Origin of the sequence: Paenibacillus sp. OAS669, assembly GCF_014873645.1 — a bacterium.
Taxonomy (GTDB): domain Bacteria; phylum Bacillota; class Bacilli; order Paenibacillales; family NBRC-103111; genus Paenibacillus_S; species Paenibacillus_S vulneris.
In genome coordinates this window covers 1-41,031 of sequence record NZ_JADBDR010000029.1, presented here as the reverse complement: position 1 = coordinate 41,031, position 41,031 = coordinate 1, and the positions used below count along the sequence as shown (strand labels likewise).

The 41,031-nt window shown below is 49.8% G+C and carries 42 protein-coding genes; 21 read left to right on the top strand and 21 right to left on the bottom strand.

The window, feature by feature from the left end:
* The first annotated feature begins 316 nt into the window (after positions 1 to 316).
* The gene (locus tag GGC63_RS33695) at positions 317 to 1,903 is read left to right on the top strand and encodes a DUF5050 domain-containing protein (RefSeq protein WP_192705929.1); all 1,587 of its coding nucleotides are present in this window, start codon (positions 317 to 319) and stop codon (positions 1,901 to 1,903) included.
* Positions 1,904 to 2,065: 162 nt separating this feature from the next.
* The gene (locus GGC63_RS33690) at positions 2,066 to 2,626 is read left to right on the top strand and encodes an O-acetyl-ADP-ribose deacetylase (RefSeq protein ID WP_192705928.1); all 561 of its coding nucleotides are present in this window, start codon (positions 2,066 to 2,068) and stop codon (positions 2,624 to 2,626) included.
* Between the two features lie 127 nt (positions 2,627 to 2,753).
* Here the strand turns inward: GGC63_RS33690 and GGC63_RS33685 are convergent, their stop codons facing one another.
* Both GGC63_RS33685 and GGC63_RS33680 read right to left on the bottom strand, forming a co-directional pair.
* Positions 2,754 to 3,590 (bottom strand): alpha/beta fold hydrolase, encoded by an 837-nt coding sequence (locus tag GGC63_RS33685; protein ID WP_192705927.1) that lies wholly within the window; start codon positions 3,588 to 3,590, stop codon positions 2,754 to 2,756.
* Positions 3,591 to 3,778: 188 nt separating this feature from the next.
* Positions 3,779 to 4,684: a DMT family transporter gene (locus tag GGC63_RS33680; protein ID WP_192705926.1), complete on the bottom strand. Its 906-nt coding sequence runs from the start codon at positions 4,682 to 4,684 to the stop codon at positions 3,779 to 3,781.
* 124 nt (positions 4,685 to 4,808) lie between these two features.
* Between GGC63_RS33680 and GGC63_RS33675 the strand changes: the two genes are divergently transcribed.
* Complete coding sequence (locus GGC63_RS33675) at positions 4,809 to 5,690, top strand: AraC family transcriptional regulator (RefSeq protein WP_318781159.1); 882 nt, start codon at positions 4,809 to 4,811, stop codon at positions 5,688 to 5,690.
* Positions 5,691 to 5,846: 156 nt separating this feature from the next.
* Here GGC63_RS33675 and GGC63_RS33670 read toward each other — a convergent pair whose 3' ends face one another.
* Both GGC63_RS33670 and GGC63_RS33665 read right to left on the bottom strand, forming a co-directional pair.
* Positions 5,847 to 6,389 carry a hypothetical protein gene (locus GGC63_RS33670; RefSeq protein WP_192705924.1) on the bottom strand — a complete coding sequence of 181 codons (543 nt, stop codon included), beginning with the start codon at positions 6,387 to 6,389 and terminating at the stop codon, positions 5,847 to 5,849.
* 219 nt (positions 6,390 to 6,608) lie between these two features.
* A complete protein-coding gene (locus GGC63_RS33665; RefSeq protein ID WP_079914518.1) occupies positions 6,609 to 6,971 on the bottom strand; it encodes a winged helix-turn-helix transcriptional regulator in 363 nt (120 codons plus the stop codon).
* Positions 6,972 to 7,157: 186 nt separating this feature from the next.
* Between GGC63_RS33665 and GGC63_RS33660 the strand changes: the two genes are divergently transcribed.
* Entirely contained in the window at positions 7,158 to 7,676 is a 519-nt protein-coding gene (locus GGC63_RS33660) for a dihydrofolate reductase family protein (RefSeq protein ID WP_192705923.1), read from the top strand.
* Between the two features lie 54 nt (positions 7,677 to 7,730).
* Here GGC63_RS33660 and GGC63_RS33655 read toward each other — a convergent pair whose 3' ends face one another.
* The 4 genes from GGC63_RS33655 to GGC63_RS33640 form a co-directional block, all read right to left on the bottom strand.
* Positions 7,731 to 8,723 (bottom strand): phosphotransferase enzyme family protein, encoded by a 993-nt coding sequence (locus GGC63_RS33655; protein ID WP_192705922.1) that lies wholly within the window; start codon positions 8,721 to 8,723, stop codon positions 7,731 to 7,733.
* Positions 8,724 to 9,412: 689 nt separating this feature from the next.
* The gene (locus GGC63_RS33650; RefSeq protein WP_192705921.1) at positions 9,413 to 9,925 is read right to left on the bottom strand and encodes an SRPBCC family protein; all 513 of its coding nucleotides are present in this window, start codon (positions 9,923 to 9,925) and stop codon (positions 9,413 to 9,415) included.
* Between the two features lie 58 nt (positions 9,926 to 9,983).
* Complete coding sequence (locus tag GGC63_RS33645; protein WP_192705933.1) at positions 9,984 to 10,322, bottom strand: DUF1801 domain-containing protein; 339 nt, start codon at positions 10,320 to 10,322, stop codon at positions 9,984 to 9,986.
* A gap of 8 nt (positions 10,323 to 10,330) precedes the next feature.
* Positions 10,331 to 10,945, bottom strand: a complete 615-nt coding sequence (locus GGC63_RS33640; protein ID WP_079914514.1) for a TetR/AcrR family transcriptional regulator — start codon at positions 10,943 to 10,945, stop codon at positions 10,331 to 10,333.
* A gap of 407 nt (positions 10,946 to 11,352) precedes the next feature.
* Between GGC63_RS33640 and GGC63_RS33635 the strand changes: the two genes are divergently transcribed.
* Positions 11,353 to 11,922 (top strand): PadR family transcriptional regulator, encoded by a 570-nt coding sequence (locus GGC63_RS33635; RefSeq protein ID WP_192705920.1) that lies wholly within the window; start codon positions 11,353 to 11,355, stop codon positions 11,920 to 11,922.
* Entirely contained in the window at positions 11,906 to 12,886 is a 981-nt protein-coding gene (locus GGC63_RS33630) for a BtrH N-terminal domain-containing protein (protein ID WP_192705919.1), read from the top strand. Before GGC63_RS33635 ends, GGC63_RS33630 begins: the two co-directional genes overlap by 17 nt.
* Before the next feature lie 294 nt (positions 12,887 to 13,180).
* Here the strand turns inward: GGC63_RS33630 and GGC63_RS33625 are convergent, their stop codons facing one another.
* Positions 13,181 to 13,534: a winged helix-turn-helix transcriptional regulator gene (locus GGC63_RS33625; protein ID WP_225948683.1), complete on the bottom strand. Its 354-nt coding sequence runs from the start codon at positions 13,532 to 13,534 to the stop codon at positions 13,181 to 13,183.
* A 168-nt stretch (positions 13,535 to 13,702) separates the two neighbouring features.
* Between GGC63_RS33625 and GGC63_RS33620 the strand changes: the two genes are divergently transcribed.
* Positions 13,703 to 14,554 (top strand): SDR family oxidoreductase, encoded by an 852-nt coding sequence (locus GGC63_RS33620; RefSeq protein ID WP_192705931.1) that lies wholly within the window; start codon positions 13,703 to 13,705, stop codon positions 14,552 to 14,554.
* A 318-nt stretch (positions 14,555 to 14,872) separates the two neighbouring features.
* Here GGC63_RS33620 and glmS read toward each other — a convergent pair whose 3' ends face one another.
* Complete coding sequence (gene glmS / locus GGC63_RS33615) at positions 14,873 to 16,702, bottom strand: glutamine--fructose-6-phosphate transaminase (isomerizing) (RefSeq protein WP_192705918.1); 1,830 nt, start codon at positions 16,700 to 16,702, stop codon at positions 14,873 to 14,875.
* A 268-nt stretch (positions 16,703 to 16,970) separates the two neighbouring features.
* Positions 16,971 to 18,767 carry an ABC transporter substrate-binding protein gene (locus GGC63_RS33610; RefSeq protein ID WP_192705917.1) on the bottom strand — a complete coding sequence of 599 codons (1,797 nt, stop codon included), beginning with the start codon at positions 18,765 to 18,767 and terminating at the stop codon, positions 16,971 to 16,973.
* Between the two features lie 165 nt (positions 18,768 to 18,932).
* Here GGC63_RS33610 and GGC63_RS33605 point away from each other — a divergent pair, with 165 nt between their 5' ends.
* Positions 18,933 to 19,340, top strand: a complete 408-nt coding sequence (locus GGC63_RS33605) for a hypothetical protein (protein ID WP_192705916.1) — start codon at positions 18,933 to 18,935, stop codon at positions 19,338 to 19,340.
* Between the two features lie 36 nt (positions 19,341 to 19,376).
* A complete protein-coding gene (locus tag GGC63_RS33600) occupies positions 19,377 to 20,936 on the top strand; it encodes a DUF4153 domain-containing protein (protein WP_192705915.1) in 1,560 nt (519 codons plus the stop codon).
* Between the two features lie 61 nt (positions 20,937 to 20,997).
* On the opposite strand, the gene GGC63_RS33595 is transcribed toward GGC63_RS33600, so the two are convergent.
* The 3 genes from GGC63_RS33595 to GGC63_RS33585 form a co-directional block, all read right to left on the bottom strand.
* Positions 20,998 to 21,744: an HAD family hydrolase gene (locus GGC63_RS33595; protein ID WP_192705914.1), complete on the bottom strand. Its 747-nt coding sequence runs from the start codon at positions 21,742 to 21,744 to the stop codon at positions 20,998 to 21,000.
* Between the two features lie 112 nt (positions 21,745 to 21,856).
* A complete protein-coding gene (locus GGC63_RS33590) occupies positions 21,857 to 22,249 on the bottom strand; it encodes a bactofilin family protein (protein WP_192705913.1) in 393 nt (130 codons plus the stop codon).
* A 32-nt stretch (positions 22,250 to 22,281) separates the two neighbouring features.
* Positions 22,282 to 23,262 (bottom strand): M23 family metallopeptidase, encoded by a 981-nt coding sequence (locus GGC63_RS33585; RefSeq protein ID WP_192705912.1) that lies wholly within the window; start codon positions 23,260 to 23,262, stop codon positions 22,282 to 22,284.
* A 78-nt stretch (positions 23,263 to 23,340) separates the two neighbouring features.
* Between GGC63_RS33585 and GGC63_RS33580 the strand changes: the two genes are divergently transcribed.
* Complete coding sequence (locus GGC63_RS33580) at positions 23,341 to 23,727, top strand: hypothetical protein (RefSeq protein WP_225948682.1); 387 nt, start codon at positions 23,341 to 23,343, stop codon at positions 23,725 to 23,727.
* Positions 23,728 to 23,742: 15 nt separating this feature from the next.
* On the opposite strand, the gene GGC63_RS33575 is transcribed toward GGC63_RS33580, so the two are convergent.
* The 4 genes from GGC63_RS33575 to GGC63_RS33560 are packed head-to-tail and all read right to left on the bottom strand — an operon-like array spanning position 23,743 to position 28,238.
* Positions 23,743 to 25,176 carry a GerAB/ArcD/ProY family transporter gene (locus GGC63_RS33575; protein WP_192705911.1) on the bottom strand — a complete coding sequence of 478 codons (1,434 nt, stop codon included), beginning with the start codon at positions 25,174 to 25,176 and terminating at the stop codon, positions 23,743 to 23,745.
* 31 nt (positions 25,177 to 25,207) lie between these two features.
* The gene (locus GGC63_RS33570; RefSeq protein WP_079914502.1) at positions 25,208 to 25,438 is read right to left on the bottom strand and encodes a hypothetical protein; all 231 of its coding nucleotides are present in this window, start codon (positions 25,436 to 25,438) and stop codon (positions 25,208 to 25,210) included.
* On the bottom strand, positions 25,435 to 26,613 hold the full coding sequence (locus GGC63_RS33565) for a Ger(x)C family spore germination protein (RefSeq protein ID WP_192705910.1): 1,179 nt from the start codon (positions 26,611 to 26,613) through the stop codon (positions 25,435 to 25,437). The genes GGC63_RS33570 and GGC63_RS33565 overlap by 4 nt, the downstream gene beginning before the upstream one ends.
* Positions 26,613 to 28,238, bottom strand: a complete 1,626-nt coding sequence (locus GGC63_RS33560; protein ID WP_192705909.1) for a spore germination protein — start codon at positions 28,236 to 28,238, stop codon at positions 26,613 to 26,615. The genes GGC63_RS33565 and GGC63_RS33560 overlap by 1 nt, the downstream gene beginning before the upstream one ends.
* A gap of 180 nt (positions 28,239 to 28,418) precedes the next feature.
* On the opposite strand from GGC63_RS33560, the gene cls reads away from it, so the two are divergent.
* Positions 28,419 to 29,849 (top strand): cardiolipin synthase, encoded by a 1,431-nt coding sequence (cls, locus tag GGC63_RS33555; RefSeq protein WP_079914499.1) that lies wholly within the window; start codon positions 28,419 to 28,421, stop codon positions 29,847 to 29,849.
* A 3-nt stretch (positions 29,850 to 29,852) separates the two neighbouring features.
* Here the strand turns inward: cls and ligD are convergent, their stop codons facing one another.
* Together ligD and ggt are read right to left on the bottom strand one after the other, a co-directional pair.
* Positions 29,853 to 30,749 (bottom strand): non-homologous end-joining DNA ligase, encoded by an 897-nt coding sequence (gene ligD / locus GGC63_RS33550; RefSeq protein ID WP_192705908.1) that lies wholly within the window; start codon positions 30,747 to 30,749, stop codon positions 29,853 to 29,855.
* Positions 30,750 to 30,918: 169 nt separating this feature from the next.
* Positions 30,919 to 32,502 (bottom strand): gamma-glutamyltransferase, encoded by a 1,584-nt coding sequence (gene ggt, locus GGC63_RS33545; RefSeq protein ID WP_192705907.1) that lies wholly within the window; start codon positions 32,500 to 32,502, stop codon positions 30,919 to 30,921.
* Positions 32,503 to 32,756: 254 nt separating this feature from the next.
* Here ggt and GGC63_RS33540 point away from each other — a divergent pair, with 254 nt between their 5' ends.
* From GGC63_RS33540 to GGC63_RS33530, 3 genes are all read left to right on the top strand, one after another.
* Positions 32,757 to 33,239, top strand: coding sequence for an Lrp/AsnC family transcriptional regulator (locus tag GGC63_RS33540; protein ID WP_192705906.1), 483 nt, complete (start codon positions 32,757 to 32,759; stop codon positions 33,237 to 33,239).
* A gap of 29 nt (positions 33,240 to 33,268) precedes the next feature.
* The gene (locus tag GGC63_RS33535) at positions 33,269 to 33,814 is read left to right on the top strand and encodes a chromate transporter (protein ID WP_192705905.1); all 546 of its coding nucleotides are present in this window, start codon (positions 33,269 to 33,271) and stop codon (positions 33,812 to 33,814) included.
* 88 nt (positions 33,815 to 33,902) lie between these two features.
* Entirely contained in the window at positions 33,903 to 34,844 is a 942-nt protein-coding gene (locus GGC63_RS33530; protein ID WP_192705904.1) for an RNA ligase family protein, read from the top strand.
* 107 nt (positions 34,845 to 34,951) lie between these two features.
* Here the strand turns inward: GGC63_RS33530 and GGC63_RS33525 are convergent, their stop codons facing one another.
* Complete coding sequence (locus GGC63_RS33525) at positions 34,952 to 35,803, bottom strand: Ku protein (RefSeq protein WP_079914493.1); 852 nt, start codon at positions 35,801 to 35,803, stop codon at positions 34,952 to 34,954.
* A gap of 184 nt (positions 35,804 to 35,987) precedes the next feature.
* On the opposite strand from GGC63_RS33525, the gene GGC63_RS33520 reads away from it, so the two are divergent.
* From GGC63_RS33520 to tsaD, 7 genes are all read left to right on the top strand, one after another.
* The gene (locus tag GGC63_RS33520; RefSeq protein ID WP_192705934.1) at positions 35,988 to 36,236 is read left to right on the top strand and encodes a hypothetical protein; all 249 of its coding nucleotides are present in this window, start codon (positions 35,988 to 35,990) and stop codon (positions 36,234 to 36,236) included.
* A gap of 84 nt (positions 36,237 to 36,320) precedes the next feature.
* A complete protein-coding gene (locus GGC63_RS33515) occupies positions 36,321 to 36,503 on the top strand; it encodes an H-type small acid-soluble spore protein (protein WP_192705903.1) in 183 nt (60 codons plus the stop codon).
* Positions 36,504 to 36,727: 224 nt separating this feature from the next.
* Positions 36,728 to 37,759, top strand: coding sequence for a thiamine-phosphate kinase (gene thiL, locus GGC63_RS33510; protein WP_192705902.1), 1,032 nt, complete (start codon positions 36,728 to 36,730; stop codon positions 37,757 to 37,759).
* 14 nt (positions 37,760 to 37,773) lie between these two features.
* Entirely contained in the window at positions 37,774 to 38,259 is a 486-nt protein-coding gene (gene tsaE, locus GGC63_RS33505) for a tRNA (adenosine(37)-N6)-threonylcarbamoyltransferase complex ATPase subunit type 1 TsaE (RefSeq protein ID WP_192705901.1), read from the top strand.
* Positions 38,256 to 39,086: a tRNA (adenosine(37)-N6)-threonylcarbamoyltransferase complex dimerization subunit type 1 TsaB gene (tsaB, locus tag GGC63_RS33500; protein WP_192705900.1), complete on the top strand. Its 831-nt coding sequence runs from the start codon at positions 38,256 to 38,258 to the stop codon at positions 39,084 to 39,086. The genes tsaE and tsaB overlap by 4 nt, the downstream gene beginning before the upstream one ends.
* A 15-nt stretch (positions 39,087 to 39,101) precedes the next feature.
* Positions 39,102 to 39,623, top strand: a complete 522-nt coding sequence (gene rimI / locus GGC63_RS33495; protein ID WP_377740855.1) for a ribosomal protein S18-alanine N-acetyltransferase — start codon at positions 39,102 to 39,104, stop codon at positions 39,621 to 39,623.
* The gene (gene tsaD / locus GGC63_RS33490) at positions 39,620 to 40,684 is read left to right on the top strand and encodes a tRNA (adenosine(37)-N6)-threonylcarbamoyltransferase complex transferase subunit TsaD (RefSeq protein ID WP_192705899.1); all 1,065 of its coding nucleotides are present in this window, start codon (positions 39,620 to 39,622) and stop codon (positions 40,682 to 40,684) included. Before rimI ends, tsaD begins: the two co-directional genes overlap by 4 nt.
* The last annotated feature ends 347 nt before the right edge of the window (positions 40,685 to 41,031 follow it).

Sequence of the window (41,031 nt, the reverse complement as noted above, 5' to 3'; positions counted from 1 at the left end):
AGCCACCGAAAATCGTAATAATTCAGGAGGAAATACGCCAAAAGTAAAGTACGGCTAGGGAATTTAATCCCTAGCCGTACTTTGTCAACAGTCCCAGAAGGCGGGTGTTTTTTTGCGTCCGAGCCGATCCAGTCTCCTGGGATAAGATCCCTTCTTTTCCCGAACTTTATTTTTCGGGATTCAATGGAGGGAATGAAGGTAATGAAGGAACCGACATTGAACATCCAAATTATCGGCGGTTCGGGTGGTAAAATGAGGGGCAGTAACTTTTAATCACGACCTGCGTTTAAATCAACAGAGAGGAGATGACGTTGTGATGAGGCCAAAATGGGTTAGCTATACTATCATGTTTACATTGTGTATGAGCTTGTTGGCGCCTGCGGGGCATAGTCAAGCGGCTGATGCCAGCGTGAGGGTCACACTGCCGGATTTTGTGGTGAATTTGAACGGTCATACAGTGGAAAATCAGTACCGTGAATACCCGCTGCTCGTTTATCGCGATATCACGTATGTGCCGATGACGTGGTATGATTCAAGATTGCTCGGTTTGGAGGCGACTTGGTCGCCGAACGACGGCTTGAACATTAAGCAGAGCCGTGTGGCCTCTTCATACGCGCCTTATCAGTCCGATCGCCGCAACGCGGCCGCGTACACGGCAGAGGTTCCCGCATCGGCCGTCATGATCAACGGCAAGACGATCGACAATTCCAAAGAGGAATATCCATTGTTAAGCTTCCGGGATGTGACGTATTTTCCATTGACCTGGCGCTTTGCGCATGACGAATTCGGATGGGATTACCGTTGGGAGGATAGAAGCGGCCTTAGCATCTTATCCCATAATCCGCAGCTGCAAACGATCGGCCTTCCTGCCGATGCCGGGGAGAATGATGTTGCCCTTTACAAAGGCTATATCTATTTTGTCGAGACGACAGGCACGACGAATCACATATACCGGGCTCCCTTGCAGCAGCCGTCCAATAAGGAAGAGATGTATTCCTATAGCATCCAAACCTCACAAGGGCTGCAAAAGCAAGTATCCTTTCAAATCCGTGACAATGCCCTTTGGTTTACCTATCACCTCGGGGGAGGAATTATGGGTCACGATGAGTTCGTGAAAATCGGTGACGACGGGAAAGCGGAGCTGGTACACCAAGGCTACCTCGATTTCCGCGAGACGCCGTTGGGAACATTAATCATGAATTTGGGCGCTTCAGCGTTTGAGGGCGGCAATCTCTATTTGTCGCAGCCGGGCGAGGAAAAGATGAGCGGTAAACGTGTAGGTGACGCGGATCTGATGTATGCGGTTATGTCCGACGGTATCTCGTTAGGAGCTCCGCGTGACGCCGCTTCCCTCCTTGCTGTCCATGGAGAGGATGTGTTCGTGCTTGCTTCCCGCAGTAGCTCTGACACCAATAAACTCTATAAAATCAACTTAAAGACGAATAAGACTGAGAAGATCATCGACTTCGGTGTCAGCCGATTCCGGATCATCGATAACAAGCTGTACTATGTAAAAGACGAGGACGGCAGGCTATACTCATCGGCGCTGGATGGTACGGGCGGCGAGACGAGCCTGTCAGACCATGCGGTGTCATGGTTCGACAGCATTGGCGGCAACGTCTTTTATACAACCAAGAAGGAAGCGAACCGCTTCGAGCTGTACCAGGCTGATCCGAACGGGGAAGACCCGCGCGTATGGACGACGCCAGTTGCTGGTGTTCAAGTGCTGAACGATCGGCTCGTGTGCAGATTTGGCGAGCAAGATGACTACGGCGTCGTGCTGCTAGACGGCTCAGGCCGCCTGCTGCTGAGTGTGGCGGATCCGATCTCTCGTGTACTTACGTCAGACAATGGAATTTTGCTCCAGGATTCCAGGGATTCCTCGATAGAACTCATACGTTGAAAGGGAGCGATGTTTCAGTAAAAGGCTGCCGGTTGGCAGCCCGATGCTTTTGCTCTCAAGATAGTGGCACTTATTAAGCCTTGGGAATAGTACTCGGCATAAGCGTTTATCTGTGTGGGAAGCACAACATATTTGAAGATCGTTATTATTGGGGGGAAACTCATGGAAGTTCTCGTTAAAGAAACATTGGTTCAGTTAATCAAAGGTGATATAACAAAGGTTGAGGCTGATGCAATTGTAAATGCTGCCAATTCTAGTTTAATGGGAGGAGGAGGAGTGGATGGAGCAATCCATCGGGCTGGAGGTAAGGCTATTTTAGATGAATGTATAAAGATCCGTAACCAAAGAGGCGGTTGTGCTGTGGGAGAAGCAGTAATTACTACAGCTGGCAATCTTAGAGCTGTATATGTAATACATACGGTTGGTCCGGTCTGGAACGGTGGAAGTAATAGCGAGGAGGCAAAGTTAAGAAATTGTTATAGAAACACGCTTAATTTAGCAGAGTCCAAGAATGTAGAGAGTATCGCTTTACCGAATATTAGTACAGGAATTTATAAATTTCCAAAAGATTTAGCGGCCAACATAGCGACGGAAGAAGTTTTTAAGTTCGTGAATAATAACGATAGAACCATTAAGAGAATTTTATTTGTCTGCTTTGATGAGGTTAACTTTGACATTTATCATAGTATATTGAAAGAAAAGAGTAAAAGGAGTCTTCCGTAAGAAGCCGAGAAGGCATCGTAGGCACTTCTGATCAGGTATGCGCCTCGATGCCTAAGCGACTCTCTCAAGGAACAGTGCTCTGAAGCACTCCTCGACTTTACAAAATTAACCACATGATAGAACGCCTTTATAAAGAGGACTGCCCTTCCAGCGCAAAGGACAAAAGATCGCTATTTAAACGTTCCATATGGGTGATGTAAAGTCCATGAGGACCGTTCTCATATATGATGAAGCGACTATGGGGCAGAAGCTGTGCAGCTATCATCCCGGACATCTCTACGGGAAAAGAGCGGTCGCTATCCCCGTGAATGATGAGGGAGGGCAGCGATATTTCCCGTAACTCAGCGCGAAAATCCGTCTCGATGAGCGCTTGATTGCAATCGAGAATCGCTTTGTGCGACGTTCGGAACATATCCGATTTCGTCCATTCCGTCAATTCGGGAGAAACCGAGCGGCCCGGCAGCCCTCCGCCGAAGTAGGGAGCTGCATTCTCTTGCACCCACCGTGGGAAGTCCCTTCTCCATTCGGATCGAGTCATCTCCACCCGGGTTCTATCGAATCCCATAGGGTTATCCTCCGTCTTCAACGGGAAGGGCAATGCAGTTCCGATAAATACACAGCGGCTAACACGTTCGCTTCCGTAGCGTGTCAAATACCGAACCAGCTCTCCGTTGCCCATAGAGTGGGCAACAAGCATCACATCGTGAAGATCCAAGTGTTCCAGGAGCGAAGATAGATCATCGGCGAGGGTATCGTAGATATAGCCCTGCCCCGGATCATCCGATCGTCCATGCCCCCGTCTGTCATACGCAATGCATCGAAGGCCCCGAGTGCTTAAATCTATCATCTGATAGTTCCACATTTCGGAGCTGAGCGCCCATCCGCTAATAAATACGACAGGCTTGCCGGAACCCCAATCCTTGTAATAAAGCCGCGTCGAATCTTTAGTTTCCACATATGGCATATCGAAAACCTCCCAAGCCTTAATGGCTGAAATGATGGACTGCAAGCTTCCAACGGACAACGGTTGAAACCATGTAAGCTGGCTCGATGGTGTTGTTTGTTCTATTCAAAGTGTACCTTTCCCGCCGTGAAGCAACAATCACGAGATTCCGATGCAATTGATCAGTTTGAGTAATGATCTTAATTGGCCTAACGGTTTGATGAAGCGTCCCTGTTAAAAGCTAAGATAAGCATCATAGCCATGATGCAAAGGGTCCCGATCCATTGAAACCAGCCGAAGGAATCCTTCAGCCAAAAGACGGTTGTTACGACAGCTGCTAGTGGTTCTAAGCTTCCCAAAAGAGCGGATTCCTTGGGTGACAAACTGTGTAAGCTTTCGATGTAAAACCAAAAGGCCAGCATAGTTCCAAAAAGGATGATGAAAATCAAATAGAAATAGGCTCCAAATGGCAAGCTCGAAAAATTCGTGTGCCAAGGCGGATGGATAAAACTTAACACGGCTCCCCCGATTACCATTGCCCAGCCAACAATCACTAGCGAATCGTATTTCTTGAGGAAGCGAACAGCATATAAGGTATAAAAGGCAAGGGCAAACCCGGAAAGTACTCCCCAAATCACTGCATCCAACGGTACGGATAATTGAGAGAATGACCCCTTTGTTAGTAAGAAAAAACAACCAATTAATGCAAGCGACACCGTAAGCATATCTTTCTTTGTTGGAGCAGCTTGTTTACTGGCCAATAAGTATACAATAATGATGGCCGGAGCCAAATATTGTAATAATGTTGCTACGGCAGCGTTTCCCCTTTCGATAGAAGCCATATAAGTATATTGAACCCCGAGCGTACCAATGAATCCGAAAATAATGAGTTGAAAAGAGAAACTTTTATTTTTCCAGATTTCAAATATGCTGGTACTGCCTTTCTTAAAGGCTGATACTGCCAGAAGCAGTAAACCTGCAATAAGCAGCCGGACCGTAACGAGCCAGCCCATATCGATGCCGTATTGCTGGAATAGCTTTTTGGCAGCAGCTCCACTAATCCCCCAAAATATAGCACCAGTAATGATGAAAAACAGACCTTTCCTTCTATCCATAATCGACTCTCCAAGAAAATATAAAAATAGTGACTTGCTTCGACTATAATAAAGGGAAAAGGTACAAATAGATAGTAAAATCAGATGATAAAATATAAATATATTGAGGTTGTTATATATGCAAATAAAAGATTTCGCAGTGGATCAAAACTATAAAGAGCTAACGGAGCATCGTACCACCGTGTTACCGATCGCATGTTATCACACAACGATTAGTCATAATAATAATGGATATATACCCATGCATTGGCATGATGAGTTTCAATTTGTTCTTATTATGAAGGGACAAGCCATCTTCCAAATACAGGAGGAAAAAGTGGCCCTGAACGAAGGAGAAGGATTATTTATTAACAGTGGCCGCCTGCACATGGCAAAAGATGATAACCATTCCGGATGCGCCTATATTTGCTTAAATGTTTCCCCGAGCTTTGTTCTCTCTCAAGAGCTTTATAGAACCTATGTATATCCATATATAGAGGCGACCAATTTATCTTACATTCTCCTGACTGCAAAGGAAGATTGGTCGAACAACATGATAAAGTCAATTCTGGAGATAGACCGTCTGATTCAGCAAAGTCCATCTTTATATGAAATAGATATTGCAATACAGTTAACTCACATGTGGAAAAATTTGGTTGTTAATGGGTTTTCATTAGAGTACAAAGAAACCGAGGTGTTGAGGAGCAAAAAAATGAAGAGCATGCTGGAGTGGATCCATCTGCATTTTGCCGAGAGGGGAAGTTTAGAGGAGATAGCGAGGGCCGGACAATTGAGCAGGTCCGAATGCTGCCGGTATTTCAAACGTTTTCTAAAGACGACACCTTTGAATTATGTGATGGAATACCGCATTCAAAAAAGTCTGATTTTACTGCAGCAGCCCGAGAACAATGTCACAGATGTTGCTTATCAGGTAGGATTCAATAGTACAAGCTACTTCATCCATCAATTTAGAAAATCAATGAACATGACGCCGCTAGCATATAAAAAGCAAAAAAGTACAAATTGATTTCAGAAATCGCGATAAGGGGTGTCGAAGCACGAACGTGACCGCCTGCCTGAGGATATGTAATGAGTCCATCAGCATAGTGAACCAGCCTGTTTTTTAGGCCGGTTTCACTATGTGATGTGTGGCTCCAGATCCTTTAATGCCGTCTCGTCCATTCTATTCACTGACAGCCTCTGGCTCGAGCATACGCAGCAGCTCTCGAATAGCAGGGGCAAGCTGATCATTGCTGTTCATTATAGCGGTAAAAATGGGGAACGCATCCTTCAGCAGCATATAACTGAAATAATAATAGCTGAAAAAGGCTTCTTTCTCATATCCCGGCGGCTCCTCTTCTTCCCAACGCAATTCGTCTTCTTCATCATTCTCCGGCCATAAGTATGTTTCGTCCAGCAATTCGTTCATCGTCTTAACTGTACCTTGGGAGTTCATGTGATCCACGGCAATTGCTGAAGCAACTGCCAAGTAGAGCTCAATTTCATTCGGTGAAACTTTCTCCGGCTCCTGTTTTATCAGCTCCTGCAGGAGCATAAGCAGTACCCAGGGCGTTGTCTGCCATAAGGTGCTTTGATGCTCGATCAAATTGGCCAGTTCCTCATATTGCCTGGTTTCAAGGAGCTGCGGTATGTCCGTGCCTCTTCCATAGGCGGTCGTCAGACGATGCCAGGGTATGCTGCTGATTGTTTGAGCTGAAGAATTCATCTCCATTTCCTCCTTTTGCCTAATAGCTATACTGTTGTGTATGTACGCCTATATCATTCGTGCTCTATGCGGCAGCTTCCTACTTGACAAGGAGAGCTTCCAGTCTACTGTGATCTTGTCCTTTGAAGGAAACGGCGGCACACCCAAAAACGCACTGCCGCTCTTGCTGACAATGCGTTTTGGTGTATCCTCTTGATTGAATCATACCTTCGTTCCGATTCACATTACCCGATCTGCCTCTTGATCCCTCTCGTTCGTCTTGTTCCGTAGAGATGCGCCATGCTCTTGGGTCCACGTCCACATCGCTTCAAAAATCGGCTGCAGCGCCTTACCGCTCTCGGTAAGGTCATATTCGACGTGCAGGGGTACGCCTGGATAAAGGGTGCGCGTGACGATTCCTTTTTCCTCCAGCAGCCGCAAGCGATCGGTCAAGGTTTTAGGACTAATCGGCTGCAGTTTACGGCGTAGCTCACCAAAACGCTGATTCCCGTTGAACAGCTCAAATAGGAGAAGAAGCATCCATTTGCTATCCAAGATTTCCAGGATAGGTTCAACCGTACCGGGACAGGATCGATCCATCATTATGATCACTCCGTAGTTTATTTTTTGAAACTATTGCACTTAAATGTAACTACTTTTCAAATGTAGCATAGATCCATTAAGATGTGAAGGAAGGACGGAACAACATGACGTTCAAGAAGAACGTTCGGAACGGGTGGCAGCAGCTATCCGAGCACTATCGCAACGAATATGAGGAGGAATAAAAATATGAAAAACATTGTATGGGCAACGTTAACCGCCAATGGCAATTATGCTCAATCCGGTCCCGAAAATCCGCCGAAAAAAGAAGCGCTGGACGACTTCTTTGCACATGCCAAAGCTGCAGGGAATTTCATTGTCGGTCGCCGGACCTTCGAAGGAATGCGCGGTAACGGCGGACCGGGGCCCTTTGCCGATATCGATATCGTGGTAGTTTCTAAAAGCGCCGCGGAAATTCCGGGGGTAAAGGTCGTAAGATCGCCGGAGGAAGCCTTGGACTACCTGGGGGGGAGAGGCCATCAGACCGCTCTTATTAGCGGAGGCGCAGATATTCACAATTCATTCCTGGGCCTGGGACTTGTAGACGAAGTGATTTTCAACGTGGCACCTGTATTGGAAGGTAGAGGATTGAATCTCTTGATTGACAAGGATAACTATTGTTTTAAGCCTGTGCAGTTGCTGGACTGCAAGCCCCTCGGCAGCGGCGTCGTTCAACTGCGCTATGCGATTGATCGAACTGTGTCCTAGAAGTTTATGCCGAATGATCTTTACCTTTCGCCATGACCCCTTTTTGAGGGGTCATTATTTCTCAAAGAGTGGAATTCCAAAGGAGATAGATGCTTCTTTCAGCCTTTCTTTCAGTCTTTTCCTCAAATTCATCATCCAGTCAGGCTCATGATCCCACTTTTCTTCAGCAGCTCTTAAAATCCTTGCATAGCCGTATAAATTAGCAAATCGTCTGCATGCTGGTAAAAGCTCATCTAAATGATAAGGGATAGCATATTCGGTCAGGTAACCGTCCATAAAGCATTGTTTCTTCTGTTCCATTAGTTCATAGGAGATGTGATCCTGCAAATGATTGAGCGCCTGTTCAATATCCATCGCATACCAGTGGTACATAGCGTCATCAAAATCTATTGCATTACATGACTCGGTTTCTTCATCGTAAAATACATTATCACATTCAAAATCATAATGAATGAGCCCATAATTGCTGCTGGATTTCGGGATCGTATCAAAAAAATCTCGAAGTAACTTCACCTCATGTAAGGCTTCCGTCTCTTCCGGAAATTCCATGAGCACATTCTGAATCCAGCTCAGAACATCCATATAGGACCATCTTTCGTATTGGCCGGGTGCATATTGACTTGAAAGCTGGTGGAGCCTTCCTAGAGCTTTTCCATAGCTGAATAGGATCCTGTCACTCATATCGGTATTACTAAGCTGAACACCGGAAACACGCTTAAATACGGAGGAATAGTATTCCCCCCAAGGAGTTCGCACCTCCACAAGCTCTTCGCCATGCTTTGATGCAACCGATTCTAAAACTCCATACTGCTTGCTACGCAAATACGAAATAAAATCAAGTTCCGCCTGTATGTTCGATTTTACCTTTTCCGATTTGGGTGCAAAACGTAATAGATGGGTCTTACCCTCCGATTTAAACGGATAAATGGCGTTTGACGATATGCGATAATGCTTAAACATCCCTATCGAATCCTCGTCGTAGTGCCAATTTTTTAAAACCATTTCCGCCAATTCTGCATTATTGAAAAGATACCTCAATTTCAGCATTAGTTGCATCGCCCCTTATGAAAAATAGTTTATTTAACAATTCCTCCATTTCATTACAGCTTATCATAAGCATGCAAAACCTTTCTGGGAGAAAAAAGCTATAGCCAAACTTCCCTGACCGTTAGCGCATCCATCGATCCTCGATAATGCTTTTTATCCTAAGTCGCGAAAAATAAAAGAATCTACATATTAGGCGTGCTTAATATGTAAATCCCGTATTTTAAAAGAGTCGACTTGTACTTTCATGTTCTTTATTTACTCCCTGGAATTCGAACCCTGCTTTACCGGCACATACTTCAATGCAATACAATTTTGTACTTGATCAATTGATCATTAATAAAAGCCCCAAATGCGGCTGCCGGGAGAACAATTCCAACCGGACACCAAACCAGCGGATCGGCTGACAAGTAATGCAAATCAAAATAGCAGCTCTTCAAATCAAACAGACTTAAAACTCCACCAACTAGCGGCGAAAAGCCAGACCATTGATAGCCGAAGTTTACTTCCCAACCCGCTGAAGTAACCACAGACTTTGTCCATTTTGAAACAGACACAGCGGCAGTCTAAGGCTGAAAAATAAAGTCCTAGACTGCCACTGTTTGATTGAACTAACATATCCGTTTAGCTGAAACGTAATGGTTCAAAGTGATTAAAGTTATTTTTGGTCGATTAACTTTTTTATCGCTTTTCTACTTTAGGGAGACAAGATAATCAGCAAGTTGATCGAAAGTGCCCTCAAGACCTTGTTGAAGCATTGGTGCCATACCGTTGTAGGCTTCTTGTTCCTCAGCGGATGCGTTCACAGGGCCACCTTTCAGTTTTAATACAGTTTTACCTTCGTCATCTTCTAGCGTGATGATATTCATAACTTCAAGAGGCCAGTTCGCACTAAAAGGCGCTCGGATCGTATTGCCTTGCTCATCGGAAAAGGATTGGATAAAAGCCACTTTCTCAGGTTCGACAACCTCTTGGTATGCAAATTTTCCCCACATGACGTGATTTCCGTCGGGAGACGTCTGAAAGCCTAAAAACTCGCCACCTGATCGGGCGTCCATTTTAACGACTTCGAGGGTGAAACCCTTTGGTCCCCACCATTTCGCGAAATGCCCGATCTCTGTCCATGCTTTAAATACAAGTTCGCGAGGGGTATCGAATACACGCGTAATAACAATTTCAAATGATTGTTTCAGACCGTTATCCATGACAATCCTCCTCTAATTTTGAAGGGAAACTATGCCCAATGATAAATGTGAAAGCTTGCTACAGAGTGCTTGAAGCCTGAACTAGCAGATTGGCCAGGAGACCGTAATCGGGTGTATCTTCTTTACGGATTTTTAGCCATTTCCTCTCGTCGGGCCCTTCAAATCCTTTCGGAAACGTAAGGCCGGAAGCATTCATGATCATAAATGCAATGGCATCTTTCGATGGTGATATAACCGCCGCATAATGTCCGTGTTTCAGGAAATGGGGCTTTTTGTATTGAATGCGTTCTTCGGCTTCCGGTATAACCTGGTGTACCATCTGGCGTAGTTGGTTGCTGACCTCGATTTTCCATGGTTGATCAAGGTTCTCGATAAATGCGGAAACTTCCTGATTCATCATTTCTTTTACAGCTCCTTTTCACAGTTTGTTTTGGAAAGAGTTAGAGAACTGACGAAGATTTTCACGTTCTCTTGTATGAACTGATCGAGACTGATACCAGGATAATTGTTTCCAGCTTCCAAATCGTTAATGAACGCGCCATATTGAGCCATCATGAATGTAAACGCCTGCATAGTGGGGTTCGAACAAGTTATTTTTCCTTTCTCGCTCATCGTAATGAAGTAATCTGTTAGAAACGTCAACAGTTGGCGGGGATGCTGCAGTCGGCGTTCTTTAAAGCCGGGGATGTGGACCTCATCTTTTAAGGCGATCAGAATCAGCTTTCGGTCTCGGTTCATGATGTCATGATATTTTTTGCTGATGCTTAGAAGGTCGGCTTCTAACTCCCATACAATCTGCTCATTGAAGAGTGCTCGCATCTCTTCGGCATAATGAAATCGTTCAAGGGCGGCTTCCAGCAAATTTTGCTTGCTACCGAAATGTCGAAAAAGCGTCTTTTCGCTTAAATCGGCAGATGAGGCGATTTCCTCTGTCGTGACGCTGTGGTAGCCTTTCTCTGAAATTAGGTCGATCGCAGCCCGTAACAATTTCTCCGCGCTCTCTTGCTTAGTTTGACGCATGATCATCTCCCTTTCTGCAGATTACAAAATGTCTGTCAGTGGTGACTGACATTATTTTATTCCAAATTTAACCTATCGTCAAGAGGCCTGCACCTCGTTTGTAATGAAAAAACCTCCCGTAAGTCGTAAAACTGTATAGTAATGGCCCATGTATGCAAGATTTATCGAAGCACTTGCTGAGCAGGCTTCCTGTTGATGACTTTTTTCGCCGCCTTATTGTTTCCCGTTAGACTATTCCGCGTTGTAGCTATCCTGCCCGTTGTTTTGAGAAAAGTAAAGTATTAGACTGTGCCCGAAAATAGAAACAGCGACAGCCACCGTATTTCCATCCTCTGTTCGGATGTTGATCTTATATTACACTAGTGATATATTACATATGTGGAATAAAATGATCTGAGGAGTCCCGCATGCATTTATCGAACGTAGAATTTATACTGCTGCAATTGGTCGCTGAGTGCCGTCATGTTTCGGGGTACGATATTATGAAGATGGTCAATCATCGAGGTTATCGGGAATGGGCAAATATCGGCACGACATCAATTTATACAGGACTGAAGAAATTGAGCACCAAAGGATGGATCGTTTCCGATGGACCCGACAGTAAATTCGGCAAAGGACCTGTTCCGACTCAGTTTGCCCTAACCGAAAGCGGTATGAACAGATTAAAAAACGAAATTGTTGACAGTCTATCCTCATCACGGGAGCGCGACATCCGCTTCGATCTCGGACTGGCTGCTTTGCCTCTAATAGGAAAAGACGAGGCCATCGCCGCTCTTCGGGCTAGGTTGGATTTTCTCAGAGCTGCTGAAACCAAAATACGGCAGAAGTACGAAGCGCAAGGCTGCGACCATTTGCCGCTGAACGTAAGAGCGCTGTTCCTGCATCCGATCATCTTGATCGACTGTGAACGCAAATTCGTTTCCAATCTATTCAACGAATTAATGGGGGAGTCAGGGGAATATGGGAAGCATTGTTGAAGGATTCGTCCCTTACCAAGGAGATCATTGTGAGACAACTGCCTTAGGCAATTTACTGCAATTTGCGGAAGTCCGGCTATCGGAACCGATGCTTTTTGGACTAGGGCAAGGGCTAGGATTCATTTATTGGGATTCGAAAGGAATGGATGTTCCTTTCATCGGAGGAAGGGTAAAACCAGATATACTGACGGCCAACCTTGCTATTAGGCTGGGTTTGACCGTCAACAATCAAGAAACGTCATCCGTCGACAAAGCCTGGAATAACGTACGGCATTGCATCGATCGCGGAATACCAGTCGGGCTGAAGTTGGATTCCTATTACTTGGATTATTTCACGAACAAGGTTCACTTTGCCGGTCACTATGCGGTCCTATACGGCTACAATGATGAATATGCCTACATGGCCGACACCAGACAGCAAGGCGGTCTGGTAGAGACGCGTTTGACAAGCCTGGGTTTGGCCAGAAATGCTAAGGGGCCTATGAGTTCGCGGAATCGTTCTTTTACGATCGAGCCTATCGACGTCTTGCCCCCGCTTATTCCAGCTATACGTGCTGCCTTAGCCAACAATGCATCTGACTACTTGAACCCGCCTATTCGCAATATCGGAAATAAAGGCATCGTCAGGATGAGCAGCGAAATTCTGAAATGGCCTTCTCGTGTCAAAAATCCCGAACAGGATCTATCCCTGATCGCAATGCTGATGGAACGAGCGGGAACAGGTGGAGCTTTGTTTCGGAATTTGTACCGGGATTTCCTGAAAGAATGCGTTGATCAGCTGGAGGACCCGAAGATCGAACAAGCCTGCCGTTTGTTTACGGAAATCGCCCCATTATGGGTCGATGTCTCTGCTTCGATCGACCATGCGGGAAGAAAAGGGAGCCTTCAGGAGCTGCAGCATGCATCAAAGCTGTTGCTCGAGATAGCGGAAAAAGAACGTACAGCCATGGAGTTATTGTTATAACCGATTGGAATTACCGTCAAAATTCATATATTAAGCTTTAGACTGACTATAGAAATTGAAACAACGACAGACAAGGACAAGAAAATATAGTCCTTGACTGCCGTTGCTACATTGAACGAACCTTCACCGTTAGTTCTACGATTTGAGTTTAAATCACTGATCGTGAGTCTCCGGTTACTGCAGATAGTACTGAACAGCGCCTAAAAATTGCATATGCGACAGCGCCGACGGCAAATCACACCGCCCCGTTCTTCATCATCATTCCGTTCAGCATAAAAAAACACCCCGCATGCTTTAGTTCATTTGTTTGCCGCTCGTATATTCCATATATTCGCCGCCCCATTCGAAAAGCGAGTTCAAGCTAGGCTGCAGCTTTCGACCGAGTTCGCTTAGTGAGTATTCCACCTTGGGCGGGATTTGAGCATATTCCTTACGAATGATTAAGCCCGACTGCTCTAATGACTTTAACTGCTTCGCAAGCGTTGCATGTGTCAAGTTGTCCAGTTTGCGCTGAAGCTCATTAAACCTCAGCGTCTCCTCGCTCAAAAAATACAAGATAACCAAAGCCCATTTTCCCGCCAGCAGCTTCTGAACCGTAAAAAACGGACAGCCTTGAATACCTATGTTCTTCTCCATAATATCAGCCATATAGCACCTCTCTATAGTATCTTCTTGGATACCTACGATACTAAAATATCGTACTTGTTATAAATTACGTATGATATTTATAATACCATAGAACCCTATAAAATACGTAATGAGTTATTGCTCAAGGCAAATTATCTTTGACTCGAACACAAGATGGAGGGAACAATGATGAAAATATTGGTAACCGGAGCAACAGGTAATCTTGGAGGATTAGTCGTAGAAGAATTACTGAAGCTTGTACCTATGAAGCAGGTCGCCGTTAGCGTACGCGATCCGAAGAAGGCCGAGCATCTTAGCGCACGAGGTATCGATGTCCGTACAGCAGACTTCAATGACTACGACTCTTTAGTAACGGCTTTCGCCGGTATTGATCGTCTGCTTATGATCTCGACGGAAGACATTGTCAACCGGGTCAGTCAGCAGACGGCAGTCATCAAAGCAGCAAAAGAAGCGAATGTTGGCTTTATTGCGTACACAAGCGCTTCAAATGCGACCAACAGCAAATTGACGCTTGCCGAAAGCCACAAGAAGACGGAGGAAGCGATCCTGCAATCGGGTATTCCCTATGTCATACTGCGCAATAACTGGTATTTGGAAAATGAAATGGCCACATTCCAGACGGTTCTGAACGGCGGACCATGGGTCATCGCTTCGGGAGAAGGCAAGACGGGTTGGGCTACTCGCCGCGACTATGCCGAAGCAGCGGCTAAAGTGCTTGCCGGACACGGACGCGAGAACGCCGTTTACGAATTGACGGGCAAGCCGTTAACGCAAGAGGAATTGTCGGCGATATTCGCGTCGGCTATGGGTCGGACTGTGCAGGTACAATATGTCGATCAAGAGGCATACCGCAACATACTGAGTCAAGCAGGACTGCCGCAACCGGTTGCCGATATGTTGGCTGATATGCAGAACCAGATCGGCGCAGGAGAGCTGGAAGTGGTAAGCAACGATCTGGAGCAACTGTTAGGCCATCCGCCTACTCCGCTAGAAGAAGCGATCCGTTCCTTGCTTGGGTAAATGATCAACTTGCCGTTACTTATCAACGGTTCACCATAATGGGTCTAATGGCGAAACTACGACAGATTCTTGGCGAAGCTGGTTTTGAACATTCGATTCACATTCAAAAACGGCACAGAGATTCAAGCATGAAACATATAAACAACAGGCACCGGGCCACTGATCAACTCAGTGGCCCGGTGCCTTGCTGCTACAAATTAATTATGAAAGAACTGCGTTGTAATCCCAACAACCTTGTTCATATTTTCAATCCTTCATTTCGCAACATTAAACAACTTTATTCACAGTCAACATCATCACCGGGACTGCTCTTTAAATCTATTCAACCGTCACGCTTTTAGCCAAATTTCTCGGCTTGTCTACATCATTGCCCCGTGTTAAGGCAGCGTAATACGCAAGCAGCTGCAGCGGGATGACCGACAATGCCGGTGTCAGCAGGGCATGGGTACGCGGAATATAGAGGACCTCATCGGCAGCCTTGACGATCTCCGTGTTTCCTTCCATCGCGACAGCGATGACATAGGCTCCGCGGGCTTTGACTTCCTTCATGTTGCTGATCGTTTTTTCCAGCAGCGCTTCCTGGGTAGCGATCGCAATCACCGGCGTGCCTTCTTCGATTAAGGCAAGCGATCCGTGCTTGAGCTCGCCGGCGGGATAGGCCTCTGAATGGATGTAGGAAATCTCCTTCAGCTTAAGCGACGCTTCCTGTGCCACCATGGCGTCGAGGCCGCGCCCGATAAAATAAAGGTCGTCATAGGCCGCGATTTGCTTGGCCGTTTGAACGATAGGCTCGATTTGCTTCAGCATGGACTCGACTTGTCCAGGCAGCTGCTTCAGCCCCTCCAGAAGCTCAATACGCTCATGAGCATTAGAAGTATCCAGGCTCTGCGAAATATAGAGCGTCAGCAGATAGAAGGCAATGAGCTGCGAAGTATAGGCTTTCGTCGAAGCTACGGCAATTTCCGGGCCTGCCCAGGTGAAGATCACATGATCGGCTTCCCTTGCGACGGAGCTGCCGACGACGTTGGTTATAGCCAGTACCTGGGCTCCGCACTGCTTCGCTTCGCGCATGGCGGCCAGGGTATCCGCGGTTTCGCCCGATTGGCTGACGACGATCACCAGCGTATTATCGCGAATGACCGGCTGACGGTAACGATATTCGGATGCGACATCGACCTCCACAGGAATGCGGGTTAGCCGTTCAATGACGGCCTTGCCGACAAGGCCTGCATGGTAGGCGGTTCCGCAAGCTACGATATGGATGTGACTGACCTCCCGCAGCGATTCCGGAGCGATCTTCACTTCAGGAAGAACGACTTGTTGGTTGTCTTCTTCTACCCGGCTTCTCATCGTATCCAGATAAGCGCGAGGCTGCTCGTAAATTTCCTTGAGCATGAAATGATCGTAGCCGCCTTTTTCCGCCATCATAATGTCCCAGTCGATACGGAACAGCTGCTTGGCGATAAAATTCCCTTCAAGCGTCATCAGCTCCACCGTATCACGGGAGATGACCGCCATCTCTCCATCGCCCAGAATGTAGACGTCCCGCGTATATTCGAGAATGGCGGGAATATCCGACCCGATGAAATTCTCACCGTTGCCGACGCCGATAATTAACGGGCTCGCCCAGCGAACCGCGATCAGCTTATCCGGCTCATGCTCGGACAGAACGACGATGGCATAGGCTCCGCGAATGCGGCTGACCGCCTGTTGAACGGCTTGAACCAGGTTCCCGTTATAATAATGGGCGATGAGATGGCTGATCACCTCGGTGTCCGTTTCCGACAAGAACTGATGCCCTAGCTGCTCCAGCTCTTCTTTCAACTGCTGATGATTTTCAATGATTCCGTTATGTACAACCGATATTTTCATGCTGTTATCGGCATGGGGGTGCGAATTCTCATCCGACGGCTTGCCGTGCGTAGCCCAACGGGTATGCCCGATGCCTGCAAAGCCGACAAGCGGCTGGTGCTCGAGTCTCGATTCCAGCTCCTGGATTCTTCCTTTCGACTTGGCGATATGAAGCCCCTCAGACGTGTGCACCGCTAATCCGGCGGAATCATACCCCCGGTACTCCAATTTTTTTAACCCCTCCAGCAAGATGGGCTGCGAATCTCGGCTTCCGATATACCCGACAATACCACACATGGCTTGGCTTCCTCCCTGTTCTTATTTAGGCTGTGCCCATGAAATTGCACATTCGTTCTCTATAACGAATATTTATCTCAAGTATACCTGATTATTCTGCAAAATCAACTGCTCACTTAGGACAAACTTCGTCTTAAAGAACAAATGTAACAAAAATTCAACATATTCCTCTACGTCAGCTCAGTTTCATTGTTCTTTGTAGAGGAATTCGGCGAGGCCCTGTGCGGGAGCAGAGGGAGGATCCCACGTTCTGCCGAGGCGGGCTTGATTACGGCTTATACCATATATTTTTGAACTGCACCCAGTCCAGAGAATCGAGAGATATTCCTTTGACAGAGGAATGGTAGATCGTCTTGAGCCGTTTGAAATACAGCCATTGCAGCACATGATCGTCACGAAGCCGTCTTTCGATGCTTTGCAGCAGTCCGGCCCGTCCTTCCCGATGAGACTCTCGCAGCGCTGCTGCGATGAATTGCTCGACGGCGGCCTTGCATGCCGGCTCCAGGTGATGCTGCATGCTTTTGTACAGATCGATGAGTCTCAGCTCCGTATCGTTATCGAGCATGATCGAGAAGAGCAGCATGTCCGCCTGCAGCCTGCGTTCGCCCTTGAATTCCTCCACGGGCAGCAGAGACAGCTCCACGGCCAGCCCCGCCTCCCGCAGGAGGGTTTGGACTAGCAGAGCATCCCGTTCGTAATGCGTTATCGTGCATAAAGTGATGCGTTCGCCTGCATAGCCCGACTGCTTGATAAGACTGCGCACCTGAGCAAGATCGGATTCGGGCGGGTTGATCGCAGTGTGCCGAATAAAGCTGTCGGCAGCGTAGAGAGCATCGCCGTCCAGCAGCTCCAGCAGCTTGCGCTGGTCTAGGGCGGCGTACACCGCCTCGCGAATCGCCGGGTCCTTGAGCGGCCCCTGCTTGAGCAGGTTGAACGTGACGAACTTGCAGGTCGTGCCCTGCTGCTGAACTTGATGCCAGGGGCTTTCCGCTTCATCCGGCAGCCGGTAGTTATGAATGATCTGAAAGCTTTCCAGTGTCCGGTAGCGGTCCTGCTGCTGCATATCCGGAACATGCCACAGCTCGACGCGGTCCAGATGGGCCCGTCCTTGAAAATAAGTCGGGAACGCATCCAGCACGCACATCGAATCGTCCAGATAGGTGAGCTTGAAGGGACCGGTGCCGATGGGAGCGCGCGCGAACGCTTCTTTCCCTTCCTTTTCGGTGCTGAACCCGGCATAGGCGTCCTTTGGAATGATGGAAGCGCGGTTCGTGCTCATAAATTGCAGGAACAGCTCATTGGGCTCCGTCAAATAGACAGTCAGCGTTAACGGGTCGATGATATCGACACGCTCGATTTGCCGGTACACCCACCGGTATAAGGAACGGGCCTCTGACTGCTTGAGGCGCTCCAGAGTAAAGCGAATGTCCTCGGCCGCCAGCTCCTTTCCGTGATGGAACATCACGCCCTTGCGCAGATAGAAGGTCCATGCCGAGCGATCGGCGCTGGATTCCCAGGCATGGGCCAAGTGAGGCTCAATCGTTTGGGTCAGCCGGTTGTAACGGACCAGGCTGTCGAACAGTTGATTGACCAGATGCCCCTCCGTGGAGAAATTCGTAAATGCGGGGTCCAGCGATTGGATAGGCTGGGTCAACGGAAAGCGAAGCGTATCGAACCGCTTGCTGTCGCGAACCTCGCTGCTGTACCCGAAGTGCCCGTTCAGCCAGCTGTGAAAATGGTCCTTCAGAGAGTCCGGAATCGAAGACACGTTCATCTGCTCCAGCGCCCCGTGAAGATCCTTCCGTTCCACAAGCTCCTTGGCAAGCAGCAAAATAATATCTTCCGTCGGCGTCAGGAACAAGAGAGAGGAGCGATTGCCCCTTCCTCGCTTGGGGAGCCACTGGAGCCAGCCCTCGCTGTTCATTTTTTTTAGAATCATAGCCGCATTGCGATGGGTGCAGTCCAGAATAGCCGCAATATCGTCTAATAGAATATCTTGCTCCTGATGCTCGCCGACATGCGGCAGCTTTTCACGCAATCTTATATAATGGCTGGCTAGTTTCATCGTTTCACCTCAATGATTTCATATATAAAAAGAATAACCGTTTATTGGAATCGAAAATAGGAAATTTCCATTTGCAAACTTGCGCTTTTTATTCCTATTTTACAGCCTACAATAAAAAAAGAAAGCCGTAGTCACACCAAACCGCTTTCTTAAGGAGGTTACCAAGTGAATACGTGGAGTGTTTTGGCGGATAGCCGCCTGCTGCAAATGCATTGGACTGAACAGTTTATTAAGGAATCCCAACTGGCTATAGAGCGGGAGACGATAGCGGAGACGGCGCAGACCGTCCTGTTTTATGCAAGCTTATATCTGGAGTTAGAGGAGCAAAAGGACACTGACTTGCGAGCGAGGGGCCAGTCGTCATGGCTTTCCTCCGAGCAGGAGATTGTGGCCAAAGCGCTGGAGCTCGTACCCGCAGCGTACCACGGGCTGCTGCAAATGTGTTCCTTGATCTCTTCCTTAACCGTAGATCTGGAACTGCAGGATAATGAATTGAAGGCTCTTCGGCTAAAGGCTTCTTCCTTTATCGACTATGTCGGGGAGAGAGCGCAGCTGGAGCATTGGTTTCATTAAAATACGAAATCGAATGTTAGGGAGGTTAACCGGAACATGATAACGGAGAACCAATCGGTGCATAAACAGGAAATGATAGTTTTGGCGGGAGCGCTGGTTTGCGCATGGATTCATTTCCTGCTTTTTTCCAACAAGGAATGGGGACTTTCGTATCCGTTGTTTACGCTGGGCTTTTACCTTTATTTTTATTGGTCTATCAAGGCTGTACCGGAGAGGGGAGTCCGCAGCTGGCTGCTTCTGCTGCCAATCGGCCTGCTTTCGTTCACGTATGCGGCATTTACCAATGCTTTGTTCACCGTGCTTAATGCGTTGCTGATCCCCTGTCTTATTGTCTTACATACGACATGGCTGGTGCGCAGGAAGGATTCGCGCCGATTGGACATAAGCCTTATAGTGGCTGCGCTTGATCAGATTTTCGTTCAAAGTATGCGGTATGTTCCAATGCCTGTACGATCGGTCGCCCGCATCCTGTCAGGGACTATGAAATGGAGGGGGTCTCAGCAGCTGTGGAAGGTGATGGCCGGCATAGTCGTATCGCTTCCTATTTTGCTGCTGGTGGGGTCCTTGCTGGCCTCCGCCGATACGATGTTCGACCGCTCGCTGTCCAGGCTGCCTGCGCTGTTAGCCGAGATCCGCATCGGTTATTTACTGCGGAATGCCGGCTGGGTTGTCTTTATGACCGTTGCGTTGTTCGCATATGTATGGGGATTGATGCATCCGAGGCCTAAGCCTAAGCTTACAGACATCCAGCGAATGGCTCCCTTAACGCAGGAAGGGAGAGGGGAAGGCTGGGATCCGGGCCTTCCGGTACCGCATTCCAGACCTATACGAATCGACGGCACCATTATGGCGACCGTCCTGATCATGCTGAATGCGGTGTACATCCTGTTTGCCGTAGTCCAGTTCTCCTATTTCTTTGCCGGGGGTTCGGCCGTGCTTCCGGACGGGGTCACCTATGCGGAATATGCGCGGCGGGGCTTTGCGGAGCTGGTCATTGTAACCGTGATGAATTTGACGCTGCTGATGATAACCCTTCATGCCGTCGATCGGACCATCCGCGCGCTGGACCGGCTGCTCCGCACGCTTCTGGCCATGCTGGTGGGCTGCACGGCCGTAATGCTGTGCTCCGCCTTCTTCCGGCTGTCGATGTACGAGATGGCTTACGGCTATACGGTCACCAGAGTGCTTGTCCATGCCTTTATGCTCTTCCTTGCCGTATTATTCGCTATTGCTCTATACAAGCTGTGGAACGACAGCTTTCGGCTGCTGCAGCCGTATGCCATTGCCGCCATTACAGCTTATACGGTATTGAATTACATCCAGGTCGATGCGGTTGTAGCTTCGAGCAATCTGCAGCGGTTTGAAGCCACAGGAAAAATCGATGTCTCTTATTTGGGCTCGCTAAGCTATGAGGCGGTTCCTTATTTGCTGGAGCTGCAGCGCAGCTATCCGGATATGGAGCAGACGACCGATGCGCTGGAGGCCATGAAGGAACGATTGCGAAGAGGGGAGCGGAGCTCCTGGGTGGAATTCAACTTCTCCCAACGAAGGGCTGCCGAAGCACTGGCAAGCTGGGAGAAGTCATCGAAGAGGTGATATCTAACGATACCGCACGAAACCGGACGAAGCGGAAGCTGACGTCCGGTCCCCAGGGGAATCAGCCGGTCGCTGCGTTTTCCGTATAGCGGCGGATCGCATCCGGAATTTCCGCGAGGGACGACAAGGTCAGGAACGCTCCCTGAGGTTCCGTATCGACCTGCACGTTGTTATATGCCCATTCCTGAAGTGCAGGCATGAAAATCGCGTGAATGCCGTTTTTGAGCGCGGGGGTAATGTCCGTGCGAAGCGAATTGCCGATCATCCAGGTCGCTTTGCGGTCAAGCCGGTTGTTGCGGATAATCGAATCCAGGTACTCGGTCGTTTTATGCCTGGTGATGTGAATGCGGTCGGCAAAAAAACGCTCCAGTCCGGCTTCCGTCACCTTGCGCATCTGTACCTGCGGCACCCCGCCGGTGTACAAGTGAAGCTCGTGCCCTTCTTCGGTTAACTGCGTTAATGTTTCATACATGAAAGGATAGGGCTCAATGTCATGCCCATATACGGACCGTCCGAGCTCCAGCAGCTGCCGCTGCTCCTGCTCGCTCTTGAGTCTTCCTGTCATATCGGAGAAAAACTCGTATGCATCCATAAACGATTGGGGGAAATGATCGGGTGCGAAGCCGGATTGCTCTACGCGCTGCAGATCGATTTCCGCCTGCTTTTGTTTGATTTCTACGATAGGAATTTGGTAGGTGTGGAACCACATCTCCATCAAGTCGGCAAATTGGTCGACCACCATATCGAAAAATTTGTTGCAGTACAGCAGCGTATCGTCCATATCGAAAAGGATCGTTTGTTTGTTCATAGAAGGGTCTCCGTTTTCCGTGTCAGTAAGTAGGTCGATTCAGGCTCAAGCAATGGGGCGTTGAGCCGTACAGCGTTCGGCCGAAAGCTGCCTAAGCTGTCAGTTTGCCCCATTATACCACGGCACAAGGGAAAATCCTATCTTCCGATCCGTCGCTCATTTGGCTTGTGCCCTGGAAGACAGCCCCTTTTTCAATGATCAGCGAGCCGGCCTGGACCGTGCCGATCAGCTTGCCCGTCGAGGTAATTCGGACAACCCCCTCTACCTTTACCGTCCCTTCGAGTCTGCCGGCTATCGTGACGTCCTTCGCGGTGATGTCCGAGCGGACGACGCCTTTTTCCCCGATAACGACTTCACCGGAAATGCGCAGATCGCCTATGACTTCGCCTTCAATGCGAATATCCGCTTCCGACGTGCAGCTTCCTTCCCATAACGTTCCTTCCCCGATTAACGTATCGGTTCCCGCAGCACGGCGCTGCGGCTTTGCTTTGTTTAACATGGCCATCGGTAAGACTCCTCCTTAGGATTCATCCTGGATTATAGTCCAGGCAAGTATGGCTTGGGATCGGTGCTTTTCCCGTTATGAAGTATTTCGTAATGCAGATGGGGGCCGGTGCTTCGGCCGGTAGAGCCGAGCTTGCCGATCTGCTGCCCGCGCTCTACGGCATCTCCCTGACGCACAAGCGCTTCGTTCAAATGCATGTACCAGGTGCGCAGTCCGCCGCCATGCTCCAGCACGACATGGTGTCCGTGGAACTTGTCATAGCCGACGGTTATGGCAGTTCCCTTCGCGGCAGCGAGGACAGGATCGTTCATTTTACCGGCGATATCGATGCCACGATGAAAGCTCAGCTTGCTTGTAATAGGATCCTTGCGATAGCCGAAAGGAGAGGTGACGGTGCGTGAGACCGTCGGCCATAATCCGGGCGTTCGCAGGGCAAGCTCCCTTTTTTCCAGCAGCGTCTCCTTCGATTGCTTCCAATGCTGCTCCAGCTCGGTCATATCCTGCTGCAGCACGGCGTAGCTCTCGCGGGTTTGCTTTGCGAGTGCCTTCATCTGCTGCGCCGTTACAGGATGGGCCGGCCCGCCCATACCGCCTTGGGCAGCCAAAGCAGCGGCCGCCTTAACAGGGCCTGTGGATACGGGAGCGCCGGAGGGAGCCAGCTTCCTAAGCTCGGTCTCGAGCTGTTTCATTTCCTCCACTTTGGTGCGTACTTCCGATGCCTGTCTGGAAAGCTGAAATATTTCATTCTGCAGCTGCTCAATCGTTTTGTTCTTATTCGTTAAATCCTGCTCCAACCGGCTGTTATGCGCCTGCTGCCTGGATTCCGTCACTTGGGTTGCAGCCATGGCATGGAAATGAATCACATACACATACGATGCGGTACCCACAAACAGCATGACGGCAAGCAAGACGGAGCATAGGACCGCTCGGGATAATTTGATTCGCTTGACGCTTTCATTCGCCTCCGGAATGATGACGAAGGTCAGCTTGTTTTGAAACCACTTGAACCTCATGATAACTCCTTTCGGTATGTTGCGAATTCCTGTGGCATATATTGGTAGAAACTATGCATCCATGGAGGAGGAATTCGCTTGTCCTGGTTGAAAACGAGCCGCATGAATCTCATGGACCGTCTTACCATGCATCTGAAAGCCGAGGTAGCCCTTCAAGCGGAGGGGTTCTCCGGAGAACCGGGCGTGCTGCAAAAGGTAGGCAAACGGTTTATCCGGGTTAACGGACTATATTATGTACCGTCTACGCTGCAAGAGATTGTTCTGCTTCACCCTAACGACAAAGCTCCTGTAAAGGTGGAGGGAGAACCGGCACTTATTCGCACAACCTATGCAGGAAGCTTTCAGGCAAGACTTGTCCGCAACGGAACGGACTTTATCGAGATTATCGTCTTCAGGGATGGGGAAGAGGAGGACCTTACCCTGCTCATTCCCTTGAATAAAATCATTAGCATCGAAGCGACATAATCACTCACTTCCCCCTCAAATTCTTTGCTGTCTCGCCTGCGTAAGCTCCATATAGGAGCTAATGACGGCCAGAATCATAGCGAGCCCATAGATGATGCCGCAAACAACCCCGATCGTCGCGAAATATTCACTTCCCCAAAGCCCGGCGACAACGGACACAATACTGGTTATTAGCAGGATATTGCTTAAGCGGGACCAGAGATGATAGGAAGGGCCATGCGCGCTCAAAGGAGAAGACCCCGGCCGCCTGTTCTGATTCGTCCCTTTCTGGTTGTCGTCCGCACCGGTATGGTTTGCAGAATCCGAGTCTCCATTGTCCTGTCTGGCGGGAGAGGGCTGATTCGAGCCGCTGTTTTGGCTGGTCTTCGGGACCGGGAACCTGCGGGACAATAGCAGCAGGAGAAGCAGAGCCAACGGCTGATAGCTTAGAACGATCACGGTGGAGCTGTAGTTCCCGAAGCTGAACACCTCGGTCGTATTCTTAAAGGCAAGCAGCGACGTTAACAAGATAAAGTAACCGATCGGTGTATTGATGGTGCTGTAGTCCCTTTGTTTGACGAGACTGGCTAACCCTGTGAGCAAGGCGAGATAAATCAAAATATCCTTGGAGAATAAGATGGGTGCCCAGATGCTCAGAATCAATAGATCCATCCGGTCCAAAAAGTCGGTAATATGAATTTGCTGCACCAGATTATAGTTAGGGTAAATCAGATTTCCGCTAATGATTGGACCGAACACCAGCACCTCCATCAGCAGGAAAATGCCGAGAAACAGAGAGGACAAGATGGCGCCGTGCCGAATGGCGGAACGTACCTGCTTGATTTGGCTGATCGCATGAAGGAATGCGCCCGCAATGAAAATGTCTCCATACCAGCCAAGAGAGAGCATATTGCCGTAAAAGACATTAAAGAAATCTCCCGCAAGGATCGGCTCGATCAAGGATTTGTCCAATTCATTGGCCAGCATGAGCGGCATCAATAGAATCGTTAAAGCAAATAGAGGGAAGAAAATATCATTGACCCGGCCAATGACTTCAATGCTCGTCCTGCCGAAATACATAATGAGAAGGATCATAATGAACAAGACGACTTCTTCCGGCGTAGTGGGCAGCAGAATCGTGCCCATAAATTTGCTGAACGAACGTACGTCCCGAATCAGCATCAGCCAGAAGTGGATAATGAGAATCAGATTAAAGATTAACCCGACGGCTTTTCCCATCACGATTTTATTGATCTCAAACAGATTTCTGCCCGGAAATCGCTGCGCCAGCTTGCAAAAGGCATAGGCTACCAGCACGATGTAGAGGGTTGGCAGGATATAAGTGAACCAGGCATCCATTCGCGCTACCCTTACGAGATCATGCTGTATGCTGACAAGCCCCCCTCCTGTCAGGAGGGAAGCGATAAGCCAGGACATCTGCCTATAATTGATGATTTGCTTGGAATCCATACCTTCACCTGCTTTGTTATCATAGGTTGCTTCAACGCGGTATTATCGAATATACCCATGGCGATACTTTGTGAATAAAAAAACTGGTCGGCATGGGCAGCGCCACTCCCAGCAGGGTGCACAGGTAGACGGCGGCGGTTACGGCAAAGCTGCAGTGGTAAAACCAGCGAATGGATTTTTTTTGCTTTTTCAATTTGCGCAGATCAAATAAAAAGGTAATCACCATGATCAAGAGAAGGGAACACATGAAAATGTTATTCATTTTGAACGGCTCTCCTTCGTTACGTTTTGGTAGATCAAGCCGGTTTCGATCAGCTTGCTGTTGATGGTAATGTCGAACTCGGCGTCCTTCATAGGCTTGGGCCAGTCCTTCGCATAATGGTTTTTCCATTCGTCAGGGAAGCTCCTCCATACGTAAGTGCCGAATTGAACGGAATCCACACCGTTCTTTATGCATTTCTGGATGACCTTCTCCATCGCCTTTTTCATATAGTCATTCAGCATTCTTTCGACCTTCTCGGCATTGCGCGTCTGACTGAGGTCCATCTGCAATTCGTCCTCCAGCAGAACCGCCTTGGCCTGCGTTTGAATACTGAACCGAAGCCGCTGGTCCTCAATGGAAGGCCGGATTTTCGTTTTGATTTCATACATACGTAAACCGATCCCTCCTTTTTGTTGGGGCGTCGGCGTTAGCGTTACCGTAGTCTTGATGGATTCATTCCGCAGCCACGAGAAGCCCTGAGATTCTTCGCCCTCGAGGGTATCGATCATTTTGTCGTCCTTGAATTGGGCATATCCCTTCACTTCGATCTCTTTGGATTTTTTGTCGCTCTTCTCGGATTCCTTCGTCACCATATAGACCATGACCGGATCGCTTCCGGGGGCATTCAGGGCAACGCCAACATCCTTCATGTTCATATTGATGACATTGCCGGCCTTGGCCAGCTCCCGGATGACCTCCGAAGGAAACCGCTCGAATTTAGGGTTGGCCCGCAGCAGATCATAAGCCTTGCCTTTGGTAGCCACAAGGTAGGACGACATCCGGTTCTCCGAATTGCGCGGGGAAGAATCGAACAGGTCGCGTATGCCTCTCCTGGCGACTTCCTCGCCTATGACCAGCGTTCGGCGGTGGCCGAAGAACATGCGGCGGGACATCCGCTCCTGCAGTCTTGCCTGGGCTTCCCGGAACGTGTTGCCGGACTCGGAGTCCAGGTAATAGCTCTTTTCTCCGCCTGTTCCGCCGCCTCCCCCCGTAGCTCCGCCCATTTGGCCCGGAAGCGGGACCATAACGGTAATTCGAATTTTGCCGTCCGGCTCCAGGTCCACAGCGGAGGACAAGACAAAGGCAACGTCATTGATTTCCGTTCGGTCCCAGCAGCCGGGCAGGAGGAGAAGGGAGAGAGCTAGAAGAAAGCAGCGGGCATAGCGCCGTCTCATTATTGAACGTCTCCTTTGTTTTTGTCTTTGTGCTCAATGCTCATCCCCCGTTGTCCGCCTTGCTCTTTAATCTCATTGGCAGCATCGTCTCCCTGCCGGATGGAATCCTTCACGGATAAAAAGGCCGGCCTGTTTTTCATAGCCCACCAAGGGGCGCGGATCATATTATCCTTCAGGTCGTTAGACGAGAGCGGACCATAGGGGGAAAGGTATGGAATCCCGAAAGTCCGCAAATTGGCCATATGACCCAGAATGAGCATGACGCAGACCAGAATGCCGAACAGACCGAAGGTGGCTGCCGCGAACATGATGGGAAAGCGCAGAATCCGAATCGCTATCGCTGCGTTGAAGCGGGGAATGGTAAAGGACGCAATCCCTGTCAGGGATACGACGATAACCATCGGAGCGGATACGATACCCGCCTGAACCGCAGCTTGCCCGATGACCAGAGCTCCCAGGATACTGACGGCGGAGCCGATCGTTTTGGGCAGGCGAATACCGGCTTCCCTGAGCGCCTCGAACACGGCCTCCATAATGAACGCTTCAACCACGGCCGGAAATGGAATAGCTTCCCTTGAGGCAGCGACAGACATAAGAAGCGACGTCGGCAGCAGATCCTGATGGAAGGTGGTGAAGGCCACATATAAGCCTGGGGTCAGCAGCGACAGAATAAGCAGGGAATACCGCAGCCAGCGGATCAAAGTCATGATCTGGAACCGCTCGTAATAATCCTCCGTCGCATGCAGCGCCTCCGAAAATACGAAAGGGACAAGCAGCACGAAGGGGGTTCCGTCGACGATAATGCCTATCCGTCCTTGAAGCAGAGCCGAGGCGACCATATCCGGACGTTCCGTGTACTGCACTTGGGGAAAAGGGGAATAGGCGGAATCCTGAATGAATTCCTCCAGATATCCCGTTTCCAGTACCGCATCGATATCGATCTTCTCCAGCCGGGCTAAGACCTCATCAACCAAATTCGGATCGGCCAGATCCTCCATGTACGTAATAACAATGCTCGTATTGCTCTCGCGACCCAGTGTCATCGGCTTCATTTTTAGTCTTGGCGTTTTGAGCTTCCTGCGGACCATGGAAGTATTCGTGCGCAAATTTTCAACGAAGCCCTCACGGGGCCCGCGAATGACGGATTCCGTCTCCGGCTCCTGGATAGAGCGCTTTTCCATTCCGCGAATCCCCATCATCAGCGCTTCCTTGTTCCCGTCGACGATGAGACCCGCATCCCCGCCCAATACGGATGTCAGGAGAGTTTTGTATTCGCAGGATTTCTGTACTTGTGTCACCGGCAGAGTCGTTTCAATAATTCGGTCGATTTGCCGTTCCTCGCCCTCCAATATCATGAGAGCTTTCATGGCGTCGTTCGCAAATTCCGTATTGACCATGCCATCTATAAAAAACAAGAGTGCTTTCGCGCTATGCTCAATGTCGAATTCCCTGATAACGAAATCCGAGCAGTCATCAAACAGATGGTTCAAAAAGGCTTTGTTTTCCTCTAATGAAAGAAATACCGGTACCGATTTAAGCTCGTCGATAAACTGATAATCGAAATTTTGCTGCTTTTGACCTTGGGTCTTATCGGCTTTTTTAGTTTTGCTTCTCGATCCCAGCATGACGGCCTCCTTCTTAGTCTTACAGGCATCTTTCGTTTATTTTTCTCAAAAAAGGAATTTTTATTTATGGATTAGGAAAGTTTGCCTTCATTTCTGAATAGCCCCAAAAGGAACGGATTACAATAGTATCGTATTGGATCGTTATGGCTGGCTAACCTAGAGGAGGGAGGGACGGTAACCGTGATATGGTTAGTTGCCGCGCTGCTGCTGTTTATTTTTCAGATCATTACGATTTTGTTCCATGAGTTCCGATATCCGTCCAAGACCGTAGCGTGGCTCGTCATTTTATTTATATTTCCAATTATTGGATTTGTTATGTACTACTTTTTGGCCAAGGAGTATACTCACCGCAAAAAAGCCCGCCGCCGAGGGCTGCGATACATGATGGAACCCCGTCATGAAGGGAGAAGGTATGCATCCGTACAATCCTCAGAGGAAGTGCCTCAGCCGGAAGGGCTATGCAGAGAGCCAAGGCTTCATGCTTTGTTGAATAATATTCCGAGCTCTTCGGTGACCCGTCAAAACGAGGTTAGGGTGCTGACCAATGCGGATATGGCCTATGAAGCGATCCTGCATGCGATCGAGCAAGCGCGGTTGTATGTTCATTTCGAATTTTATACGATTCGTCACGATGAAACCGGGAGAACATTTCAGCAGCTTCTCATTCGCAAAGCGCAGGAGGGCGTAAAGGTCCGGTGCATCTTTGACGGAATCGGCAGCTATCAGCTTGAGAACCGTTTTTTGAACGAGCTGCGCAGCGCGGGGGTGGAGGCCTATATTTTCTTGCCGCCGCTCATCGCGTTCTTCGATAAAAGAATGAATTATCGCAATCATCGCAAAATTGTCGTCGTTGACGGGATTAAAGGGTATCTTGGAGGCATTAACATAGGGAATGAATATTTGGGAGGAAATCCGGATCTCGGGTTTTGGAGAGATACTCACCTGGAGCTGATAGGGGATGCGGTGTATTCGCTGCAGTATACTTTTTTGAACGATTGGCAGTTTGTCAGCGGCAAGCAGCTGACGGATTCGATCCTGTTTCCTGAGCACGATAACACCGGCACGAAGCAGGTGCAGATTATCAGCAGTGGTCCGGATGCGCATTGGGATGCCATCTTGGAGATGTACTTTGGAGCCATCACAACGGCCAAGAAACGCATCTTCATTACAACCCCTTATTTTGTTCCCGACCCGAGTATCAGCATGGGACTGAAAACCGCGGCTATCAGCGGCGTGGATGTCAAGATCATTTATCCGTCGCGTCCGGACTCCAAGGTCGTCAACTATGCTTCGCTCTCGTACTTTGAAGAGCTGATGCAGGCCGGGGTCCGCTTCTATTCCTATGAGAAGGGCTTCATGCATGCCAAAGTCATCATCATCGATGATATTTTGGCTTCCGTAGGGACCGCGAATATGGATATGCGCAGCTTCTTCAGCAATTTTGAAATGAACGCGGTGCTGTTCGATAAGGAATCGATTCAGCGTCTCGAGTCGGATTTTCTCCAGGATTTGAAGGACAGCAAGGAGCTGAAGCTCGAGGTGTTCGAGAAGCGGCCGCGGATGCAAAAGGGAAAGGAATTGATCGCGAGACTGCTGTCTCCGCTGTTCTGACGGCTACTTGGATTGGATAAAGGACAGCACTTGATCCAAATTTTGCGGCGGTACCCGCTGGATAAGGTCGCCTTGCTCCTGAAGGCGCTGCTCGATCGTAAGCAAGTTGAACTCGCGGGGATCGCAGCGCCGGGCAACCTCTTCCCAATGAAGCGGGGTGGAGACAGTAGCGTCTCTTCTTGCCCGAGGGGTGTAGGGAGCGGAGAGCGTCTTGCCATACCAGTGCTGCAAATAATCAAAGTAGATCAAGGTGCCGCGATCCTTCTTTAATCGTTCGATCGTAAATAAACGGGGATGCTTTTGGACGGCAAACGAAGCGACAAAGAGTCCGATTTTGCGCAGCTGCTCGAAGGTGTATTTGCGCTCAATGGGCACATAGATCTGGACTCCGGTCGCACCGGAGGTTTTCGGAATGGAACGAATATTCATCTTGTCCAGTGTCTCGCCAACCACTTCTGCCGCCTCCATAATGCGAGGCTCAGGGTCCAAGGTAGGATCGATATCGATCAGCCATTCCTCAGGCATCTGCTCGCCGATTCGGTGAAACGAAGGATGGAATTCCAGACAGGCCAGGTTGCCAAGCCACAGCAGGGTTGGAACGGAGTCGAGATGCACGTAGTTAATGCCGTCGAGTTCCGCCGTTTTGACAAAATGGGGGATGGGCTCGGGGGCGTTTTTTTGATAAAACGATTTATCGGCATAACCGTTCGGATAACGAATCGTCGTCAAATACCGGTTGCGCGTATACTCCAGCAAATAGGGAGCAAGCTTCAGCAGCTTCTCCAGGTACATAATTTTGGTGATACCCATCTCCGGCCACAGCAGCTTATTCGGATTCGTAATCGTGATTTCTTCTCCTTCAATGATAACGGTCCCTTTATTCTTGGATGCGGTTGCCATTGGATTTCCCCCTCATAAAGGTATATATAGAGTCTTTAGCTTCGTCAGGAATCAAGGTTTAACCCTATTATGGTCGTCGGGAGGCGAATCCAAACATAAGGGAGGAGGAGGCCCGGCCATGATAAAAAGACCGGGGATCGCTGCGCGGCAATCCATCCGGTCTACGGGTTTACCATCCAATGCTGAGCCCGTCGCTGCGGGGATCGGCGCCTCCATGGAGGAAGCCATGCTCGTCGATGCGTATGGCATGGGCATGTCCCATGGCGGGATCATAATCACGCACTCTGCGGACCTCATGCCCAGCCTTCCCCAGACGCATAGCGACCCCGGAAGCGATCCGGCTTTCGAGCTTCAGCTCCTGCGTCGCATGGCCCCAGGTGCGCCCCCATACGAAGCGCGGTGCGCTGACGGCTTCCTGCGGGCTCATTCCGTAGTCGATCATCCGGGTTATGATGGCCGTCTGGGTCTGTGGCTGGCCTTCCCCGCCTTGGGTTCCGTACAGAATGGCCGGCTTTCCGTTCCTGCAGGCCATTGCGGGCATGAGAGTATGGAAGGACCGCTTGTTGGGCTGCAGGGAGTTGATATGCCCCGGGTCCAGCGAGAAGAACGAGCCGCGGTTTTGCAGTAATATGCCTGTATTCCCGGCTACGACTGCCGACCCGAATTCAAAGTACAGGCTTTGGATAAAGGAGACGGCATTTCCTTCCTCGTCTACAACGGCGGCATAGGCCGTATCGCTCCCCATAGGCCGCGCTTCTTCGGGAATCATTGCCTGATCCATTGAAATGGCGTCGTACAATCTCTTGGCATAGGCCGGGTTCAGCAGCTCATCAAGCGGGATGCGGCTGAAATCGGGATCGGTCAAAACGGCGTTTCGGTCTACAAAGCTTCTTTTCAAGGCTTCAACCAGCAGGTGGTAATATTCGTATGAGCCGTGCTCAATCGTTTGCAAATCGCAATGCTCCAGAATGTTCAAGGCCATCAGGCCGACGAAGCCCTGAGAATTCGGCGGAACCTGGTACATGGTGTACCCTCTGTACGTTCTTGAGATCGGGGTCACCCAGTTGCCGCGGTGAGCCGCCAAATCCTCCAGAGTCAGCATCCCGCCTTCCTTGGCAAGGAAATCCGCGATAGCATGAGCCAGCTTTCCCGTGTAAAATGCATCCCTTCCGCGGTCCGCAATTTCACGCAGGCTGTCGGCCAGACGGCTTTGAACAAAGCGTTCTCCCGGCAAAGGGACTCGCTGGTTAGGAGTATAAATATCGGACGTATAAGGCATTCCTGCGAGCAGCTCAAAATGGTTCAGAGTATGCTCGTACTGGTCCTTCGTCATCGGAAAGCCTTCGGCGGCATAGGCGATAGCAGGCTCAAGCACCTCCGATAGGGATAGCCTTCCGTGTTCACGGAGGATTGCATCCCAGCTGTCCACCATGCCGGGGACCGTGATAGCGCTGCGGACGCCCCGATAAGGAATGCTCGTCTCGCCCGCATACGACGACAGGCTGACGTTAAAGCCCGAGCGGCCGCTGCCATTATAGGCTTTTACCATTTGCTCCCGGCTGTTGTAGCATAACCAGAAGGAATCGCCGCCGATTCCTGTCATATGAGGGTAGACTACAGCCAGGCAAGCGCTAATGGCGACCGCGGCGTCATAGGCGTTACCTCCCTGCTGAAGCACACGGCTGCCCGCCATAGATGCTAAATAATGGGGGCTTACCACCATGGTTTTGGTTCCAACGACAGTTGGGTTCATAAGGGTCAATCTCCTTTACAGTAGAATGAATGCTGTTTGATGCAAGGGGAAGGATTATGTATTCAATCGGTTTTGCAACCCGTAATAAGTTATGTTAAACATTAACATAATTCATATTTAACGGACAACAATATTTTTCGTTTTGAAGGTTATTTTGTTTACAGTACATCGTATGATAGATATAATTGGATTTATTCTTGCGTTTCGTTATTGAATTTGTTCATTAATATTTCGAAATGAAAGTGGTGAATTTAATGGATCAGCAGCACGCTCCTATTCCGTCCGTCGTTGAACTGGACGAATATGACCGCAAAATATTAGAAGCGCTTCACGATAACGGAAGAATATCTTATACCGATTTGGGTCGGGACATCGGTCTTTCCCGGGTTGCCGTGCAAGCGAGGATCAGCTCGCTAATGGAGCAGGGAGTGATTGAGAAGTTTACGGCTGTGATCAACCCGGGAAGAATCGGCATGAGTGTATCCGCCTTTTTCAATGTGGATATTGAGCCTCAGCATTTACAGGAGGTCGCCGAAAAGCTGTCCCAGGAAACGGAGGTCACGAGCTTGTACCATATGACCGGACCGAGCAAGCTGCATATGCACGGGCTATTTAAGGATTTTCAGCAGATGGAGTCTTTCCTTGTGGAGAAGCTGTATACGATGCCGGGGATCATGAGCGTAGACTGCCAAATGCTGATCAAACGGTATAAAAGCCGGATGGGAATGAAGCTTTAAGCTATTGGGGAAAGAGGAGAAACAAAGCTATGTGGACAACATTATGGAACCTGTTTATCGCCTTCGGGAGAGCAACGATGCTTGGGTACGGCGGAGGACCGTCGATTATTCCTTTGTATCAGAATGAAGTAGTACGAATGGGGTGGATGAGTCCGGAGGAATTCGGGAATGCCTTGGCCTTCGGCAACGCCTTGCCCGGACCGATCGCTACGAAGCTCGCAGCCTATATCGGATATAAAATAGCAGGCTGGCTGGGCGCATTCGTGGCGCTCTCCGCCGTTGTCATGCCGACGGCACTGCTGATGGTGGCGTTAGTAGGCGTGATGATGAAGCTGCAAAACAACCCCATCATACGGGGCATGATCAAGGGAGTGCAGCCGGTCATTTTCGTCATGATGGCGATGCTTGCCTTCGATTTTGCCAAATATGTATTCAAGCCTAGTGAGGATGTCATCAGCTTCCTGCCTTTCCTGCTGGGTGCAGGCTACTTCATCATGGTTCAATATTTGAACATCAATGCGGCTTGGGGAATCATGGCCTCCCTGGTTATAGGGGCGATCTTTTTCAGGGGCTAGGCCGCAGGAGCAAGGATCGAGCCGATAACGGAATGATCCGGACAAGGTTTGCCCATACTTGGAATAACCAGTTTATCCGGAGGTAGCTATGCGACTAGAACCGATTATTCCTTTCGAGCCGATCACAACCGATAAGCTCCCAACGGGAGATGAATGGATCGCCCAGGTCAAATGGGACGGTGTCCGCATGCTCGCTTATTATGACGGAGCCGAGACGAAATTGGTCAATCGCAGGCTTCATGAAAGGACCATGCAGTACCCCGAGTTGCTTGATATTAAGGCATACTGCTCGGCGGAATCGGTCATACTGGACGGGGAGATCGTAGCTCTGGAAGGAATGAAGCCGTCGTTTCACCAGGTCATGAAGCGCGACGGCCTGCGCAGCGAGCAGAAGGTCCGCATGGTGCAGCCCCATATTCCGATTGTGTATATGATATTTGATATTTTGTTCGTGAACGGGGAATGGGTGACCGGACAAAGCCTGCACCAGCGCCAGCGGCTGCTGGAGCAGTACGTGCATCCTGTACCTCAAGTACAACTAGTGCCGAGCTATAAGGAAATCAGCGGACTATATGAGGTCGTCAAACAGCACCAGCTTGAGGGCATTGTATGCAAGGATTTGAACAGCAATTATGCCATCCGCGGGAAAGACAAGCGCTGGGTGAAGAAGAAGCTGTTCCAGGATACGATTGCCGTTGTTGGCGGAGTCACTTATAGAGCCGGCACAGTGAATGCGCTTCTGCTCGGGCTATACGATAAGGAAGGAAGGCTCTGGTACATCGGCCATGCAGGCGCGGGCAAAATGACGGTGCAGGATTGGAGAGATGTAACGGAGAAAGCGGAGAAGCTCCGTGTTCCAAGCAAGACGTTCGTGAATAATCCGGAACGAAGCAAGGATGCCGTCTGGATGGAACCGGTGCTTACCGTGAAGGTGCATTTTATGGAATGGACCCATAACGGGACGCTGCGGCAGCCAAGCATACAATCGTTTGTTGATGTGTCCCCTAAGGACTGCAAGCTGGAGGAATAGAACAAAGCCGACATTCGGTGCAACTGCGGAGTGTCGGCTTTTTGCTGCTCAGTGAGCCATAATATTCTCGCTCTAGAATCAGGAGATAGCATATCTTAATCGTTTGATTAAGAAACCGTCTCTTCCTTTACCTTCTTCTTTGCTTTCGGCTTTTTTTCCTTTGCCGCAGGGGGAGCGTCCGTCTCAGGCACCGGCTTCATAGCATCCAGGCTGGCCTGCAGCGCCGACATCAGATCAATAACATTTGTTTTATGAGGCTCTGGAGCCACGCTGACCTGCTGGCCGTTGACTTTTTGCTCGATAGCGCGAAGAACGGCTTCACGGTAATCGTCTTTGTACTTCTCCGGTTCAAAAGGAGTCGACAACTGTTCGATCAGCATTTTGGCCATTTGCAGCTCTTTGTCGTTCACATTGATTTGTTCGGGCAGGTTCGGAACCTGATCGATCGACCGGATTTCATCAGGGAAAAAGATCGTCTCCATAGCGATACAGTTATCGATCACACGTATAGCGGCCAGGCTGCTTTTCGAACGGATGGACACTTTGGCGATGCCGATTTTGCCGCTCTGTCTCATCGCTTCCAGCAGAAGGTTATAAGCGTTGCCGCCGGTTTCGTTCGGGGCCAGATAGTACGTTTTTTGAAAATAAATCGGATCGATATCGGTCAGCTGAACAAAATCAAGAATCTTGATTTCCTTGGTCACCTCGCCGTTCAGCTTCTCCAGCTCGTCCTTCTCGAATAAGACGAAGGCTCCCGGCTCGTACTCGTAGCCTCTCGCGATTTCCTCCCATTGCACCTCGCGCTCGCAGGTCATGCATTTCCTTACAAAGTTGAGCGGCGTCGTACACTCCTTATGAATGTAGCGCATGGAGATATCCTTGTCCTCCGTTGCAGAAAACATTTTGACCGGGACGTGCACCAGGCCGAAGCTGATAGCTCCTTTCCATACCGTATGCATCTTTTTCCCTCCTTAAAATGATAGGCTATACCAAATAAACTGGTTGCAAATTCCAATCCGTGTCCTCTAATTGACAGTATCCCCAAATTGGCAATTTTATATGAATGAACGGGGCAATTGTAGGGACATGCTACAAATAAGCCGAAATGGCAAACATCACTGCCGACAAAGGAGGAGCCCATTTATGGAGAATAACAAGAGCCCGTTAGCGGGAGATGCCGCTCAGGAGCAAGGTGTGACCGCGTCCAACGAACCGGAAAGTTCTAGCACAACCGATGCGCTTCACCAAGGCCGGGATGATTATTTTATGGATATTGACCGGATGGTCAATGAAGGCTTGGGCGGCGGCTACGTCAGCTTAAAAAACGGCTTGATCGAAGAATCCACTACCGATACGATGGATCACCCGGAGTCGGTGCTGCACGAGGAATAATTGGAGTCGTTGCGGAAGGAACATCCGCTTCAAGCTCCATCTCTGCCGACAAATGATATAGAACCCGAGGGGGTGTAATTCTGGATGAAACTGTATCGTGCTCAAGAAATATTAAAGTCCGAAGAAAAAATCGATGTCGAGCTGAACGGAGTCTCCGTCTGGATTGACAGTGTAGACCTTGAAAAGGAAACGGCCAAGGTTCATGTAGAACTCCAACCTGCGGATTCCCGTGTTGTTCCGGTTGATCAGCTTCAAGAAGTTCAATAAAGGTAGTCCCTGCCTCCAAGTGTTCTTGTGCTTGGGGGCCGTTTTTTTGATGGGGTGCATGAAAAGATATATTCGTCAAAAATGGATTCCCTTCATCCGATCAGCCTGCCAAGAAAAGACGATACGTTGAATGCCTATGTTCGGGGTATGCATAGAGGCCTATATTGCTACGTATAGGGGAGAGGGCTATAATAGGGAGAATACGGTACGGAGGCGGTCTTGGATTGAGTTCTTTGGACGAATTTGCACTAATTCACAGATTGACGCAGGGCAAGCAGTCAACTGCCTTTCAACAGGCCGGCGGTGTAGAGATCGGGATTGGGGACGACGCGGCGGTAGCCCATCTAACTCCCGGATGCCAGCTTGTTATGACCTGCGATACGATGACGGAGGAAATCCATTTTAAGCAGATTACCATGCGCAATCAGGATATCGGTTACAAGGCAATGGCAGCGGCCGTAAGCGATATCGCCGCGATGGGCGCGATGCCCCGGTATGCTCTGGTCGCGTTAAGCTTTCCTAAGGAGACGCCGCAAGCTCGCATAGAGGAGATCTATGAAGGATTGTACGAATGTGCGAACCGTTGGAGTGTCGTCATCGTGGGAGGAGATACTACGTCCTCTATTGGAGGGATTACCGTGTCGGTAACCGTACTGGGCGAGGTAGAGACCGGCAAAGCCTTGCTGCGATCCTCGGCGAAGCCCGGGGATGTGCTCTTCATTACAGGAGAGCTGGGGCGGTCAGCGGCGGGGCTGGATTTTCTGCTCACGCAAAGCATTCCCGCGAAGCAGTGGGAGGAAAGACTGGATTGGAGGAACCGGCAATCGCTTATCCAGGCTCATTGCAGACCGGATCCCCAGATAGAAGCGGGACGGCTGCTGCAGCAATCCGGCGTGTGCCATGCGTTGAATGATGTCAGCGACGGCTTGGCCAGCGAGGCGTGGGAAATTGCCGAAGCTTCCAATACTGGGATCGATCTTATCGAAGATCGGATTCCAATAAACGGCGAGCTTATGGACTATGCTCTTCAGGCGGGCAAGGATCCTCTAGACTTTATCCTGTTCGGAGGCGAGGATTACCAGCTTGTAGGGACCATGCCGGCGGAGCATGCCGCGGCGATGCAGATGAAATTTAAAGAGGCGGGTCTCGAGCTTTTTATTATTGGTTATGTGAACGGCGAAACGAAGGGAGTCCGTCTTGTGCAAAGCAGCGGGTCCGTTCTGCCTATTGAGAAAAAAGGGTATAATCATTTTTGAAGGGGTGGAATCCAGTGACCGAATCGGCCTCCTACATATTTCATGCGGATAATTTGGACCGGACCGCGCACCTTGCGGCGAGCCTTGCCCGCTATTTTGAGCAGGGCACCGTCATTACGCTGGACGGAGACCTTGGTGCTGGGAAAACGGCGTTTTCCCAGGCGGTGGCCAGAGCAATAGGAGTTCAGCATGTAGTGAATAGTCCTACATTTACTATTATTAAAGAATATGAAGGGAATCATCTCCCTTTTTATCATATGGATGTGTACCGCTTATCTCAGGAGGAGGCGGATGAGCTCGGCTTGGACGAGTACTTTTACGGGGAGGGCGTCACTTTAGTGGAGTGGTCTTCGCTTATTGTTGATTTGCTGCCCCCGGATAGACTCTCCATATCGATTGAGCATGCCGGAGAGACGGAACGGGTGTTCCGGTTAATCCCCCATGGGCAGCCTTATGTACGGTGGTGCACAGAATTAAAGGAGAACGGAACGTTGCTATGACGAATACAATGAATGCTTTACAAGGCACCTTGCTTGCCGTTGATACGTCAACCAGCTCGATGTCGCTTGCTCTTGTACGCGGGAATGAGCTGCTGGGCGAAATCAATTCCAAGGCGGAGCGGAATCACTCCATACATTTGCTCCCGCAAATTCAGCAGCTCTTGACTTCAGCAGGCTTGTCGGCCAAAGAGCTGGATGCATTCGGAGTCGGCGTTGGTCCGGGTTCTTATACCGGCGTGAGGATCGGCGTGACAGCGGCCAAAACCTTTGCCTGGACGCACGGAATGGCGCTGCTGGCGGTTTCCAGCCTGGAGACCATGGCGCTGGGCGCGGCAGAAGCTTATTTAACTGGCGGGATCGCCGGCGCGGATGGTAATGAGCCTATTCTCAGCGCTCTGGAAACGGTCAGGAATCAGAGGAAAACGGTATGGGTTGTTCCTATGATTGAGGCGCGGCGCGGACAAGCTTTTACAGGCTTGTACCAGGCATCGGGACAAGGATGGAGCTGCCTGGAATCCGACAGCATCCGTTTAATGTCCGCATGGACGGAACAGCTGCTTGAGAGGGCGTTATCCAGTCAGGAAATCAAACCGGATTGTATTGTTTTTGCCGGGGAGACGAAGCTGCACGAGGAAACGCTGCAGCGTTTTTTTGCCGGATGGCAGGGAGAGTCGGCCGAGCTTCCACATGAGATCCGAGCGCGGCATCTAGCGGAGCTGGCAAGGGCACGCTGGGCGGAAGGACGCACAGAGGAGCCGCATGGGCTTGTACCCAACTATACGCAGCTGCCTGAAGCAGAAGTCAAATTAATGGCTCAAAAATCGTAAGGGAGGCTTCACGGATTGGATCGACAAGAGCACAGAGATGAAGCCACGAATCATTTGGAGTTCCGCTCCATGCAAATGGATGATATTCCAGCCATATGCGAAATAGAGCAGGAGGCATTCACGACGCCTTGGACGGCGGGAGCATTTCAGAATGAGCTGACAAACAATCAGTTTGCCCGTTACATGGTTATGGAATGCGACGGCGAGATTGCAGGCTATGGCGGGATGTGGCTTATTATGGAGGAGGCCCATGTAACGAACGTAGCGGTCAGGAAAAAATACCGCGGCCAAAAGCTCGGAGAACGGCTGATGCGCGAGCTGCAAAAAACCGCCAGCTTCTTCGGCGCTGTCCGCATGACATTGGAGGTGCGCCCTTCGAATCAGGTCGCTATCAACCTGTATGAAAAGCTGGGCTTTTATTCTGTAGGCTTAAGGCGAGGCTATTATACGGATAATAGGGAAGATGCGATGATTATGTGGGCCGATCTGCCGAAATATCATCATAATTTGAATGAATTAACAGGGGATTTGTCATGAAAATAAATGATTCGTTGGAGCGGGGCGAACAACTCTCCCAACTGAAACCGACTTATATATTGGCGATTGAAACCAGCTGCGACGAGACCTCGGTGGCTATCGTTCAGGACGGGACTGCCATTTTGTCCAACGTAGTATCCAGTCAGATCGAAACGCATAAGCGATTCGGAGGGGTTGTTCCTGAGGTCGCGTCCAGACAGCATGTCGAGAACATCACATGGATCATAGAGCAGGCGTTCGAGCAGGCGAAGCTTCGACCGTCCGATTTGTCAGCGATTGCCGTCACCCAAGGACCGGGCATGGTCGGCGCCCTGCTGGTCGGGCTCGTGGCCGCCAAGTCCTTGGCCTGCGCCTTGGAGCTTCCTTTGATCGGCGTTCATCATATCGCCGGGCATATATATGCCAACCAGCTCGTTCATGAGCTGCAGTATCCGTTCGTTACCCTTGTTGTGTCCGGCGGGCATACGGAGCTGGTGTACGTAGAATCCGAGGGCCGCTTTCGCATTATCGGCCAAACCCGGGACGATGCCGCCGGCGAAGCTTACGACAAGGTTGCGCGCGCTCTCAAGCTGCCCTACCCCGGCGGGCCTCATATCGACCGGCTGGCCCATGAAGGGGAAGAGGCGGTGCCTCTTCCGCGCGCCTGGCTGGAGCCGGATTCGTACGATTTCAGCTTCAGCGGGCTGAAATCGGCTGTGTTGGCCGTGCTGAACCAGGCCAACATGAAGGGCCAGCAGCTTGCGCCGCAAGCTGTAGCGAAGGGCTTCCAGGACTCGGTTATCGATGTCCTGGTGGAGAAATCGATCCGCGCCGTCCAGGCCTACGGCGCGAAGCAGCTGCTGTTGGCGGGCGGGGTCGCCGCCAACAAGGGACTCCGGCAGCGCCTCGCCGAGCGCTGCGCAGAGATAGGCGTGCCGCTGCTGGCGCCTCCTATGAGTCTCTGCACCGACAACGCCGCGATGATCGCGGCCGCCGCTTTCCTGAAGTGGCGGCGGGGACAATTCTCGGCCTTGGATATTACGGCCGATCCTATGCTTAAGCTGGAGGAATGGTCTGTATAGAATGCATCCGCCGAGTCAGGTTGACTTGGCGGATGCATTTGTTTGTATCCAGAGCTCACAGCTGGGGTAAATTTCAAAACAAATTGGGCTTGCAATTGCCGCCGGAATTTGATACATTACTACTTGTCGCTTTTGAGACAAGCACTTTTGAAGAAGTAACTAAATAAATTTCAAAAAAAGTACTTGCAATGAAGTAGACGAATGTGATATATTAATCAGGTCGCTTTTGACGGATGTCGAAAACGAACGAAGATTGTCCTTTGAAAACTGAACAACGAGTGAATGTTTTAATGAGAATGAAAATTCTCGCTAGCATTGAATTTTGAGCTTAAGACAAGCTCTATTAT

What these genes read in the sequence shown, in the direction of transcription:
- GGC63_RS33620 (WP_192705931.1), top strand. Translation starts at nt 13,703, where the DNA reads ATGAAAATATTGGTAACCGGAGCAACAGGTAATCTTGGAGGATTAGTC.
- GGC63_RS33560 (WP_192705909.1), bottom strand. Translation starts at nt 28,238, where the DNA reads ATGCTGGGATCGAGAAGCAAAACTAAAAAAGCCGATAAGACCCAAGGT.
- GGC63_RS33575 (WP_192705911.1), bottom strand. Translation starts at nt 25,176, where the DNA reads ATGGATTCCAAGCAAATCATCAATTATAGGCAGATGTCCTGGCTTATC.
- GGC63_RS33585 (WP_192705912.1), bottom strand. Translation starts at nt 23,262, where the DNA reads ATGAGGTTCAAGTGGTTTCAAAACAAGCTGACCTTCGTCATCATTCCG.
- GGC63_RS33590 (WP_192705913.1), bottom strand. Translation starts at nt 22,249, where the DNA reads ATGGCCATGTTAAACAAAGCAAAGCCGCAGCGCCGTGCTGCGGGAACC.
- glmS (WP_192705918.1), bottom strand. Translation starts at nt 16,702, where the DNA reads ATGTGTGGTATTGTCGGGTATATCGGAAGCCGAGATTCGCAGCCCATC.
- GGC63_RS33525 (WP_079914493.1), bottom strand. Translation starts at nt 35,803, where the DNA reads ATGCATACGGTATGGAAAGGAGCTATCAGCTTCGGCCTGGTGCACGTC.
- GGC63_RS33685 (WP_192705927.1), bottom strand. Translation starts at nt 3,590, where the DNA reads ATGCCATATGTGGAAACTAAAGATTCGACGCGGCTTTATTACAAGGAT.
- tsaD (WP_192705899.1), top strand. Translation starts at nt 39,620, where the DNA reads ATGAAAATAAATGATTCGTTGGAGCGGGGCGAACAACTCTCCCAACTG.
- GGC63_RS33600 (WP_192705915.1), top strand. Translation starts at nt 19,377, where the DNA reads ATGATAACGGAGAACCAATCGGTGCATAAACAGGAAATGATAGTTTTG.
- GGC63_RS33690 (WP_192705928.1), top strand. Translation starts at nt 2,066, where the DNA reads ATGGAAGTTCTCGTTAAAGAAACATTGGTTCAGTTAATCAAAGGTGAT.
- GGC63_RS33680 (WP_192705926.1), bottom strand. Translation starts at nt 4,684, where the DNA reads ATGGATAGAAGGAAAGGTCTGTTTTTCATCATTACTGGTGCTATATTT.
- GGC63_RS33625 (WP_225948683.1), bottom strand. Translation starts at nt 13,534, where the DNA reads ATGGCTGATATTATGGAGAAGAACATAGGTATTCAAGGCTGTCCGTTT.
- GGC63_RS33565 (WP_192705910.1), bottom strand. Translation starts at nt 26,613, where the DNA reads ATGAGACGGCGCTATGCCCGCTGCTTTCTTCTAGCTCTCTCCCTTCTC.
- GGC63_RS33665 (WP_079914518.1), bottom strand. Translation starts at nt 6,971, where the DNA reads ATGATGGATCGATCCTGTCCCGGTACGGTTGAACCTATCCTGGAAATC.
- tsaB (WP_192705900.1), top strand. Translation starts at nt 38,256, where the DNA reads ATGACGAATACAATGAATGCTTTACAAGGCACCTTGCTTGCCGTTGAT.
- GGC63_RS33595 (WP_192705914.1), bottom strand. Translation starts at nt 21,744, where the DNA reads ATGAACAAACAAACGATCCTTTTCGATATGGACGATACGCTGCTGTAC.
- GGC63_RS33520 (WP_192705934.1), top strand. Translation starts at nt 35,988, where the DNA reads ATGGAGAATAACAAGAGCCCGTTAGCGGGAGATGCCGCTCAGGAGCAA.
- GGC63_RS33530 (WP_192705904.1), top strand. Translation starts at nt 33,903, where the DNA reads ATGCGACTAGAACCGATTATTCCTTTCGAGCCGATCACAACCGATAAG.
- GGC63_RS33695 (WP_192705929.1), top strand. Translation starts at nt 317, where the DNA reads ATGAGGCCAAAATGGGTTAGCTATACTATCATGTTTACATTGTGTATG.
- GGC63_RS33535 (WP_192705905.1), top strand. Translation starts at nt 33,269, where the DNA reads ATGTGGACAACATTATGGAACCTGTTTATCGCCTTCGGGAGAGCAACG.
- GGC63_RS33540 (WP_192705906.1), top strand. Translation starts at nt 32,757, where the DNA reads ATGGATCAGCAGCACGCTCCTATTCCGTCCGTCGTTGAACTGGACGAA.
- GGC63_RS33570 (WP_079914502.1), bottom strand. Translation starts at nt 25,438, where the DNA reads ATGAATAACATTTTCATGTGTTCCCTTCTCTTGATCATGGTGATTACC.
- GGC63_RS33635 (WP_192705920.1), top strand. Translation starts at nt 11,353, where the DNA reads ATGCATTTATCGAACGTAGAATTTATACTGCTGCAATTGGTCGCTGAG.
- GGC63_RS33640 (WP_079914514.1), bottom strand. Translation starts at nt 10,945, where the DNA reads ATGCGTCAAACTAAGCAAGAGAGCGCGGAGAAATTGTTACGGGCTGCG.
- GGC63_RS33515 (WP_192705903.1), top strand. Translation starts at nt 36,321, where the DNA reads ATGAAACTGTATCGTGCTCAAGAAATATTAAAGTCCGAAGAAAAAATC.
- GGC63_RS33630 (WP_192705919.1), top strand. Translation starts at nt 11,906, where the DNA reads ATGGGAAGCATTGTTGAAGGATTCGTCCCTTACCAAGGAGATCATTGT.
- GGC63_RS33610 (WP_192705917.1), bottom strand. Translation starts at nt 18,767, where the DNA reads ATGAAACTAGCCAGCCATTATATAAGATTGCGTGAAAAGCTGCCGCAT.
- GGC63_RS33645 (WP_192705933.1), bottom strand. Translation starts at nt 10,322, where the DNA reads ATGAATCAGGAAGTTTCCGCATTTATCGAGAACCTTGATCAACCATGG.
- GGC63_RS33650 (WP_192705921.1), bottom strand. Translation starts at nt 9,925, where the DNA reads ATGGATAACGGTCTGAAACAATCATTTGAAATTGTTATTACGCGTGTA.
- ggt (WP_192705907.1), bottom strand. Translation starts at nt 32,502, where the DNA reads ATGAACCCAACTGTCGTTGGAACCAAAACCATGGTGGTAAGCCCCCAT.
- GGC63_RS33655 (WP_192705922.1), bottom strand. Translation starts at nt 8,723, where the DNA reads ATGCTGAAATTGAGGTATCTTTTCAATAATGCAGAATTGGCGGAAATG.
- GGC63_RS33670 (WP_192705924.1), bottom strand. Translation starts at nt 6,389, where the DNA reads ATGAATTCTTCAGCTCAAACAATCAGCAGCATACCCTGGCATCGTCTG.
- GGC63_RS33660 (WP_192705923.1), top strand. Translation starts at nt 7,158, where the DNA reads ATGAAAAACATTGTATGGGCAACGTTAACCGCCAATGGCAATTATGCT.
- ligD (WP_192705908.1), bottom strand. Translation starts at nt 30,749, where the DNA reads ATGGCAACCGCATCCAAGAATAAAGGGACCGTTATCATTGAAGGAGAA.